Source organism: Bacillus cereus group sp. BfR-BA-01441 (assembly GCF_022663075.1).
GTDB classification, from domain to species: Bacteria; Bacillota; Bacilli; order Bacillales; family Bacillaceae_G; genus Bacillus_A; species Bacillus_A cereus.
Genome location: NZ_JAKUEU010000017.1, coordinates 1 through 57,671, shown reverse-complemented (window position 1 = coordinate 57,671; position 57,671 = coordinate 1). Strand labels below are relative to the sequence as shown.

Sequence of the window (57,671 nt, the reverse complement as noted above, 5' to 3'; positions counted from 1 at the left end):
CAAAGAGTTATGGCATGCACCTGTTGGGGCATACTTAGTAGAAAAAGAAGTAGGCATTACGGATTCTGAAATTTTGCAAGCTATTACATATCATACAAGTGGTCATGAGAATATGACGATGTTAGATAAAGTGATTTATGTAGCTGATTACATTGAACCTGGGCGAAAGTTTCCAGGAGTGGAAGAGGCTCGTAAACTCGCATATACGGATATAAATCAAGCTTTATTATTTGCGTTAAAGAGAACAATTCAATTTTTAATGGAAAAAGATCAGACGATTTATCCATTAACATTCCAAACATACAATGCAGTTATCAAGGAGGAAATGAGTAAATGAACGATAAAGATTTATTAGTATTAGCGGCAAAAGCAGCTGATGATAAGAGAGCAGAAGATATGGTTGTCCTAAATATGCAAGGTATTTCACCAATTGCAGATTATTTCATTATTTGTCACGGAAATTCAGATAAACAAGTGCAAGCAATTGCACGTGAAATTAAATCAAAAGCACATGAGTTCCAAATCGACGTACAACGTATGGAAGGGTTTGACGAAGCACGTTGGGTATTAGTTGATCTTGGAGATGTAGTTGCTCATGTATTCCATAAAGATGAGCGTAATCACTATAATTTAGAGCGTCTATGGGGCGATGTGCCACGTGAAGATATTACAGAAGAGTTAGGCCAATGAAATACGAACAATTTGCATTGTTGTACGACGAACTAATGAATGATGTCCCTTATGATAAATGGGTGGAATTTACAGAGGAAAGTTTACAGCAGGCAGATATGAAAGAGGCAAAAATTCTTGATGTAGCATGCGGTACAGGTAATGTAACCCTGCCGCTTGTGCAAAAGGGTTACGATTTAATAGGTGTCGATCTTTCAGAAGAAATGTTAACAGTAGCTCAGCAAAAACTAGGAGGAGAGGGATACTTTATTCCTTTTTATCAACAAGACATGCGAGAGCTTGATGTTCCAGGTGAGTTTGATTGTGTAACCATCTTTTGTGATTCATTAAATTATGTATTGCAAGAAGATGGAGTACAAGAAACATTTAGAAGAGTATTTCATCATTTACGTCAAGATGGTTTGTTTTTATTTGATGTACATTCTTTATATAAAATACATCATGTATTTCAAAATGAAACGTATACAGTGAATGGAGAAGAAATATCCCTTATTTGGAATTGCTTCCCTGGTGAAGAATCAAATAGTGTAGAGCATGATTTAACATTCTTTGTTCAAGATCCGGAAGAAGATGTGTACCATCGGTTTGACGAATGTCACGTGCAACGTGCATATCAAGTGGAGGAGTTAACGAAATGGCTTGGAGAAGCAGGTTTTACAGTTCTGCGTGTAACAGGTGATTTTGAGCGACTTGAAGTTACAGAACAAACAGAGCGTATTTTCTTCATGGCGAAGAAAAACGGATAAAACAAATAAAACAAAAGCAACCGAGAAGGTTGCTTTTGTTTTATAAAGAAGATGTATTTTTAGTTCTAGCATAATCTGAAGATCGTATGCGTAAAGTGTGGGAATAGTAGTTGAAGTGAAAATGTATTGTAAAAAAGTAAGTATTTATAAAAAGGATTTGGAATGAAAATGACGTATTTATTATGTGTGTTTATTGAATTGCTGATCAACGCATTCTAAATCTTCATCAAATTTTTCATGTGTTCGCTCGATTAACTTATGGAACATATCTCCAACGTGCTCTTCTAAAACCCGAATGCCCTCCCCAGTAACGCCGCCTTTCACACAAACCTTTTCTTGTAAGGTAGGTAATGTGAAGATTTCTTTTTCAAGTAATTTCCCCATCCCCACGACCATTTCACTTACTAAAGTAGTAGCCTCTTCGTGTGTAATATTTGTTTTATCTACAGCAGCGTTAATGAAGCATTGTAGTAAATAACTAAAGAAAGCAGGACCGCAACTTGCTATATCAGATGAAACGCGCGTTATATCTTCTTCTATTACAAGAGGTGTAGAAATGTTTTTGAATAGACGAAGTAGTTTTTGTTGCCATTCTTCAGAGCAATTATCTCCAAATGTAAATAGTGAGGCGCCGGAGAGCGCGCGATTTGTGATACTTGGAATGATACGCGCGACGTGGCAAGGTACGAGAGTCTCTAATTGTGATGGAGATATTGGACTTGTAATAGAAACTAAGCACGTTTCATCAGAAAAATGTTCAGCGTATTTTTTTAGGATAGGGTATATATCTATCGGCTTGACACAAATAAAAATAAGTTGTGATTGTTCGATTACTTCCGGGATTGTTTTTGCTATATGAACAGAAGGGTATTTTTCTTTTATATGATATGCTTTTGCAGGCGTCCGATTAATGATTGTAAGGCACGAAGGTTTGACAGCACGGGTTTCTAAAAATGCATCGATTAGTATATTCCCCATGTTTCCTGTCCCTATAATTCCTATGTTCAAAGTTTCATCCCTCCTTCGTAACAGCTTTCTCCTAAACAATATGAATGATGTTATAAATTTATGATTAGAGGTGTAAAATGATGTGGGATTTTCCGAAAAAGTGGTTAGGTTTAGTAGCTATTATTGGAACTTTACTTTTTCTTGTTTTTTGGAAAACGAATCAGAGTGTAGAACGAATGCCTATTACAATGAATGTACAAGAGAAGGAGATCGAAAAAAAGGGTAAACCGAAAATATCGGATACAAAGGAACAGAAAAGAACAATTATAATTGATGTGAAAGGAGCGGTTAGTAAAGAAGGGGTATATGAAATGAAGGAAGGAGATCGCGTAAAGGATGCGGTTCAAAAGGCTGGTGGTTTTTTATCAGAAGTAGATATGAAAAAAGTGAATTTAGCACAAATTGTACAAGATCAAATGCTTCTTTATATACCGAGTAAAAATGAATCAGAACAAGGGGTGCTTACTTCTTCTAAGGAAGATGGCAAGATTCGAATAAATACAGCGGCGAAAGAACAACTAGAAAAAATTACAGGGATTGGCTCTCGAAAGGCAGAAAGTATTTTGAAATATCGAGAAGAACATGGTCCGTTTCAGAAAATAGAAGATTTATTAGAGATTGATGGGATTGGTGCGAAGTCTCTTGAAAAGATAAAAGATCAAATTATTATTCCGTAAAAGATTGACGAAGTTTTTCTTCTTTCGCTACACTACAAGTAGACAAAAAAGTAGGTGAAAAATATGGAACGAATTTCATGGGATCAATATTTTATGACGCAAAGCCATCTACTATCTTTGCGTAGTACATGTACAAGGCTTGCGGTAGGAGCGACAATCGTTCGCGATAAACGAATTATTGCTGGTGGATATAATGGTTCAATTAAAGGTGGCGTACATTGTATAGATGATGGTTGTTACGTAATCGATAATCATTGTGTTCGGACAATTCATGCCGAAATGAATGCTTTATTACAATGTGCCAAGTTTGGTGCGAAAACAGAGGAAGCAGAAATTTACGTTACGCATTTCCCTTGTTTACAATGTTGTAAGGCAATTATTCAAAGTGGTATTACAGCGGTTTATTATGCGCAGGATTATAAAAATCATCCATATGCCATAGAGTTATTTGAACAAGCGAATGTAACAGTGAAACACGTTCCGCTAGAATATGATATTGCTGCATTAGAGGATCAAAAACGTTATACAGAGTTGAAAGAATTATTTGTGTCTTTAGAAAAAGATAATTTATCAATGGAAGAATTACAGCATGTATTCACGAAAGCAAAAATGATGCTATAAGGAGTGAGTATAAGTTGCAAGAACAATGGGGGTATGTTGCAATCTCGTTTATAATAGGGATTGCAATTGCCTTTTCCTCGTCACTTTTATTGATAGTTTTTTGCCTCTTTTTAAATGTTTTCTTCTGTTTATATCGCACTTCGCGTAAAACCTTCATTTTTTGTATTGTAGCGTGCTTTAGTAGCGTTATATACACTTCCTATGTTCAAGTGTGGAATAAGCCTCTAGGGAAGCCCTATACAGTTACAAGAGGGGTTATACAAAACACACCGCTTGTTAATGGGGATCGCCTATCTTTTCAATTTGAAGATCAGAATAAAAATATAGTGCAGTTAAGTTATAGAATAAAATCAGCTTTGGAAAAGAAAAAAATGCAACAATTATACGCAGGGATATCATGTGTATTCGAGGGTGAGAGGAAAGAACCGGAAACAGCTCGGAATTTTCATGGTTTTAATTACCGTGATTATTTATACAAGCAACATATTCATTTCACATTTGAGGCTACATATATTTCTGAATGCTATAAAACATCACTGTCGCTCACGCAATGGATTCTTCTTTTAAGGCAACAAGCAATCTCGAAAGTTACAGAAATGTTTCCAGAGCAATCAGGTGCTTTTATGAATGCATTACTCTTTGGTGATAGACAACAAATGACGTTTGAAGTGGAAGAGCAATATCAACAATTTGGTCTTGTACATTTGTTAGCAATTTCAGGTTCACACATTGTATTGTTGATGGTGATAGTATATTTTATTTTGCTAAGAAGCGGTGCGACGAGGGAGGTAGCAACAATTTGCCTTATCATTTGTATTCCTTTGTATATGGTTTTAGCAGGGGCTTCACCCTCTGTTATAAGAGCTTCTATAACAGGGGTTTTGATGTTGATTGCTTTTATGTGCTCGATTCGTTTATCTAGTTTAGATGCTTTAAGTGTAACAGCTATATGTATGCTTATATATGACCCTTATCTTGTTTTTAATATTGGATTTCAGTTTTCTTTTGTAGGTAGCTTCGCTTTACTTTTGTCTGCTCCGTTATTGTTAGGGAGTAGCAACGGAGTAATCCGAAATTCTATTTATATTTCTATCATTTCACAGCTCGTTAGTACTCCGATTTTGTTATATCACTTTGGTTATTTTTCTCCATATAGCATTCTCCTCAATCTCTTATACGTTCCGTTTTTATCTATCATTGTATTACCATGTAGCATTATTATTTTACTGTGTATGCCAATTGTCCCGTTTCTCGCAAAAGGATTTGCGGATGTATTATCAATAGGCTTGAGTATGTCTAATGATTTTCTAAGTTATTGTGAAAGTTTACCATTTACCCAGCTTAACTTCGGGGAAACGCCCTTCAATCTTGTAGCTGTATATTGCGCGAGTATTGTCAGTATATTGATGGTTTGGGAAAGAAGAGCGCCGAAAAAAATGGTTTGTATAGTTGCGAGTGTATTTCTTTTTATTAGCACATGTCATTATGTATATCCATATTTTAGAGGAAGCGGAAGTGTAACATTTATTGATGTTGGACAAGGTGATGCAATATTAATTCGCCTTCCGTATGATAAAGGGATTTATCTTATTGATACAGGTGGAACGCTTCGTGTGAATAAGGAAGAATGGCAACAAAAAAAGCATGAATTTTCTGTTGGGAATGATGTTTTAATACCCTTTTTACAAAAAGAAGTTATTAAAACAATTGATAAATTAATCGTAACGCATGGAGATGCAGATCATATAGGTGCTGCACAAGAATTATTATCATATATACCTGTAAAAGAAGTGGTATTTGGCCGAAAGGGAAAAGATGCAGTATTAGAAAAAGTAGTCAAGAAACAGGCATTAGAAAAGGAAATGAAAATAACTGAAGTGGGGGAAGGGGCGAGTTGGAGTGTAAATGAAGCGGAATTTTTCGTTTTAGCTCCAAAAGGAAAAGAAAAAAGCGAAAATAACGCTTCAATTGTAATATGGGCAAAATTTGGAGGGTTGAAGTGGCTATTTACAGGCGATTTGGAAGAAGAAGGGGAAAAGATTTTAGTAGAGGCATATCCAGATTTACAAGTGGATGTTTTAAAAGTTGCTCATCATGGGAGTAATACGTCATCTATAGAGCCTTTTTTGAACGTCATACAGCCTCGTGTAGCGATTATATCTGTTGGTAAGCAGAATAGGTATGGACACCCGCATAAAGAAGTGATAGAGCGTTTTGAGAAGATGGGGAGTGAGATATGGCGCACGGACAAGCAAGGTGCTATTTCCTATGTTTTTAAAGGGGAAAATGGAACCTTTAAAAGTAAAATCACATATGATAAAACACATAATAGATGAAAAAGAGAAGACTGCCATGAAGTGGCAGTCTTTAAGAACCGATAAATTTAATAACAGTTGCAATGATGAAAAGTGTTGCGAAAAAACCAAATGAGACGATAAATCCTACCCCTGAATCAATAGCGTCATTGCGTTTACTTTGAACGTTTTGTTCAAAATCATTCATTTAGAATCCCTCCCCAACATTCCACTTTAGTATAAAATATTGTCAGAAAAAAATCTACAATTTCCATATGAAGAGAAAACGAGCTTTTTTGCTACTTTTAAATCATGAAGTAATGTGAGTTTTTCGTTTCCAAGCATGTTAACAGTTGGCACTTATACTCAAATTTTTATTGCGAATAATAAAGGGAAGGTGATTACCGCACACCAATAAGAAACCCGGGGCTTATTGCGTGGCGTTTAATATAAATAAAGGGACGGGTTATAAAGCCTGTTCCTTTGTACTTGTAAAACAAAAGCTAGGGCATTAGTATAAATATATATTGCCAAGTTAGGGAGTAGGAAAAAGTATGAGTGATATACATAAAAAAATTAAAAAGAAACAGTTTGCTCCGTTATATTTACTATATGGAACGGAAGCTTTTTTTATAAATGAAACGATAAAGCTTATTACGACAGAAGCACTTGAAGAAGAAGATCGAGAGTTTAATGTTGTGACATACGATTTAGAAGAAGCGTATTTAGAAGATGTGGTTGAGGATGCGCGTACGCTTCCTTTCTTCGGAGAACGGAAAGTACTGTTAATAAAATCACCGCTATTTTTGACTTCGCAAAAAGAAAAGTTAGAGCAAAATATAAAAATTTTAGAAGAATACATTGGTGAACCTTCTCCATTTTCTATTCTTGTTTTTGTTGCGCCTTACGAAAAACTTGATGAGCGAAAAAAAATTACAAAACTATTAAAGAAAACAGCAGATGTAGTAGAAGCAAATGCGATGCAAATACAGGATGTTCAGAAGTGGATTGTTGCTCGTGCAGATGAAGTGCATGTGCATATTGATAACGCGGCTGTTAGTTTGTTGCTAGAGCTTGTGGGAAGTAATGTAACAATGTTGGCGAAGGAAATGGACAAGTTAACGTTATACGTTGGTATGGGTGAAGAGATTACGACGAAACTTGTTGCAGAGCTTGTACCAAAATCCGTTGAGCAAAATGTATTCGCTTTGACAGAAAAAGTGGTGAAAAAAGATATTGCAGGTGCAATGCAAATTTTGGATGGATTATTTACGCAGCAGGAAGAGCCGATTAAATTGCTTGCGTTATTAGTGAGTCAATTCCGCTTGTTGTATCAAGTGAAAGAGCTACAGCAACGTGGTTATGGACAAAATCAAATTGCGTCTCATATTGGTGTACATCCGTATCGCGTGAAGTTGGCAATGAATCAAACGAAGTTTTTCTCTTTTGAAGAATTAAAAAAAGTGATTATAGAATTAGCGGAAGCTGATTATAGTATGAAGACGGGAAAGATGGATAAGAAACTTGTGCTCGAGTTTTTCTTAATGCGATTAAATCATATGTGATGACACAAAAAAGTTCATGTACTAAGTACATGAACTTTTTTGTATATAAAAAAACGATCCAAATGGATCGTTTTTTAAACGCCTTACGCGTTTACTTGTTTCGCTAAGCGAGATTTTTGACGAGCTGCAGCGTTTTGGTGGATAAGACCTTTACGAGCTGCTTTGTCAAGTTTTTTAGAAGCAGTTTTGAAAGCTTCTTTAGCATTTTCAAGATCGTTATTAGTAACTAAAGCTTCTACAGTTTTAACAGCAGAACGCATGTCAGACTTGATAGAAGCGTTATGTGCACGACGCTCTTCGCTAAGTTTAGCGCGTTTGATAGCAGATTTGATGTTTGCCATACTTTTCACCTCCCTGGTGCAATCGAATGACTCGATTCTTACATAGAACAAGTGATATTCTATCAAACGGTGAAGAGAATTGCAATAGTATATCCATGAAATTTCACGTAAAGGAAAGAATGACCTTATATAACTTTGGGAAATCTAACGATATTTACTATGAATTACGGAGGAGATACGATGAAAGAACCATTAGATTTAAGTAAATATAGCATTAGAACTGACCTTGCTGTAGAAGCCCATCAAATGTTGCAAGAAAGCCAAGAGGAACAAAAAGGGATACAGGGAGTTATTGTAAAAGAGAGAGAAGAAGAGGGGACTATAATTACAAAAGTAACAATTGATGAAGCTGCCTCTGAAGCGATGGGTAAAAAGCCTGGAAATTATTTAACGCTTGAAGTTCAAGGTATACGTCAGCAAGATACAGAACTTCAACAAAAAGTGGAGCGTATTTTTGCAAAAGAATTTTCTAATTTCTTAGAAGAGGTTGGCGTTACAAAAGAAGCAAGCTGTTTAATTGTAGGTCTTGGGAATTGGAATGTAACACCAGATGCTCTTGGACCGATAGTTGTAGAAAATGTATTAGTAACGAGACATTTGTTTCAATTACAGCCTGAAAGTGTAGAAGAAGGGTTTAGGCCTGTTAGTGCAATTCGGCCAGGGGTAATGGGAATTACAGGGATCGAAACGAGCGATGTTATTTATGGGATTATTGAGAAGACGAACCCGGACTTTGTAATTGCGATTGACGCATTAGCTGCCCGTTCTATTGAACGAGTAAATAGCACGATACAAATTTCTGATACTGGAATTCATCCCGGATCGGGGGTTGGGAATAAACGTAAAGAACTAAGTAAAGACACATTAGGTATCCCTGTAATCGCGATTGGTGTTCCGACTGTGGTCGATGCTGTTTCGATTACAAGTGATACGATTGATTTTATTTTGAAACATTTCGGCCGAGAGATGAAAGAAGGAAATAAACCTTCACGCTCTTTGTTACCAGCGGGATTTTCATTTGGAGAAAAGAAAAAATTAACGGAAGAAGATATGCCGGATGAAAAGAGCAGAAATATGTTTTTAGGTGCTGTTGGTACGTTGGAAGAAGAAGAAAAAAGAAGGCTGATTTATGAAGTGCTATCTCCTCTTGGTCATAATTTAATGGTAACCCCAAAAGAAGTAGATACTTTTATTGAGGATATGGCGAATGTAATAGCGAGTGGTTTAAATGCGGCGCTGCATCATCAAATTGATCAAGATAATACGGGAGCATATACACATTGAGGGGAACAGATGATTATCGTTTGAGTCGCTTTACGCTTTTGTGTATATGTAGTGTGGCTTTATGTTTACTTATGATGATAGCAGGAGTGGCACTTGCTAATCATGGTTTGAAAAGTATGAAAGGCTATCAGCAACTGTCATATGAACAAATAGCTCATATGACAGGGACAGAAAGTACAGGTGCTGAATCAGAAATTTTGGGTAGCTCGTTTTCGGCCTCAGAAAAACAACAACAGTTAGAACGGTTAAGAAGTTTTAATGTTGTAGAAGGAATTGGGATGGCAGTAGCTAGTGTAGCTTATGAAATGACGAAGTTCGGAACGGATATCGTTGTTGGGAAAATAAAAGGAATTTTTAGCTAAGAGTAACATGGGAGGCGGTTGTTTTACTGGTTTGTAAGACAGCCGTTTTAAAATTTGAAAAGGGTTTGTCTCTTATGGTTTATTCGCATAAGATATAGATAGAATGATTTGTATCGTAAGCAGCACGAGTTTTCATTGAATCTTTGTTGCTCTATTGATATAATCAGTGCTAGTGTATATTGGCGAGACTATTAGGAGTTGAGAACATAGATGAATAAAGAAGAAAGAGCAAAAAGACAGTCCAAAATTCGTAATTTCTCTATTATTGCTCATATTGACCACGGAAAATCAACGTTAGCAGACCGTATTTTAGAGAAAACAAACGCGTTAACACAACGTGAAATGAAAGCTCAGTTGCTTGACTCTATGGATTTAGAGCGTGAGCGTGGTATTACAATCAAATTAAACGCAGTACAATTAAACTATAAAGCAAAAGATGGTGAAGAGTATATTCTTCATTTAATTGATACACCAGGACACGTCGACTTTACGTACGAAGTATCTCGTAGTTTAGCGGCTTGTGAAGGCGCGATTCTTGTAGTAGATGCAGCGCAAGGTATTGAAGCGCAAACGTTAGCAAACGTATACTTAGCGCTTGATAATAATTTGGAAATTTTACCAGTTATTAATAAAATCGACTTACCGAGTGCGGATCCAGAACGTGTACGTCAAGAGGTAGAAGATGTAATTGGTTTAGATGCATCAGAAGCGGTACTTGCTTCTGCGAAAGCTGGAATTGGTATTGAAGAAATTTTAGAACAAATTGTTGAAAAAGTACCAGCTCCGTCGGGTGATTCAGAAGAGCCATTACAATGTATGATTTTCGACTCTTTATATGATCCGTACCGCGGTGTAATTGCTTATATCCGTGTTGTAAATGGAACAGTAAAAGTTGGCGATAAAGTACGTATGATGGCAACGGGTAAAGAATTTGAAGTAACAGAAGTAGGTGTATTTACACCGAAAACTACGCAACGTGACGAGTTAACAGTAGGTGATGTAGGTTTCTTAGCAGCATCGATTAAAAATGTTGGTGACACACGTGTTGGTGATACGATTACACATGCGAAACGTCCAGCTGCAGAGCCGTTAGCAGGTTACCGTAAGTTAAACCCGATGGTATTCTGTGGTCTGTATCCAATTGACTCTGCTCGTTATAACGATTTACGTGATGCATTAGAAAAATTAGAGTTAAACGATTCTGCTCTTGAGTTTGAACCAGAAACATCTCAAGCGCTAGGATTTGGTTTCCGTTGTGGTTTCTTAGGGCTTCTTCACATGGAAATCATTCAAGAACGTATTGAACGTGAATTTAAGATTGACTTAATTACAACAGCGCCAAGCGTTATTTATAAAGTTTATTTAACTAACGGTGAAGATGTTATTGTTGATAACCCATCTAATATGCCAGATCCACAGTCTATCGATCGTGTAGAAGAGCCGTTTGTGAAGGCTTCAATTATGGTTCCGAATGACTATGTTGGAGCTGTAATGGAGATTTGCCAAGGTAAACGTGGAACGTTTATTGATATGCAATATTTAGATGAAACGCGTGTTACATTAACATATGAAATCCCGTTATCAGAAATCGTATATGACTTCTTCGATCAATTGAAATCAAATACGAAAGGGTATGCATCATTTGACTACGAGTTAATTGGCTATAAGCCATCTAAACTTGTGAAAATGGATATTCTTTTAAATAATGAACAAGTGGATGCTTTATCATTTATCGTACACCGTGATTCAGCGTATGACCGTGGTAAAGTAATCGTAGAGAAATTAAAAGAATTAATTCCGAGACAACAGTTCGAAGTGCCAATTCAGGCGACTATCGGAAATAAAGTTGTAGCACGTTCTACAATTAAAGCGATGCGTAAAAACGTACTTGCAAAATGTTACGGCGGTGACATTTCTCGTAAGCGTAAACTTCTTGATAAGCAAAAAGAAGGTAAAAAACGTATGAAGTCTGTTGGCTCTGTAGAAGTACCGCAAGAGGCATTCATGGCTGTACTGAAAATGGATGACAACTAATATTTGAAATAAAAAAGAAGTCGTTTGTGCGGCTTCTTTTTTCTGTATAATTACTTTTTAGACATCTGAGCAGCTCTCATTTACAATAATGAGAGAGCTTTTTAGTTCATATAGAGTTAGGAGATTGTTAATGTCCGAAAATATTCGAAAAGATATTCAAGATAAAATACAAAATGGTAATTTTAATTGTGAAAAGGAATTGACGCTTTCTATTATTAGTGGAAAGTGGAAAGTTGTGATACTGTGGCATCTTGGTGTGGAAGGGCCGCATCGTTTCAGTGAATTACAACGGTTATTCCCAAGCATTTCTCATAAAGTTTTGTCGAACCAATTAAAAGAGTTAATGGAAGATGGGATTGTTGATCGGACAGTATATCCCGAAATTCCTCCTCGCGTTGAGTATTATATGACGGAACTAGGCATGTCACTTTTACCGATCGTTGAAATGATGTATGATTGGGGAAAAATGCGAATGGAACAAATTCGTAATACGTTAGAGAAGTAGAGAACCCTCCGGAGTGCGGAGGTTTTCTTTTTAGAAAGGTAGGAGTTATATTTGGTACAAGCTGCATACATTCATATTCCGTTTTGTCAGCACATTTGTCACTATTGTGATTTTAATAAAGTGTTTATTGAACGCCAACCGGTTGATCAATATTTAGATTATTTAGAGAAGGAAATAATAAATACGGTTCAAAAAGTTCCATTTGATAGTATGAAAACGATTTTTGTGGGTGGGGGAACTCCGACAGCGTTAAATATGGAACAGACAAAAAAATTACTCGAGATTATTAATCGTCATTTGCGTCCGTTCGCCCCGAATTGTGAATTAACATTTGAAGCGAATCCAGGAGATTTACCGAAAGAGAAGCTAAATGTACTGCTAGAAGGTGGAGTAAATCGAATTAGTTTTGGTGTGCAAACGTTCCGTGATGAACTTCTTGAGAAAATCGGGCGCAAGCATACGAGGGAAGATGCATTCCTCGCGATTCGAGAGGCACAGGAAGTAGGCTTTAAAAATATTAATGTAGATATTATTTATGCTTTGCCAGGACAGACGATAGAAGATGTAAAAGAAACATTAGATATTGCTTTTACGCTTGGTGTACAACATTACTCGGCATATTCATTAATTGTGGAGCCAAAAACAGTGTTTTATAACTTAATGAACAAAGGGAAATTACGTCTTCCGGGTGAAGACCATGAAGCGAAAATGTATGAAATAGTAATGGATGAAATGGAGAAACACGGTTATAACCAGTATGAAATTAGTAATTTCTCAAAAGGTGACAATAAAAGTAGACATAATCTCACATACTGGAATAATGAAGAGTATTATGGATTTGGAGCTGGAGCTCATAGTTATGTGAACGGAGAACGTATTCAAAATGTTGGTCCTCTGAAGCAATATTTTAATAAAATTGATGAAACAGGATTTCCGTATTTAGATGTTCACAAAGTGACGGAGAAAGAAAGAATGGAAGAAGAGCTGTTCTTAGGGCTTCGAAAAACAAAAGGTGTTTCTAAAACGGCGTTCCGCAATAAATTTAATGTAGAGATGGATCAAGTTTTCGCGAAGCAGTTACAAAGCAACCAAGAGCAGGGATTGCTTGAAGAGGAAGATGGACATGTGCGTTTAACGCGAAAAGGAAAATTATTAGGGAATGAAGTATTCCAATCATTTTTGATTGACTAATTAAATGTTCCATAGGCGTGAAAAAGTTTCATTATTTCGTGACGTTTCCGTTGACAATTGAATGTCAATTTTGGTAAGTTATTAATAGATTTAGCACTCAAAGACAAAGAGTGCTAACAGAGGTGATGATGAGATGCTTACGGAACGTCAGCTCTTAATTTTACAAACAATTATTGATGACTTTATTGGATCAGCGCAGCCCGTTGGGTCTAGAACGTTGGCTAAAAAAGATGAAATCACATTTAGTTCAGCTACTATTCGAAATGAAATGGCGGACTTAGAAGAATTAGGCTTTATTGAAAAAACGCACAGTTCTTCTGGACGTGTTCCTTCTGAGAAAGGCTACCGATTTTATGTAGACCATCTTTTAGCGCCGCAAAACTTACCGAACGCTGAAATTGTACAAATTAAAGATTTATTTGCTGAAAGAATTTTTGAAGCGGAAAAAATTGCACAGCAATCTGCTCAAATTTTATCAGAACTTACGAATTATACGGCAATTGTTCTTGGACCGAAGTTAAGTACAAATAAACTTAAAAATGTACAAATTGTGCCGCTTGATCGTCAAACTGCAGTCGCTATTATTGTAACCGATACAGGGCATGTACAAAGTAAAACGATTACCGTTCCGGAATCTGTTGATTTATCAGATTTAGAAAAAATGGTTAATATTTTAAATGAAAAGCTATCTGGCGTACCGATGGAAGAACTTCATAATAAAATCTTTAAGGAAATTGTTACAGTTTTACGTGGGTATGTTCATAATTACGATAGTGCAATAAAAATGTTGGATGGTACATTTCAAGTTCCGTTATCGGAAAAGATATACTTTGGAGGAAAAGCAAATATGCTTTCGCAGCCAGAGTTCCATGACATTCAAAAAGTTAGATCTTTACTTACCATGATTGATAATGAAGCCGAATTTTATGACATTTTGCGTCATAAACAAGTCGGGATTCAAGTGAAAATTGGTAGGGAAAACTCTTCGACGGCTATGGAGGATTGTAGTTTAATTTCTGCAACATATTCAATCGGCGAAGAGCAACTTGGAACAATTGCTATTTTAGGTCCTACGAGAATGCAATATTCTCGTGTAATTAGTTTGTTACAGTTATTTACGAGACAATTTACTGATGGGCTTAAAAAGTAAATGAGAGTAATACATTCGCTCAAGTGATGAAATTTTCATTGCTGTGTGTAATATATAATGCTTAGGTAATCATGCTATGCATGATACCTAATACCTTTTAAGGAGGTGAATATTGTGGAAGAGCGTAACGAACAAGTGGTAGAAGAAGTAAAAGAAGCGCAAGTTGAAGAAGCTGTCACGCCAGAAAACAGTGAAGAAACTGTAGAAGAAAAAAGTGAGGCTGCTCTTTTACAAGAAAAAGTAGATGAGTTACAAGCGAAACTAACGGAAACGGAAGGTCGCACATTACGTCTACAAGCTGATTTTGAAAATTATAAGCGCCGTGTCCAAATGGATAAACAGGCTGCTGAAAAATATAGAGCACAAAGTCTAGTTTCAGACATCTTGCCAGCTCTTGATAATTTTGAAAGAGCAATGCAAGTGGAAGCGACTGATGAGCAAACGAAATCATTGTTACAAGGTATGGAGATGGTGCATCGTCAATTGTTAGAAGCGCTGACTAAAGAAGGTGTGGAAGTGATTGAAGCTGTTGGTAAACAGTTTGATCCTAATGAACACCAAGCTATTATGCAAGTGGAAGATAGTGAATTTGAATCAAACGCGGTTGTGGAAGAATTCCAAAAAGGTTATAAATTAAAAGACCGTGTGATTCGCCCATCAATGGTAAAAGTAAATCAATAATTTACATAAAACTAGGAGGATTCGCCATGAGTAAAATTATCGGTATTGACTTAGGTACAACAAACTCTTGTGTAGCTGTTATGGAAGGTGGAGAACCAAAGGTTATCCCAAATCCAGAAGGGAACCGTACAACACCTTCTGTTGTAGCTTTCAAAAATGAAGAACGTCAAGTTGGGGAAGTTGCAAAGCGCCAAGCAATTACAAACCCAAATACAATCATGTCTGTTAAACGTCATATGGGTACAGACTACAAAGTAGAAGTTGAAGGTAAAGATTATACACCTCAAGAAATTTCTGCAATCATTTTACAAAATTTAAAAGCTTCTGCTGAAGCATACTTAGGTGAAACAGTAACGAAAGCTGTTATTACAGTACCTGCATACTTCAACGATGCAGAGCGTCAAGCAACGAAAGATGCTGGTCGTATCGCTGGTTTAGAAGTTGAGCGTATCATTAACGAGCCAACAGCAGCAGCACTTGCTTACGGTTTAGAAAAACAAGACGAAGAACAAAAAATCTTAGTATATGACTTAGGTGGCGGTACATTTGACGTATCTATCCTTGAGTTAGCAGACGGCACATTCGAAGTTATTTCAACTGCTGGTGACAACCGTCTTGGTGGCGATGACTTTGACCAAGTTATCATCGATCACTTAGTAGCTGAGTTCAAAAAAGAAAATAACATTGATTTAAGCCAAGATAAAATGGCGCTTCAACGCTTGAAAGATGCAGCTGAAAAAGCGAAAAAAGATCTTTCTGGTGTAACACAAACTCAAATTTCATTACCATTCATTAGTGCTGGAGCTGCTGGTCCATTACACTTAGAATTAACGTTAACAAGAGCGAAATTCGAAGAGCTTTCAGCAGGTCTTGTTGAAAGAACATTAGAGCCAACTCGTCGTGCATTAAAAGACGCTGGTTTTGCTCCAAGCGAATTAGATAAAGTTATTCTTGTTGGTGGATCTACTCGTATCCCAGCTGTACAAGAAGCTATTAAACGTGAAACTGGTAAAGAGCCATATAAAGGTGTAAACCCTGATGAAGTTGTAGCATTAGGTGCTGCAGTTCAAGGTGGCGTACTTACTGGTGATGTAGAAGGCGTTCTATTATTAGACGTAACTCCACTTTCTTTAGGTATTGAAACTATGGGTGGCGTGTTCACGAAATTAATCGAGCGTAACACTACAATTCCAACAAGTAAGTCACAAGTATTCTCGACAGCTGCTGATAATCAACCAGCAGTAGACATTCACGTATTACAAGGTGAGCGTCCGATGTCAGCTGACAACAAAACGTTAGGTCGTTTCCAATTAACTGACCTTCCACCAGCACCACGTGGTATTCCACAAATCGAAGTAACATTCGATATTGATGCGAACGGTATCGTTAACGTACGTGCGAAAGACTTAGGAACAAGCAAAGAGCAAGCTATTACAATCCAATCTTCTTCAGGTCTTTCTGATGAAGAAGTAGAACGTATGGTACAAGAAGCGGAAGCAAATGCTGACGCTGACCAAAAACGTAAGGAAGAAGTTGAACTTCGTAATGAAGCTGACCAACTTGTATTCCAAACAGACAAAGTTGTAAAAGATTTAGAAGGTAAAGTAGATGCAGCTGAAGTTGCAAAAGCAACAGAAGCGAAAGAAGCATTACAAGCTGCAATCGAGAAAAACGAGCTTGAAGAAATTCGTGCGAAAAAAGATGCTTTACAAGAAATCGTACAACAATTAACTGTTAAATTATACGAGCAAGCTCAAGCAGCTGCTGGTCAAGCAGAAGGTGCGCAAGGTGCACAAGACGCTGGCGCGAAGAAAGACAATGTAGTTGATGCTGAGTTTGAAGAAGTAAAAGAAGACAAGTAATTCAACTGTAAACATAATAAGTAAGATGACAAAAAGTCAAAGTCAAGCGTGCCTTGACTTTGGCTTTTTTCACGAATGAGAAGCGATGTGTGAGGATCTTAAGTTTTTCGCTTTGCATACTGTAAGTGAGGAAACTTTGTTGCAAAGCACTTTCTTTCGGTGTTAAAATTACGTTTATGTGAAAGATTCGGGGGTTGTAAATTTATGAGTAAACGAGACTATTATGAGGTCCTTGGACTTAGCAAGGGCGCTTCAACAGATGAAATAAAAAAAGCGTATCGTCGTTTGGCTAAAAAATACCATCCAGACGTAAGCAAAGAAGAAAATGCAATTGAAAAGTTTAAAGAAGTACAAGAAGCATACGAAGTGTTAAGTGATGATCAAAAGCGTGCGCAGTACGATCAATTTGGTCATGCTGGTGCAAATCAAGGATTCGGTGGATTTGGCGGCGGAGGAGACTTCGGCGGTGGCTTCGGTTTTGAAGATATATTTAGTTCTTTCTTTGGCGGTGGCGGCGGCAGACGTCGTGATCCAAATGCTCCGCGCCAAGGCGCTGACTTACAATATCAAGTCACTTTAGATTTTGAAGAAGCTATTTTTGGTAAGGAATTAAATGTGGAAATTCCGGTAGAAGATCCATGTGATACTTGTAAAGGTAGTGGAGCAAAACCAGGAACTTCAAAAGAAACATGTAAACATTGTTCAGGTTCTGGTCAAGTGAGTGTTGAACAAAACACACCGTTTGGTCGTATCGTAAACCGTCAAGCTTGTGGTCATTGTTCAGGAACTGGACAAATTATTAAAGAAAAATGTACGACATGTCACGGTTCAGGTAAAGTTCGTAAACGTAAAAAAATTAATGTTAAAATTCCAGCGGGTATTGATAATGGTCAACAAATTCGTGTGTCTGGAAAAGGTGAAGCCGGCGTAAATGGCGGACCAGCAGGAGACTTATATGTTGTTGTTCATGTAAGAAATCATGAATTCTTCGAGCGTGAAGGAGACCACATTATTTGCGAAATGCCATTAACATTTGCACAAATGGCACTTGGTGCTGAAGTGGAAGTCCCTACTGTTCATGGTAAAGTGAAGCTGAAAATCCCAGCAGGAACACAAACTGGAACAGAGTTCCGCTTAAAAGGAAAAGGTGCTCCGAACGTACGTGGATACGGTCAAGGAGATCAATATGTAGTCGTTCGTGTTGTTGTACCGACGAAATTAACTTCACAGCAAAAAGATTTATTACGTGAATTTGCAGGACAAGAAGAGCAGGATGATAGTTTATTCGGAAAGCTTAAACGTGCTTTCAAAGGGGAATAATGGAAATAAAAAATGGAGTTGGTAAATTGTGAAATGGTCAGAAATTAGTATTCATACAACAGAAGAAGCAGTAGAAGCTGTCTCTCATATTTTACATGAAGCTGGTGCTAGCGGAGTTGCGATTGAGGATCCAGCGGAGTTAACGAAAGAGCGCGAGCAACAATATGGTGAAATTTATGCATTGAATCCAGATGAATATCCGGCGGAAGGTGTATTAATAAAAGCATATTTCCCGCAAACCGATTCTTTACATGAAACGATTGCAGGTGTAAAATCATCTATTGATGTGCTTCCATCTTACGACATCGAAATTGGTACTGGAAATATTACCGTTAACGAAGTCAATGAAGAAGATTGGGCTACTGCTTGGAAAAAATATTACCATCCAGTACAAATTTCTGATACATTCACAATCGTACCGACTTGGGAAGAATATACACCATCTTCTCCTGATGAAAAAATCATTGAATTAGACCCGGGTATGGCGTTTGGTACAGGAACTCATCCAACAACAACGATGTGTATCCGTGCTTTAGAAAAAACAGTACAGCCAGGTGACGCTATTATTGATGTAGGAACAGGTTCTGGTGTACTTAGTATTGCAGCAGCAAAATTAGGTGCGTCTTCTGTTCAAGCGTATGATTTAGATCCGGTTGCGGTTGAAAGTGCAGAAATGAATGTACGTTTAAATAAAACAGATGATATCGTGTCTGTTGGACAAAATAGTCTTTTAGAAGGTATTGAAGGTCCTGTTGATTTAATCGTAGCTAACTTATTAGCAGAAATTATTCTATTATTCCCTGAAGATGCAGCAAGAGTTGTGAAGTCAGGTGGATTATTTATTACATCGGGCATTATTGCTGCGAAGGAAAAAGTAATTTCTGAGGCGCTAGAAAAAGCTGGATTTACAATTGAAGAAGTGTTACGAATGGAAGATTGGGTAGCAATTATTGCACGAAATGCGTAATATAGATTTTAGTCTATAATGAAAAGGGGAGTCTCTCACTATAAGGTGAGGGACTTGCCGTTTGTTATATGAAAAATGATAACGTTTCGTTCTTTTCGTAAGTGTTGACTTACGAAAGGAACGAAACTCTACTAAGGTGATTATATGCAACGTTATTTTGTAGAAGAGAAATATGTAAATGAGACAAGTATTCGCATTGTAGGTGATGACGTACATCATATCGCAAGAGTGATGCGTATGTCAGCTGGTGATCATATTTATTGCTGTGTAAATGGAAAAACAGCAGTATGTTCAATTGATGAAATTACCAGTGAATTTATTAATACGGCTATTGTAGAATGGGTAGAGGCGTCAAGTGAACTTCCTGTTTTCGTGACGATTGCAAGTGGACTGCCAAAAGGAGACAAGCTAGAGTTAATTTTTCAAAAAGGAACTGAGCTTGGGGCAGCTGCATTCTTACCATTTCAAGCATCTCGCTCTATCGTAAAATGGGATGCGAAAAAAGCTGATAAAAAAGTTGAGCGTTTAAGAAAAATTGTGAAAGAAGCTGCGGAACAATCACATAGAAGTGAAATTCCAGAAGTACATGCTCCAGCATCATTTAAGCAATTGCTTTCAATGAGTGGTGAGTATGATGCTTGTCTTGTTGCTTACGAAGAGGAAGCAAAACAAGGCGAGAAATCTAATTTTGCGAAAGCTTTAACGACAATGAAACCAGGTCAAAAGCTATTGATTGTATTTGGCCCAGAAGGCGGTTTAGCTGAGGAAGAGATTACAGCGCTTCGTGAACATAAATTTGTACCATGTAGTTTAGGACCAAGAATTTTAAGAACAGAAACGGCGCCGTTATACGCGTTAAGTGCTGCTTCGTATCATTTTGAATTGATGGGGTGATGATCAATGTCAACTGTTGCGTTCCATACGTTAGGTTGTAAAGTAAACCACTATGAAACAGAAGCCATTTGGCAATTGTTTAAACAAGGTGGTTATGAAAGAACAGAATATGAAAAGAAAGCTGATGTATATGTTATTAACACATGTACAGTAACGAATACTGGGGACAAAAAAAGCCGTCAAGTAATCAGACGTGCTGTGCGTCAAAATCCAGATGCAGTTATTTGTGTAACGGGATGTTATGCACAAACATCTCCAGCTGAAATTATGGCGATCCCGGGTGTGGATATTGTAGTTGGTACACAGGATCGTGAAAAGATGTTAGGTTACATCGAAGAATTCCGTAAAGAGCGTCAACCAATTAATGCTGTCCGCAATATTATGAAAACACGTGTGTACGAAGAACTTGATGTACCTTATTTCACGGATCGTACACGTGCGTCTTTAAAAATACAAGAGGGTTGCAATAACTTCTGTACATTCTGTATCATTCCTTGGGCGCGCGGTTTAATGCGTTCTCGTGATGGAAAAGAAGTTATTAAACAAGCGCAACAATTAGTGGATGCAGGCTATAAAGAAATCGTATTAACGGGTATTCATACAGGTGGATACGGCGAAGACATAAAAGATTATAACTTAGCTGGATTACTTCGTGATATGGAAGCGGAAGTAGGCGGATTAAAACGTCTTCGTATTTCTTCTATTGAAGCGAGTCAAATTTCAGATGAAGTAATTGAAGTGTTAGATAAATCTGAAGTAGTTGTACGCCACTTGCATATTCCGTTGCAATCTGGCTCTAATACTGTATTAAAACGTATGCGTCGTAAATATACGATGGAATTCTTCCAAGAGCGTTTAGATCGTTTGAAAGAAGCGTTACCAGGCCTTGCGATTACATCTGACGTAATCGTTGGTTTCCCAGGTGAAACAGAAGAAGAATTCATGGAAACATACAATTTCATTAAAGAGAACCGCTTCTCTGAGTTACATGTGTTCCCTTACTCAAAACGTACAGGAACACCTGCAGCGCGCATGGAAGATCAAGTTCCTGAAGATGTGAAGAACGATCGTGTTCATCGTTTAATTGAGCTATCTAATCAATTAGCGAAAGAGTACGCATCAGCGTTTGAAGGTGAAGTGCTTGAAATCATTCCGGAAGAGCAATTTAAAGAGGGCGACCGTGAAGGGTTATATGTAGGTTATACAGATAACTACTTGAAAATTGTATTTGAAGGATCAGAAGAATTAATTGGTAAGCTAGTGAAAGTGAAAATTACGAAAGCTGGTTATCCATATAACGAAGCGCAATTTGTTCGTGTTCTTGAAGATGATGTGAAAAAAGAATCAGCTAGCGCATAAAAAGAGCGTGCAACCGGAAACGGTTTGCATGCTTTCTTTATTTGAAGCGGTTAAGTAATAGAAGGTGGGGAGGCGTTTCATGCATCCCTGTATGAAAAAAGATGAAATGATAAAAATATAGTTGTCTTCATCAGTGAAGGATACTAGTTATTTGCATAACTTTTGAAAAGGAAATGCTTCTATTCTTCTTTTATTCTGCCAAATAGTTGACCTGAAGTGATAAAATGTATTATAATCGTAAAAGACATGCTGAAGAAGTGTTTCTTTTTGCATGCTGAAGTTAGTATGTAAGTGTGATGTTTCGGAGGGAGGGAAAGAGAATGTCAAAAACAGTCGTTCGTAAAAACGAGTCTTTGGAGGATGCACTTCGCCGTTTTAAAAGATCGGTTTCTAAAACTGGTACACTTGCTGAAGCAAGAAAGCGCGAGTTTTATGAAAAACCAAGTGTAAAACGTAAGAAGAAATCTGAAGCGGCAAGAAAGCGTAAATTCTAAGAGAGGGTGTAAGTTATGAGTCTTCTCGGTCGTTTAAACGATGATATGAAACAAGCGATGAAGAATAAACAAAAAGAAAAATTAACCGTTATTCGTATGGTTAAGGCTGCTTTACAAAATGAAGGTATTAAACTGCAACATACTCTTACTGAAGAAGAGGAAATAACAGTTTTAGCTCGTGAAGTAAAACAGTATAAGGACTCCCTCCTTGAATTTAAAAAAGCTGGTCGTGAAGACCTTGTTAATAAACTGCAAAGTGAAATTCAGATTTTAAGCGCATATTTGCCAGAGCAATTAACTGAAGAAGAACTAGTTGATGTAATCAAGCAAGTTATTTCTGAAGTTGGTGCGACTTCTAAAGCAGATATGGGTAAGGTGATGACTGCTGTTATGCCGAAAGTAAAAGGTAAAACAGACGGATCACTTGTGAATAAGCTGGTTATCCAGCTATTAGCATAAAAAAACGTCTCATTTCGTATGAGACGTTTTTTTATTGTTCTTATTAAGGAGAAACGCTATATTGCTTAAAAAGCGTTTCTGTAAGTGATAAAAACCCCTCTAGTTAAAGTTTCAATTTATTATTTCCTTGTATAATTCCGATTCTACACCTATTCTTACTTCCTTGACTAAAACTTCTTTCGCGAATAAAAGCTAAGTACCGAGCCTTCTGAAACTCAGATTGAAGTTTTATAGCTTGCTCTTCAGCATAATCCTCAAAGGTAACGAAAGAGATTCTAACTATTTTAGATTTTGCATCAGTTGCATAAAATGGCTGGATATTACTGTCGGTAACTTGTTTTATAACATTCAAAATTTCTTGACCAAAGCCGATTTCCTTTCGTATTTCCTCATTTATTAATTCATTTTTTAATGAACCCTAATATTTTTTGAAATTCATATAACAACCATCTATAAAATATTCTTACTTACAACGTAACATTCAGATTGAAGAAATTTTCTTTTTTTGATTTTATCCCGCATTAACGGGTAGCCCGATTGGTGAGGATTGATTATAGTTTTACTTTATCTCAGTTGTCCAATAAATGACAACTACTTATTCTATGGTCAGTATGTCACGTCCAGAACGAATTGTAACAGGTTTTTTCAAGTTTCCCACTTCTCGCTAGGCTCAATTTCTTAATGTAACTTGTACTGATATCCTGTAGGGGCGCATATTCTTGTATTAATACTTCTATTATTAAAGATAACATCCTCTGATCCATCATTGTCCTGACAAATATGATTTCATATAGCGACTGTTTTAATTAACATGATATGAACTCTTGCAGAATATAGTTATGTTAGTGAAGTCGTTATAACACGATAGGCACTTGTGAAGAAATACATATATATGGGATGAGAGGGGGTCTTTCGAGATGAAGAAATTAGAACAAATGAAAAATTGGTTGACAAAACAAGTAGACCTACCAGTGGATGTATTAATGGATCTACCTCGGATTACTCTTGTTGGGCAAATACATATTTATATAGAAAATCATCGGGGGTTATTAGTGTTTTCAGATAAAGAAGTGCGATTGCTTTTAAAACACGGTCAATTATTAATTAAAGGACAATCCTTTGTTATTAAAACGATTCTTCCAGAAGAGCTTTTACTCGAGGGGATAATTGAGCAAGTAACATTTTTAGAAAATGAAAAAAAAGGTGATTGAAGTGAAACTTCCATTTGTGAAGTTTTTCTTCTTTATCCTGTAAAAGTTCCGTTGATAGAGACTGATTACAGTTTTACTCTGTTTTATTTTAGTACGAGCTATTTTAATGCTTCAAATAAAAGTAGTATATCTACTTTTAGAAAGGTAGTGAAGATGATAAATGAAAAATAAATGGTTTATAAAGTGGCTTGGATATGTAAAAGTGCGAATTGAAGGTAGAGGAGCGGAACGGTTTGTTAATGAATGTGTACGGAGGAATTTATTAGTTTGGGATGTTAAAAAGATAGCTGATGAAACGTTAGTTTTTTGTATGTTGTTACGCGATGTGAAAAAAATAAAACCAATTTATAGAAAAAATGAATGTAAATTATATTTTATTGGACGTTATGGTTTTCCTTTTTGGAATAAACGTTTAATTAAAAACAGTGGATTTTTAATTGGTTTTTTAATTTTCTTTTTTGGTGTGATTGCAATGTCAAATATGGTTTGGAAAATTGAAATTACAGGAGCTAAACCTGAAACAGAATATATATTGATGAAAGAATTGGATAAAATGGGTATTAAAAAAGGGAAACTACAATTTCAAATGCCGAATGTAGAAGATGTACAACGCCATTTGACAGATAATATTAATGCCATTACTTGGGCGGGACTAGAAGTAAGGGGAACGACTTATCATTTTAAAATTGTTGAAAAAAACGAACCGAAGAAAGAAAAGGAACAAAGGCCGCAAAATTTAGTAGCAAAAAAAGAAGCGATTATTACAAAAACGTTTGTAGAAGTTGGAAAGCCGGTTGTACTGAAAAATGATCATGTAGAAAAAGGACAGATTCTCGTATCGGGAATATATGGTAATGAGGAAAGTCCGACGATTGTTTCAGCGAAAGGTATTGTATATGGCGAAACGTGGTATACATCTAAGGTGGATGTCCCGTTAAAGACGCAATTCCAAGTGTATACTGGTAATGTATACAATGAACATTTTCTTAAATTCGGGGATACGAAAATAAAAATATGGGGATTTCAGCATGATAAGTATAAACGCTCTCGTACTGAAAGTGTAAAGCATGATGTGAAATTATTTGGTTTTACACTGCCGATTGCATATGAAAAAGATGTTGTGAGAGAAGAGGAAGAAGCGAATCGAGAATATACAGAAAAGCAAGCGCTGAAAGTAGCGAAGGAGATGGCCGAAAAAGAACTAAAGAAAAAATTGGATGAACATGCTATGATTGTAAGTGATAAGATTTTGAGTAAAGAGGTTGAGGCGGATCAACTAAAAGTCACATTGCATTATACTGTGGTTGAAAATATTGCAGAGCCACAACCAATATCCGAATCCGATATTCAAGGAGACTGAGTAATGGCAGAACAATTAGTAGAAATGAACCAACAATTGGAAAATGCTAACGAAGCAATCGCTCTTTTTGGAGTTAATGATGCGCATTTAAAAGTAATTGAACGAGAACTGAATGTATCGATCGTAACTAGAGGAGAAACTGTTCATGTATCTGGGGCAGTTGAAACGGTGGCACTCGTAGAAAAAATCTTACAGCAATTACTTGTTGTAATTCGTAAAAGTATATCAATTTCAGAGAGAGATGTTGCGTATGCGATTCAGCTTGCACAACAAGGGAAAATTGCTCAATTTGAAGAGTTATATGAGGAAGAAATTTTCAAGACTGCAAAAGGTAAATCCATTCGTGTAAAAACAATGGGGCAAAGAAGATATATTCATGCGATGAAGAAGAATGATATTGTCTTTGGGATAGGGCCTGCAGGAACTGGAAAAACATATTTAGCTGTAGTAATGGCTGTGAGAGCTTTAAAACAAGGATATGTAAAGAAAATTATTTTAACAAGACCTGCTGTAGAAGCTGGAGAAAATTTAGGTTTTTTACCAGGGGATTTGAAAGAGAAGGTAGATCCATACTTACGCCCGTTATATGATGCTTTACATGATATTCTTGGACAAGAATATACGCAGCGTATGATGGAGCGAGGAGTAATTGAAATAGCTCCGCTTGCTTATATGAGGGGGCGTACGCTTGATGATTCATTTGTTATTTTAGATGAGGCTCAAAATACAACGGGTGCTCAAATAAAAATGTTTTTAACAAGATTAGGTTTTAGTTCTAAAATGGTTATTACAGGGGACCCTTCACAAGTAGACTTGCCAAAAGGGGTAAAATCAGGGCTATCTATAGCTGCTAATATTTTATCTGGTGTATCAGGTCTGTCATTTATTACATTAGAACAAACGGACGTTGTGAGACATCCATTGGTGCAACGTATTATTGAGGCATATGATAAAATGGAATGATCCTATTTGTCAGGATCATTTCTTTTTGTATGATAAGGTTGGCGAACGTCATATTTTTTACTATCATGAAAGATAAGGAAAATAAACTATTGGTACTAGTGTATAAAATATTGCCTCAAAGTATCGTTTGGTAGAAGAAATGAAAGCTATAAATAGTTTCACTTTATTTCTGGAGAGGAGAAGGTATTGAAATCATGTCAAGATCTCAAGAAATTTCTAAGTGGTTTCGTAATTTACAACATTCGAAAAAACTAAGTTGGATTTCTTACGTTGTGTTAGGAGCAGTGCTGTTTTTTGCGCTTATGAATAATGTAAAACCAGAACAATTAGATGTTAATATGTATTCTATTGCGAAAAAGACAATCCATTCTCCTATAAAAATTGAAGATAAAGTTACAACGGATAAAAAGAAAAAAGAAGCCGCTACAAAAGTTGAAGATCAATATACATATAAAAGTGAGTATAAACAAAACAAAGTTGATATTGTGAATGACGTCTTTGCTAAAGTGGATGAAGTGGTGCAAGAGATTAAAGCTGTTGGACCGGATGATCAAAAAAAGATGACTGATGCTGAGAAAGTGGACAAGTTAAAAAAGAAACTACCCGCTGACTTAACGAAAGAGTTATCTGATTCAAACTTACTGAATTTGATTAATGCAGATCCGAGCCAATTAGTATTAGCGAAAGATGCTGCGGTCACAGCGATTAATAGTATCATGACTGAGCATATTAAAATGGACGAATTGAAAGATGCGAAAGAACGATATGTAAGTGAGATGAATAGTGTTAATGTTGATAATGGTTTAAAAGAATCAATTAAGGCGCTAGGAAGATATGCAATTTCAGCTAACTATTTTTATGACCCAATCTTAACGAAAGAGAAGAGAAAAGCAGAGGAAGATTTAGTTCCACCTGTTTATATTCTTCAAGGACAAGTTCTTGTTAGAGAAGGTGAAACAATTTCAAGTGATGTGTATAATCAGTTGAAATTAGTTGGTTTGTTAGAAAAAGGGAACGGTTTTCAACCTTATATTGGATTAGCGGTACTCATTGGTGTGTTACTATACTTTATGCATAAACAATTTGAATTATTTTTAAAGAGAAAAAGAGAAGATAGACCGTATGTTTTAGCGTATATTACAATTTTGTCTATCACAATCGTCTTAATGAAAATCATTAGTTTGTTTCAAAAACTTGAATACGCAGGGATTGCATATGTTGTCCCAGTTGCGATGGGAACAATACTTGTAAAACTAATGATTGGTGATCGATTTGTCTTTTTAACGAGTATGATTTTTTCTGTATGCGGAAGTATTATGTTTAATGAAGGAGTAACGAGTACATTAAATTATAGTGTAGGGATTTACGTATTGTTAAGTTCGTTATCGGTTAGTATTTTCTTGCGAGAAAAAAATCGTCGTACAATGATTTTACAGGCTGGTATACTCGTTTCTGTATTAAATGTAGTCGTATTGGCGGCGCTCTTATTATTACGTAATGGGAATTTTTCGCCTCTTGAAATTGGTACGCAATTATTAATGGCTTCACTTTCAGGGATTATATCATCCGTTTTGGCTATGGGAATTTTACCATATTTAGAAAGTGGACTTGGAATCGTATCAAGTATGAAGCTTATGGAATTATCAAGCCCAAATCATCCACTTTTACGCAGAATTTTGTTAGAAGCGCCAGGGACATATCATCATAGTGTAATGGTAGCGAATCTTTCTGAGGCTGCTTGTGAAGCAGTCGGGGCAAATGGTGTATTAGCGCGTGTAGGGGCATATTATCATGATGTAGGAAAAACAGTACAACCGCAATTCTTTATTGAAAACCAAATGGGAATTGAAAACCCGCATGATAAATTAGATCCTGTAACAAGTAAAGATATTATAATTGCTCACGTAACGGATGGAGTAAGAATGCTCGAAGAATATCATATTCCACAAGAAATTATTGATATCGCTGGGCAACATCACGGTACAACGTTACTGAAATATTTTTATTATAAAGCTATTAAAGAAGATAAAGAAAAATATACAGAAGAGATGTTCCGTTATCCAGGTTCAAAAGCAACTTCGAAAGAATCGGCAATTGTTGGTATTGCTGATAGTGTAGAAGCTGCGGTACGTTCTATGAATCACCCAACGCCAGAACAAATTAATAATTTGGTGCAAAGTATTATTAAAGATCGACTGCAAGACGGTCAATTTAGTGAATGTGATTTGACGTTTAAGGAACTACAAATCGTTGGAAAAACGTTGTGTGAAACGTTAAATGGTATTTTCCATTCGCGTATTACATATCCGGAACCTCCGGAAGAAAAGGAGAAAGAATGAGTTTGTTAATTGATTTTATTGATGAAACAGAAGAAGTAAAAGAAGAGTATATGAGTTTAATTCGTGAAGTGTTAGAAAAAGCAGCTCAAATGGAAAATATCGAGGATGGTGCGGAGGTATCGGTGACATTTGTAGATAATGAGCGCATTAGAGAAATTAATCGTGATTACCGAGATAAAGATCAACCTACAGATGTAATATCCTTTGCCATGGAAGAGATGGGAGAAGGAGAAATGGAGATTGTTGGTGCAGAGATGCCGCGCATGTTAGGGGATCTTATTATCTCTATTCCAAGGGCGAAAGAGCAAGCTGAAGAGTACGGACATTCTTTCGATCGTGAACTTGGATTTTTGGCGTTACATGGCTTTTTACATTTACTTGGTTATGATCACATGACAGAAGAAGATGAAAAAGAAATGTTCGGAAGACAAAAAGAAATTTTAGAAGCTTTTGGATTAGGACGATGAAAAAAGGAAAACTTATAGATAGTTTTGGATATGCTATAGCTGGTATATTCTTTTGTTTTCGTCATGAACGAAATATGAAAATCCATTATTTAGCCGCAGTCATTGTTATATGCTGCGGCTTTTATTTCCATATTACGAAAATAGAGTGGATGATATTACTTATTGTAATAGGGAGTGTAATGAGTTTAGAGATGGTAAATACGGCTGTGGAAAAAACGGTAGATTTAGCGACTGCCGATATTCATCCGTTTGCAAAAATTGCAAAGGATGTTGCGGCAGGAGCGGTTTTATTGTTTGCAATTATAGCTGTTATAATTGGTGCTATTATCTTTTTACCGTATATGGTATAGTTGCATTCCGAAGCTTTTATTAAGCTTTGGAAGTGCCGTAAGGGCCTTTAATGAGAGAGTGTATCTCTTCATAGCTGTGAACAGGAAGGATGCGGGAATATGAATAGTAAACAATTAATTCTAGAAGCAATCGAAGCGCGTAAACAAGCGTACGTACCATATTCTAAATTTCAAGTAGGTGCAGCATTATTAACGCGCGATGGAAAAGTGTATCGTGGATGTAATGTTGAGAATGCATCATATGGCTTATGTAATTGTGCTGAAAGAACAGCTTTATTTAAGGCGGTTTCTGAAGGAGATAACGAATTTGTAGCCATTGCGGTTGTAGCAGATACAAAGCGTCCAGTACCTCCTTGTGGAGCATGTCGACAAGTTATGGTAGAATTATGTAAACAGGATACGAAAGTATACTTATCAAACTTACATGGTGACGTTCAAGAGACGACAGTCGGAGAATTGTTACCAGGAGCATTTTTAGCGGAGGATTTACATGAATAGAAAAGGTTATAAATCAGGTTTTGTCTCTATTATTGGCAGACCGAATGTTGGAAAATCTACATTTTTAAACCGTATTATCGGCCAGAAAATTGCTATTATGAGTGATAAGCCACAAACGACTCGTAATAAAATTCAAGGTGTATATACAGAAAATGATGCACAAGTTATTTTCATTGATACACCAGGAATACATAAACCTAAACATAAATTAGGCGACTTCATGGTAAAGATGGCGCAAACGACATTAAAAGAAGTTGATATTGTTCTGTTTATGGTTAATGCAGTTGAAGGATTTGGTCGTGGTGAGGAATTCATCATTGAGAAATTAAAAGAAACGAAACAACCAGTATTTTTAGTCATTAATAAAATTGACCAACTTCATCCAGAGCAATTACTAGAGTTAATTGATCAATATCGTAAACTACATGAATTTGCAGAGATTGTACCAATTTCTGCGTTAGACGGTAATAATGTGGACGCTTTAATTGGAACAATTAAAAAGTATTTACCAGAAGGACCACAATACTATCCAGAGAATCAAGTAACGGATCATCCGGAGAGATTTATTATTGCAGAGCTTATTCGTGAGAAAGTACTACATTTAACACGTGAAGAAGTGCCGCATTCTGTGGCTGTTGTTATCGATGCGATTCAAAAGCGTGAGGGCGGGGCAGTTTATATAAATGCAACGATTGTTGTTGAACGTGCATCACAAAAAGGAATCATCATCGGAAAACAAGGGAAAATGTTAAAAGAAGTTGGTAAGCGAGCTCGTTTTGATATTGAAGCGCTACTTGGTTCTAAAGTATTTTTAGAAGTATGGGTAAAAGTGCAAAAAGATTGGCGTAATAAAATGTCTCAGCTTCGTGACCTAGGTTTCCGCGAGGATGAGTACTAAAATAGAGTAAAGTTGTAATCAGTGGATGGTTGGTTCATCCACTGATTATTGGTTTTTATGAACTTTGATAAATTAGGAAAAATTTTTCTCACATGAAAATGGACAAAATGGGTCAATTTAATAACAACAAAGGAAATTGGTTTATAGGCTACGCTTATTGAGAAAGGTGGATTCTTATGCTAGATTTTACCTGGAAGTTTTTCTCCAAAACAGGAAGCATTGAAACGTACTTGCTTTTGAAAGAAATGGAAAAAGACGTAAACGATGAGATGGATCAACATGAAGAGGAGCTAGCGCATCTAGACTCTCCAATTTCTTGACCCGTTTTGTTCAAACCTTGGATGGTGACGAACATGTTTCAAAAAGTTGAGGGCATCGTTATCCGTACGACAGATTACGGAGAAACGAACAAAATTGTTACAATATTCTCAAGAGAACTTGGTAAGGTAAGTGCAATGGCAAGAGGGGCAAAAAAACCGAAAAGCCGATTAGCATCTGTGTCGCAATTAATGACACATGGCCATTTTCTAATTCAAATGGGATCTGGGCTTGGAACATTGCAACAAGGCGAGATTATTTCAACTATGAAAGAAATTCGCGAGGATATATTTTTAACTGCTTATGCATCATTTATTGTTGAGTTAACTGATAAAGCAACAGAAGATAAAAAACATAATCCGTATTTATTTGAAATGTTATATCAAACGTTGCATTATATGTGTGAGGGTGTTGATCCAGAAGTATTATCATTAATTTATCAAACGAAAATGCTTCCGGTATTAGGGATGCGCCCGTACTTTGATACATGTGCGATTTGTCATCAAGAAACAGACTTTGTCGCCTTCTCCGTAAGGGAAGGCGGTTTTCTGTGCTCACGTCATGCAGAGCAAGACCCATATCGTATACCGGTAGGAGAAGCTGTTCATAAATTATTACGCCTTTTCTTCCATTTCGATTTACATAGGCTCGGAAATGTATCGGTAAAGGATAGCACAAAAAAACAAATGCGTTTAGTATTGAATACATATTATGATGAATATTGCGGAATTTATTTGAAATCAAGACGTTTTTTAGAACAACTTGATAAGTTTCAAATATAATTTTGGGCCGTATACGGTCCTTTTTACATACTTTCTTTTTCGAATAGCATATTTAGTATATAATATTTAAGAGATAGTATAACTTTTTTCGTTGTGCATTAAAGGTGGTGATTATCATAGAGCTGAATAAACGGCAAGAACATATCATTCAGATTGTAAAAGATCACGGTCCTATTACAGGGGAATCAATTGCAGCGCAATTGGGTCTAACACGTGCGACGCTAAGACCAGACTTAGCAATTTTAACGATGGCTGGTTATTTAGAAGCACGTCCACGCGTAGGTTATTTTTATACGGGTAAAACTGGGGGGCAGCTATTATCTGAAGCTGTTAAGAAAATTAAAGTACAAGATTATCAATCTAGACCGGTTGTAATTGATAAAAATGTTTCCGTATACGATGCAATTTGTACGATGTTTTTAGAGGACGTTGGTACATTGTTCGTTGTAGATCAGATGACTCTATTAGTTGGTGTTGTGTCTCGTAAAGATTTATTAAGAGCGAGCTTAGGAAAGCAGGATTTAACCTCTCTTCCGGTTAATATTATCATGACAAGGATGCCAAACATTGCGATGTGTCGTAGAGAGGATTCTTTATATGATATTGCGATGGAATTAATAGAAAGACAGATTGATGCAATGCCAGTTGTAAAAGATACGAAACAAGGTTTAGAAGTGATTGGGCGAATTACAAAAACAAATATTACACGTGCGTTTGTAAATTTAGTAAATAACGAATAAGTGTAATTTGTTTAAAGTGAGGTAATGTAATGGATAATAAAATCGTATATGTCGTATCTGACTCTGTAGGGGAAACGGCTGATTTGGTTGTTCGAGCAGCAATGGGGCAATTCCCGTTTGCTCCTGATATTAGACGTGTACCGTATGTAGAAGATACAGGGACATTAAAAGAAGTGATTTCGATTGCTAAGAGTAATCAAGCACTTATATGTTTTACGTTAGTTAAGCCTGATATGCGCCGGTATTTAGTAACAGAGGCTGCAAAAGAAGGGGTAGAGGCATACGATATTATCGGCCCTCTTATTGATCAAATTGAAGAAATTACGGGGCAAGTGCCGAGATATGAGCCAGGTGTTGTCCGTAGGTTAGATGAAGAATACTTTAAAAAGATTGAAGCGATTGAGTTTGCTGTGAAGTATGATGACGGCAGAGATGCACGAGGTATTTTAAAAGCAGATATCGTGTTGATTGGTGTTTCGCGTACATCAAAAACACCACTTTCCCAATATTTAGCTCATAACAAACGCTTGAAAGTTGCGAATGTACCACTCGTGCCAGAAGTTGACCCACCTGAAGAACTATATCAAGTGGCAAAAGAAAAATGTTTCGGTTTGAAAATTACGCCAGATAAGTTAAATCATATTCGAAAAGAACGATTAAAATCACTTGGATTAAGTGATGGAGCAACATATGCAAATATTAATCGTATTCAAGAAGAAATTGATCACTTTGAGGAAGTAATTAGTAAAATAAATTGCCAAGTAATCGATGTATCGAATAAAGCGATTGAAGAAACAGCAAATATTATTGTGAATGCAGTGCAAAACCAAAAAATGTTTTAGCACATTTACCAAAGGTGAATGTGCTTTTTTCGCTCGTGTGAAATATGATACCTATGGATTTTGTAATAGATTGTAGTGTAATGGTTATACTTATACTCCTTTGTCTTTTAGTATATTCAAGGTGTGAGTTTGTCATCCTGAAATGTAAGATGAAAAAATAAAGGGATATGTAGCGTAGTTGAAGAAAATATATTATAATAAAAAATTGTGATAAAAACCTATATTTTACGTTTAGACTTTAATTTTTCAGAATAAACTAGGGATAGGATTTACGAAAAAGACATGTAATTACGTTAAATCGACAAAATCTATACAAGAAAACGCACATTATGGAAGGATTCACAGAAGGGATGTAGAATACAGAAATATGCAAAACATCAACAACATATTAGTTGGTGTAGATGTATATCCCGTGAAGGCTGAAATTGTGCAAGTTGGAGCGGAATTTCATGTCGGAATTTTGTTTGTCGCATCATATGCTCATCCTTTAAGGAAATAGCAAGGCAATTGGATCATTGTAGATACTGAACAAAATGGAGTTGATTGTTATATGGATCAACATGAAAAAGTTACAGATCTCAAGATCAAACAGTATATGTGGCTTGCTACTCTTCTTGTAAAAAGGTGTATATGTATTGTTTCTAAGAGATACATTTGTAACAGATGAGCAAATGTATACAATTTTATATAGCAAGTATGTATATGCGATTTATGCAGATAAAGGACCTATAGGAAAGGTTCAAAATCGTTTATACAATGTAATCGGCAACACTTTCTAACAAGTTTAGAAAAATATTGTCGAATTATAAAGGAATTTTTTAATTTATATCGAATACAAAATACGACACGGAGATGGAGTTATGGGGAACAGAATTCCCGAAGAAGTTGTTGAACAGATTCGGACATCATCCGATATTGTAGAAGTCATTGGTGAATACGTTCAACTTAGAAAACAGGGGCGTAACTATTTCGGCCTTTGTCCATTTCATGGTGAGAATTCTCCTTCATTCTCTGTTTCATCTGATAAGCAAATTTTTCATTGCTTCGGATGTGGAGAAGGTGGAAATGTATTTTCCTTTCTAATGAAAATGGAAGGACTGGCTTTTACCGAGGCTGTTCAAAAGCTAGGTGAAAGAAATGGAATTGCGGTTGCAGAGTACACATCAGGACAAGGACAACAAGAAGACATATCTGATGACACTGTCATCATGCAACAAGCTCATGAATTATTGAAAAAGTATTATCATCATTTATTAGTAAATACGGAAGAGGGAAATGAAGCACTTTCATATTTATTAAACCGTGGTATTACGAAAGAGATGATTGAGAAGTTTGAAATTGGTTATGCATCACCTGCTTGGGATGCGGCGACGAAAATTTTACAAAAAAGAGGTTTATCGCTGTCTAGTATGGAACAAGCTGGCCTTCTAATAAGAAGTGAGAAGGATGGTAGTCATTACGATCGCTTCCGTGGAAGAGTTATGTTCCCGATCTATACGTTACAAGGTAAGGTGATAGCGTTTAGTGGAAGGGCGTTAGGGGATGACACTCCGAAATATTTAAATAGCCCTGAAACACCGATTTTTCACAAAAGTAAATTGTTGTATAACTTCCACCAAGCAAGACCGTTTATTAGAAAGCGTGGGCAAGTGGTTCTTTTTGAAGGATATGCCGATGTACTAGCTGCGGTAAAAAGTGGTGTGGAAGAAGCTGTTGCGACAATGGGAACAGCTTTAACTGAAGAACAAGCAAAACTTCTGCGACGTAACGTTGAAACTGTTGTTCTTTGCTATGATGGTGATAAAGCAGGGCGAGAAGCGACGATGAAAGCAGGGCAATTATTGCTAAAAGTTGGTTGCCAAGTGAAAGTCACATCCTTGCCAGATAAGCTTGATCCTGATGAATATGTGCAACAATATGGGACTACCGCTTTTGAAAATCTTGTGAAATCAAGTGTGAGTTTTGTTGGTTTTAAAATAAATTATTTGCGTTTAGGGAAAAATTTGCAAGATGAGTCTGGCAAAGAAGAATATGTGAAAAGTGTTTTAAAAGAGTTATCGTTGTTACAAGATGCGATGCAGGCAGAGTCATATTTGAAGTCATTATCGCAAGAATTTTCGTATTCAATGGAAACACTTTTGAATCAATTGCACCAATATCGCAAAGAACAAAAGGTACAGCAAAAACAAATAAAGCAGGTTGCTAAACCGTCTCAAGTCGTTCAAACAAAACCGAAGTTAACAGGTTTTGAAAGAGCGGAAAGAGAAATTATTTACCATATGTTGCAAAGTGCAGAAGTAGCTGTTCGTATGGAATCCCATATAGAAGATTTTCATACAGAAGAACATAAAGGGATTTTATATGAACTATACGCATATTATGAAAAGGGAAATGAACCTTCAGTCGGAACATTTTTAAGTTGGCTCTCTGATGAAAAGTTGAAAAATATTATCACTGATATTTCGACGGATGAATTTATTAATCCAGAATACACAGAAGAAGTGTTGCAAGGCCATTTGGAGACGCTTAGGCGGCATCAGGAAAAACTTGAAAAGATGGAGATCATCTTTAAAGTGAAACAAATGGAAAAAACAGATCCTGTAGAGGCTGCTAAATATTATGTAGCATATTTACAAAATCAAAAAGCGAGAAAATAGCTTTTTTGATAAAGTTTTAGTATAATGAATGTTTGTATCTCGCGTAAGGAGGGGAACAGATGGCTGACAAACCAGCTCGTTCTAAACAAATTGAAACTGAAATGACCCTTGAGCAAGTGAAAGAACAACTCACTGAGCTCGGAAAAAAACGTGGCGTTCTTACATATGAAGAGATTGCAGAACGCATGAATGGATTTGAAATTGAATCCGATCAAATGGATGAATACTATGAATATTTAGGTGAACAAGGCATTGACTTAGTTGGTGATAATGACAACGAAGAAGGCCCTAATAATCGCCAAATTTCAAAAACAGAAGAAGAGTTTGACCTCAATGATTTAAGTGTACCACCAGGGGTTAAAATCAACGATCCTGTTCGTATGTATTTAAAAGAAATTGGTCGTGTAGACTTACTATCTGCAGAAGAAGAAATTCGACTTGCAACGCGTATTGAAGAAGGCGATGAAGAAGCGAAACGTCGTCTTGCAGAAGCAAACTTACGTCTTGTAGTAAGTATTGCAAAGCGCTATGTAGGCCGTGGTATGCTTTTCTTAGACTTAATTCAAGAAGGTAATATGGGTCTAATTAAAGCTGTTGAAAAGTTCGATTATCGTAAAGGTTTCAAATTTAGTACGTATGCAACTTGGTGGATTCGCCAAGCTATTACACGTGCCATTGCAGACCAAGCGCGAACAATTCGTATTCCAGTTCATATGGTTGAAACGATTAACAAGTTAATTCGTGTACAACGCCAATTATTACAAGATTTAGGTCGTGAACCGTCTCCTGAAGAGATTGGTGAAGAAATGGATCTTGCTCCAGAAAAAGTACGTGAAATCTTAAAAATTGCACAGGAGCCAGTTTCTCTTGAAACACCAATTGGTGAAGAAGATGACTCCCATTTAGGTGACTTTATTGAAGACCAAGAAGCAACATCGCCTGCGGACCATGCAGCCTATGAATTGCTAAAAGAACAATTAGAAGATGTGTTAGATACGCTAACAGATCGTGAAGAAAATGTTCTACGTCTTCGTTTCGGTTTAGATGATGGACGAACTCGTACGCTTGAAGAAGTTGGGAAAGTATTCGGCGTAACGAGAGAGCGTATCCGTCAAATTGAAGCAAAAGCACTTCGCAAATTAAGACATCCAAGCCGTAGTAAGCGTCTTAAGGATTTCTTAGAATAGGTTATTTTTTAAGTTTACTTCACCATTGTGAAGTAAACTTTTTTATTTTGTTAATTTTTGTTAAAATTTAGCTATCGGCAACGATTACAATTTCTTGTAATTTATTTTACAGAATTGTCTTTTGATTTGCAAATGCTCATTTTTCGATTTTTCGATTAATTTTGTTTATTCTATACAAAAATATATGTAGAAAAGCGAAAAATATGATGAGAAACGTTAATAATTATCGAAATAATAAGCGATATGACAATAAAAAACAATAAACTGAATTTATGGAATATTTTTAACAAGTGGTAGTTTACTCTTTTCTGATAGAGCGTTTTCAAGTACAATGGAAATGACTGAATCATCTAACTATTTAGGGGTATAGAGGGGGGAGAAGAGATATGAAACGTAATCCGCTGATTCCGTTCGCTCTTATTGCAGCATTGGGTATTATCGTTATGTTTGTATTTTCATTTCAGGGGCTAAATAAATCTAAAGAGTTAGCTGATGCAAAAAATGGCGGGAAGCCAGCACAAACGGCATCAAAACCAGAAGATATTGTGAAGCAAAGCTGTACGAGCTGCCATGGTGATCAGTTACAAGGGGCAGTTGGACCTAACTTGCAAAAAATTGGTGGGAAACTTTCAAAGGATGAAATTAAAGAAATTCTTTCGAAAGGAAAAGGCAATATGCCTGCCAATATAGTTCCAGCTGATCAAGCCGCTAAAGTAGCTGATTGGTTATCGAAGAAAAAATAAAGTTCCGTATGACAAGCCTTTTGCTTATGCAAAGGGCTTGTTTTTCTATATTTTCTAAAATACGATGAATGATAGAGCAGTGAATTGTTGTTATGGGCTTGCAACAACTACTATAAATTCATTATCATGGAGACAGACTGACAAGAGAAGGAGTAATGGAAATACATGAATGAAGTAAAGCTTTCAAAACGATTAGAAGAAGTTGTACGTGAAATACCAGTAGGATCTACAGTCGCTGATATTGGATCGGATCATGCGTATTTACCGTGTTATACAATTATAAATAATATTGCTACAAAAGCAGTTGCAGGAGAGGTCGTAGATGGACCATTTCGCTCTGCGCAAGCAACTGTAGCTGAAAGTGGTTTACAAGATAAAGTAGATGTGCGTAAAGGGAATGGACTAGCTGTTATCGCACCAGGAGAAGTAGATGTAATTACAGTTGCCGGAATGGGCGGAGCGTTAATTCGTGACATTTTAGAAAGTGGTAAAGAAAAATTAGAAGGTGTAACACGTTTAATTTTACAGCCTAATATTGCAGCGCATCATATTCGTGAATGGTTTATTGAGAATGGTTGGGAGCTTATCCATGAAAAAATCGTAAAAGAAGATGGGAAAATTTACGAAATTTTAGTAGGGGAGCGAGGAAATGTTGCAGCGCCTTACTCTGAAAATAAACAAGCTGAATTGTTTATGGGACCATTTTTAATAACAGAAAAAAGTGAAGCCTTCGTTGAAAAATGGGAAGGAGAATTAAAAAACTTCCAAAATATTTTAAAACAGTTAGAACGTGCAGCTGATTCTGAAGAAACAAAAGCGAAGCGTGGGGAAGTAGAAGCGAAAATGAAAATGATAGGGGAGGTTTTATCATGAGTAAAATTCCAAATGGCCATGAAATTATTTCTTTATTTGAAAGTATGTATCCGAAGCATTTGGCGATGGAAGGAGATAAGATTGGCCTGCAGATTGGAGCGCTTAATAAACCCGTGCGGCACGTATTGATTGCGTTAGATGTAACGGAAGAAGTTGTGGATGAAGCAATTCAATTAGGGGCAAATGTCATTATTGCTCATCATCCTTTAATTTTTAACCCGTTAAAAGCGATTCATACAGATAAGGCGTATGGGAAAATTATTGAAAAGTGTATTAAAAATGATATTGCAATCTATGCAGCGCATACAAATGTGGATGTTGCTAAGGGCGGGGTAAATGATTTACTTGCTGAGGCGTTAGGATTGCAAAATACAGAAGTTTTGGCACCGACATATGCAGAAGAAATGAAAAAAGTTGTTGTGTTTGTGCCAGTCACTCATGCAGAAGAAGTAAGGGATGCATTAGGAGACGCAGGTGCTGGTCATATCGGCAATTATAGCCACTGTACGTTTAGTAGCGAGGGTACAGGCACATTTGTGCCTCAAGAGGGGACAAATCCTTATATCGGGGAAACTGGACAGTTAGAACGTGTAGAAGAAGTGCGAATCGAAACGATTATTCCAGCTTCATTACAGCGGAAAGTGATTAAAGCAATGGTAACGGCGCACCCTTATGAAGAAGTAGCATACGATGTGTATCCGCTTGATAATAAAGGTGAAACGTTAGGCCTAGGAAAAATAGGATACTTACAAGAAGAAATGACGCTTGGTCAATTTGCAGAACATGTGAAACAATCATTAGACGTGAAGGGCGCAAGGGTTGTCGGTAAGTTAGACGATAAAGTGCGTAAAGTAGCTGTACTTGGTGGAGATGGTAATAAATATATAAACCAAGCGAAATTTAAAGGAGCAGATGTATATGTAACTGGTGACATGTACTATCATGTTGCTCATGATGCGATGATGCTCGGTTTAAATATAGTTGACCCAGGACATAATGTTGAAAAAGTAATGAAACAAGGTGTACAAAAGCAATTACAAGAAAAAGTAGATGCAAAGAAACTCAATGTACACATTCATGCTTCGCAGTTACATACAGATCCATTTATATTTGTATAAGAAAAATAAAAACCGTTGCTCATGCAAGCAACGGTTTTTATTATTGTTCTTTTTTCACTTTCACGCGAGGTAATATTTTTTGTAACGGTACTTTTCGAACTCTTTCCCATGTAGCGGGATTCATTGGGTTATATTGCTCTAAGAAAGCGATAACTTCTTTCGTAATTGGCGTTGGAGTAGAAGCACCTGCTGTAACAGCTACGTTTTCTACACCTTGTAGCCACTCTAATTGAATTTCGCTTACATCAGCAACTCGATATGCTTTTGTACCCGCGATTTCTTGTGATACTTGTGCTAAGCGATTTGAATTGTTACTTTTCGGATCACCAACAACAATTGTTAAGTCTGCAACATCAGCTTGTTTAGCGACAGCTTCTTGGCGAACTTGAGTTGCTAAACAAATTTCTTTATGGAATTCTGCTGTTGGGAATTTTTTTTGAATGTCCTCCATTAAATGTTGAACATCCCATTGACTCATCGTTGTTTGATTTGTTACTAAAATTTTATCTGTTGGGATTTCTAATGTTTTTAAATCATCGGCTCTTTCGATAAGGTGAACGATGTCAGGTGCAATACCAACTGCGCCTTCTGGCTCTGGATGATTTTTTTTACCGATATAAATGACATGATACCCTTCCGCTTTCTTAGCTTCGATAAGGTCATGCGTCTTGGTAACATCTGGGCAAGTAGCATCGATTGTCGTTAAACCTTTTTCTTTAGCGCGTTGTTTAACTTCTGGAGAAACACCGTGTGCAGTGAAAATAACAGTACCAGAATCAATTTTATCTAAAATTTCTAAGCGACTTGGACCGTCTAATGTGATGATTCCATCTTCTTCAAAAGCGTCTGTAACATGTTTATTGTGAACAATCATACCTAAAATATAAATGGGTCTCGGCAATGATTTATCTAATGCGGCGTTACGTGCAATTACCATTGCATCGACAACACCGTAGCAATAACCACGAGGGGAAATTTTAACAATTTTCATATGAGTAATCCTCTCCTTCTAAACAAGGGATACTTTTGTGCATAGTCTTTTACATTATAAAGGAGGAGTGGATAGAAAACAAAGGATTGTTACACATATAGTTTTGGTTTTGTTGCTGTTTGTTGAACTGGTTCTTTCGGTAACTCTTTTTCTATTACAGGTTCAATCACTATTTTCTTTCGTTTTCGTTTCTTTTTTTGAGGTGCAGGAGGCGGACTTTCTACTTCAACTGGCTCTGTTACATTTTCCGTTTGATTTTCTTCCGTGCTTTTTCCAGAGGTGAGGATTTTAACAATGCTTGGTAGACTACGCATAATAGGACCGTACTGTTCGACGACAGGACCTACAGATTGAACGACTTGGGATACTTTTTCGATGTTATTTATCATATTAGTTGGATTTGAAATTAAGTTCGAAAAAAAACTGCCGATGCCACTGCTTGCTGTTGCCGCAGCTGTAGTTGTGCCCCCGCGCGTTTCAGTTGATTCATACATTTGAGGCGGTATCATTTGCTCAGGATATTGCTGCATGTATGGTTGATATTGTGGATGTTGCTGCGGATATTGTTGTTGGTATTGCTGCGGATATTGCTGTTGATATTGGGGCGGTGGTGGTTGCTGATGCATCATCGGTTGCCCTTCCATTTGTCGGTAAGGTGGAACCATTTGCATAAAAGGCTCGGTTGGATCGTGTTTTTTAAAAAGCTTAGCAAGAAAACCTTTCTTTTTTTGTGCCATTGGTGGTAGTTGTGGAATTGGATATGGTGTATAAGGTTGCTGCCCTGGATTCGGATACATTTGCCTTGTAGGGGATTTCGGAAACATGTGAGAAATCCTCCTTTCTTCAGTTAGGTATATACACATACAATATGCAATAAAAGGGAAGAAGGTTAGTTTTTGAAGTGAAAACCTAAACTAAAGATGGATTTTACTTGTAGATTTCGATATAATGTAGACTTGACTGATTTGTGCGCGCAGTAGAAATTTTAGAAAGAAGGTGTAACTTATGACACAACAAACTTTTACACAGTATGATTTTAAACCATTTTTAATAGATGCAGTTCGTGAACTACGCTTTACAGAGCCGACAGGAATTCAGCAGAAAATTTTCCCAGTCGTGAAAAAAGGTGTAAGTGTAATTGGACAATCCCAAACAGGTTCTGGGAAAACACATGCATACTTACTTCCTACATTAAACAGAATTAATGCAAGTCGTGAAGAAGTACAACTTGTTATTACAGCGCCTACTCGTGAGTTAGCACAACAAATTTACGAAGAAATCGTGAAATTAACAAAGTTTTGTGCGGAAGACCAAATGATTACAGCACGTTGTTTAATTGGTGGAACTGATAAACAACGTTCAATTGAGAAATTGAAAAAACAACCTCATATCGTAGTTGGGACACCAGGACGTATTAAAGACTTAGTTGAAGAACAAGCATTATTTGTTCATAAAGCAAATACGATTATTGTCGATGAAGCAGACTTAATGCTTGATATGGGATTCATTCATGATGTAGACAAAATTGCAGCACGCATGCCTAAAAACTTGCAAATGTTAGTTTTCTCTGCAACAATTCCTCAAAAACTAAAACCGTTTCTGAAGAAATATATGGAGAATCCAGAGCATATTCATATCAATCCAAAACAAGTTGCAGCTGGAAACATTGAACACTATTTAGTGCCTTCTAAACATCGTAATAAAATTGATTTAGTGCATAAAATGCTACTTCAATTTAAACCGTATTTAGCAGTTGTTTTCACGAATACGAAAAAGATGGCAGACCAAGTTGCTGATGGATTAATGGAACGTGGCTTAAAAGTTGGACGAATTCACGGGGATTTATCACCACGTGATCGTAAAAAAATGATGAAACAAATTCGTGACCTTGAATTCCAATATATTGTTGCGACTGATTTAGCAGCACGTGGTATTGATATTGAAGGGATTAGCCATGTTATTAACTATGAGCTACCATCAGATTTAGATTTCTTCGTTCACCGCGTTGGAAGAACAGCACGTGCGGGGCATTCTGGTATTGCAGTGACGATTTATGATCCAGCAAACGAAGAAGCGTTAGATAGCTTAGAAAAACAACGTCATATCGAGTTTAAACATGTAGATTTACGTGGAGATGAGTGGGCAGATTTAGGTGAGCGTCGTCGTCGTAAGAGCCGTAAAAAACCAAATGACGAACTTGATGTTATGGCAACGAAAGTTATTAAAAAACCAAAAAAAGTAAAACCAAACTATAAACGTAAACTTGCAACAGAACGTGACAAAGTGAAGAGAAAATATAGCAATAAAAAAAGATAAGGGGTTTCCCTTATCTTTTTTTAATCCCGCTAATTTAAATGAAGAGTATAGTCTGTCTAAATAGTCATATGAATTTGTGTAGTGCGTCTTTTGTGAACAAACAATTCACTACATATTTCTACAAATTATGCTATCATTATATCTACTGTATATTGAAGAGGTGATTGTATGTTAAAGATTGGATCTCATGTTTCTATGAGTGGTAAGAAAATGTTATTAGCAGCAAGTGAAGAGGCTGTTTCATACGGTGCAACAACGTTTATGATTTATACAGGTGCACCGCAAAATACACGAAGAAAACCAATTGAAGAATTGAACATAGAAGCAGGAAGAAAACATATGGAGCTGAACGGAATTGAGGAAATTATCGTCCATGCGCCGTATATTATTAATGTTGGGAATACGACGAAGCCAGAAACATTCCAATTAGGCGTAGACTTTCTTCGCATGGAAATTGAAAGAACATCGGCATTAGGTGTAGCGAAACAAATTGTTCTTCACCCAGGAGCGCACGTTGGTGCTGGAGCAGATGCTGGTATTCAACAAATTATTAAAGGGCTTAATGAAGTGTTAACGCCAGAACAGACGGTTAACATTGCGTTAGAGACGATGGCAGGAAAAGGAACAGAATGCGGTCGTAGCTTTGAAGAAATTGCAAAGATTATTGATGGTGTAAAATATAATGAAAAGCTATCCGTATGCTTTGATACGTGTCATACGCACGATGCAGGATATGATATTGTAAATGACTTTGACGGCGTATTAAACGAATTTGATAAGATCGTTGGTATAGATCGTTTACAAGTACTTCATATTAATGATAGTAAAAATGTACGCGGAGCAGGAAAAGACCGTCATGAAAACATTGGATTTGGTCACATTGGGTATAAAGCATTGCATCACATTGTACATCATCCACAGTTAATGCATGTACCAAAAATTCTTGAAACACCGTATGTAGGGGAAGATAAAAAAGATAAGAAGCCACCATATAAATTGGAAATCGAAATGCTGAAAAACGGCACTTTTGATGAAGGGCTTCTTGAAAAAATTAAAGCGCAATAAGGAGGGGAAATCCCCTCCTTATTTTAGTAGTTGCTGAAATAATGTATTTACTTGTTGGGCAGTGGCAGGGGAAGTTACTTTTGCGATCTGTTTTAAGAGCTCTAGTCGCTCGTTGTTATCGTAAATATTAATATTTTTACCCTTCATAAGTAAAACGATTTGGTCAGCTTGTGCGGCTGTAATAGGAACTTCGTATTCTTTGCTATATTTTAATAACTCTTTTGTAGAAATATGATTTAATTTTTTATTAACAATTTGTTTAATGAGGTTCATCTTATTATCCTCCTTCACGCGTTCTTCTATCGAAATATATGAGCATGTAGCTTGTACATATTCGTATGGAGTTTCTTTTTTCATGAGGAAAAGAAGCGTATGTTATAATATAAGGACGAAACTACAGAAAAAGAGTACAGGGAGGGCTTATGGAGCAAAAGCAACATCGAAAAGAAAGTGTTATTCATCTTATTTATCGTTTAGTTATGATTATTTTTGGAGCAGCATGCGCGGCGGTGGCGATTGAACTATTTTTAATGCCAAATAAAATTATTGATGGTGGAATTATTGGTATTTCTCTTATATTAGATTATCTTACTCCTAACATTTGGTGGTTAAGTTTTTCTACTTTAGTCGTTGTTCTCAATATCCCATTTATGTATTCCGGTTATAAGCAAATTGGAAAAACATTTATGTTATCTTCGACATTTGGTATTGTAGCGTTAGCTTTCATTGAGTCAACGTTACATGCGGTGCCACCATTTACAACAGAACCTATTTTAGCGACAGTGTTTGGTGGGCTTATTTTAGGTCTTGGTGTAGGACTTGTAATTCGTCATGGTGGGTCGTTAGATGGAACTGAAATTATGGGGATTTTATTAACGAAGAAACTACCGTTCTCTGTTGGTGAATTCGTAATGTTTGTGAACTTATTTATTTTTGCATGGGCAGCATTTGTGTTTGGTGTGGAACAAGCGATGTATTCTGTTATGACGTACTATATCGCATTTAAAACAATCGATACAGTAATTCAAGGGCTAGATGAAACGAAGGCGGTTTTAATTGTATCTGATCAATATGAGGAAGTATCAAACGCGATTTTGCATCGTCTTGGCCGTGGAACGACAAAGCTTGTAGCAAAAGGTGGTTACACGGATAAAGAAAAAGAAGTTATTTATGCAGTTGTAACGCGTCTAGAAGTGACGAAATTAAAGTCAATTGTGCATGAAATTGATGAAAATGCGTTTGTTACGATTATGAGCACGCAAGAGACAAATGGTGGTAAGTTTAAATCGGCTATTCACTAAAAGTTTATAGGAATATTTTTTGAAAGCAGAGAATTTTTCTCTGCTTTTTGTTATAATAGTAAGGTTTCTTGAAAAAATAGATATATTTTAGGCAGATTGGTTTACAACTATAATAAGCTGTACTATAATTCAAATAGATATAAATCGGAATCATTCTGAATTAAAATAGGTGAGATGCTATGAATAATATATTAGAAATTGAAGGTTTAACATTCCGATATGAAGATCGGAATGTGTTAGAAAATATTAATTTGCAAGTTCCGAAGGGAGCTTTTTTAGGTTTAGTGGGACCGAATGGTTCAGGTAAATCAACTTTACTTAAGTGTTTATTAGGCGTTTTAAAGCCAAAAGAAGGAAGCATACGCGTGTTTGGCGTTGATAGTAAGAAGTTTAAGGAATGGAACAAAGTTGGTTATGTATCCCAAAAGGCAAATAGTTTCAATTCTGGTTTTCCAGCAACTGTTTCTGAAGTTGTCTCAATGGGACTTGTTTCGAAAAAAGGGCTTTTTCGCTTTTTTACAAAAGAGGATAAAAAAAAGGTAGAAAAAGCAATTGCTGATGTAGGGATGAGTGAGTTTCAAGGTCGTAACATTGGAGAGCTTTCTGGTGGACAGCAACAGCGTGTATTTATTGCTCGTGCGCTCGTTAGTGATCCTGAATTGCTTATTTTGGACGAGCCTACTGTTGGAATCGATGTGAAAAATGTGGAAAGTTTTTACGAAATATTAGAGGATTTAAACAAAAGGCTCGGGATCACATTAATTCTTGTTACTCATGATATGGGAGCTGTTACTGAAAAAGTAACACATGTTGCATGCCTAAACCAACATCTACATTTCCATGGAAATGTAGAGAAGTTCCGAGAGTTAGAAGATGCAGAAATGTCCGTCTTATATGGACATCATGTTCATCGTTTAGAACACGAACATGAGCATCACGGGAGGATATAATGATACAAGATTTTTTACAATATGACTTTTTACGTAATTCTTTATACGCAGGTATTTTAATTGGACTTGTTGCACCGCTAATTGGTGTGTTTGTTGTTATTCGTCGTTTATCTCTTATTGCGGATGCATTAAGTCACGTGACGTTATCGGGTATTGCAGCAAGTTTATTACTTGAAAAAACCATTTTTACAGGTGGATTTTTAAACCCCTTATATATGGGGATGATTTTCTCGATTGGTGGAGCGCTACTAATCGAAAAGTTACGAACTGTATATAAGCACTATCAAGAATTAGCAATTCCAATTATCCTTTCGGCAGGGATGGGGGTTGGAGTTATTTTCATTTCACTTGCAAATGGATTTAACACAGACTTATTTAGTTATTTATTTGGTAGTGTCAGTGCTGTAACAAGTACAGATTTAATTATTATTGGGATTGTAGCAATTGTTGTTGTTGCGACAATTATTTTATTATATAAAGAGCTGTTTCTATTATCATTTGATGAGGAATACGCAGTATCAACTGGTTTAAGAGCGAAATGGATTCACTTTATTTTCATTATATTAGTTGCTCTTGTCATTGCAGTATCAATGCGTGTAGTGGGGGTTCTTCTCGTATCATCATTAATGACATTACCAGTTGCAGCAAGTATTCGTATTGCTAAAGGATTTAAACAAACAATTTTCTTTTCCATTTTATTTGGTGAAATTGCAGTAATTGGTGGAATGTTTGCTTCGTATCAACTTGATCTAGCGCCAGGTGGTACAATTGTTATGATAGCAGTTCTTATTTTAATCGGTGCGATTTTATGGAAGAAGAAAAAAACTGCATAAAGTAGGGATAGGTATGAATCTAACAGAAGCTTTACGCCTAATGAAAGAAAAAGGATATAAACATACTGGAAAAAGAGAAGAGATGCTCAGATTATTTGCAGCACATAATCGTTATTTAACTGCGAAAGACGTTTTAGAACATATGAAAGACGATTATCCAGGGCTTAGTTTTGATACGATTTATCGTAACTTAACAGTTTTTGCTGAGATTGGTGTTTTAGAACAAACAGAATTAAATGGCGAAAAACATTTTCGTTTTACTTGTTCTATTATGGAACATCATCATCATTTTATTTGTTTGGATTGTGGGGGGACGAAAGAGATTACTTCCTGCCCAATGGATTTTATGAATAAAGATTTTACTGGTTATGAAGTAACGGGTCATAAGTTTGAAATATATGGTCGTTGTCCAAAATGTGCAAAGTAAAAGCTCGTCGGTTATGTAACTGACGAGCTTTTTTACGTAGAAAAGAAGGTTGCTCACAAATATTGTGGCAACCTTCTTTTTATTGTTCTTGTGTCTCTTTTTCTTTTTCTCGTTCAGCAGCCATTTCAGCAGCAATTACGTCGATTTCTTTTTTCAGTTCTTCTACCATTGTTTCTTCTGGTACTTTACGAACGACTTGCCCTTTACGGAATAATAATCCCTCTCCACGTGCACCGGCAATACCGATATCAGCTTCACGAGCTTCACCAGGGCCATTTACAGCGCAACCAAGTACTGCAACTTTAATTGGTACTTGAAGTGTAGAGATGTATTCTTCCACTTCGTTAGCAATGCTAATTAAATCGATTTCAATACGACCACAAGTTGGACAAGAGATAAGTGTTGCTGCATTAGACGCAAGACCGAATGATTTTAATAATTCGCGAGCAACTTTTACTTCTTCAACTGGATCAGCACTTAATGAAATACGTAGTGTATTTCCGATGCCTTTATTTAAGATTGCTCCAAGACCAGCAGCACTTTTTACAGTTCCGGCAAACAATGTTCCAGATTCTGTAATACCTAAATGTAATGGATAATCAAAAGCACGAGCAGCTTTCTCGTATGCTTCGATTGCTAAGTTAACATCAGAGGCTTTCATAGATACGATAATATCGTGGAAATCTAAGTCCTCTAAAATTTTAATATGATGTAGCGCGCTCTCAACCATACCATCTGCAGTTGGGTACCCGTACTTTTCTAAAATGTGTCGCTCTAATGAACCAGCGTTTACACCGATACGGATTGGAATACCGCGCTCTTTTGCTGCATTTACAACAGCTTCTACTTTATGGCGACGACCAATATTACCTGGATTGATACGTACTTTATCGATGCCACCTTCAATTGCTTTTAAAGCAAGGCGATAATCAAAATGAATATCAGCAACAAGTGGAATGTTGATTTGTTTTTTTATATCAGCAATAGCATCTGCTGCGCGTTCATCTGGAACGGCAACGCGGACGACTTGACAGCCGGCTTCTTCTAAACGCTTGATTTCAGCAACTGTTGCTTCAACATCATGTGTTTTTGTTGTTGTCATACTTTGTATAATTAATTCATTATTACCGCCGATTGTTAAATTACCGACTTTAACTGGACGTGTTTTTGTACGATGAGTCATTTCATTCACGAATAGATCGCTCTCCTTATAAAAGAAGTTTCTTATTTAGTCCCTCATATCAATGATAGTATACGTGATATAGGGCTATAGAAACCGAAGTACTCGGTTTCACTTTTACTATTGTATCAGCGCCTTTATGTAATTGACAAGGATTAAGTGATAGCTTATTGATATAACGGGAATTTATAAGACTTTCCAATTTGTATTTTTGTAGCAGATGTACTTTTGTTTAATTGTTTAAAGTCGTCAATGACTTTTTCTATGGAAGGAATTTTTTTCTTGTTAATTTGTTCTGTAATAGAAAGAACTGTCTCACCAGTTTTTACTTCAATTGTTTTATAAGATACATCCGTTTCTTTTTCTGTTTTGTTCGCTTTATTTTGTTGACTGTCTGTGTTTTCTTTTTTAATTGTTTGAGCAGCAGTTGTTTTTTTATATGAACTTAACATCGGTAAAGTACCGATTTTTATATCGTAATAAAATATATAACCGAGAACAAGCACGAATAGGAATATACCTAATCTCTTCATATTCTTCACTCCTTTGCTAGGAATATATGCTTGTCCCAAAAAAAAATGCCTATTTAGGCATTTTTTATTTTTCTTTCGGTTTGGGTACCTCTTTAATCGTTAAGTATAGAACGATTAAAACAACAGCGATATAAATGAACGTTGCTCCAGGTACGACGATTTTGAATAAATCCATAATCATGAAGAAAATGGTTGGGATCGTGTAGCTGTATGCAGTTAGTGTCCAAACTTGTTTATAGGATAGTTTACGTTGACCGCTCATAGCAGAACCGATGAACGCAAGTAAAGTCACGCCTACAAAAGTGATGAATAATTGGAATAGGTACACTAAGAATCCAATAACAAATAATAAAATTGGATAAATATTATCGAATAAAGAAATAAATTCTTGTAGATCTTTTTTCTCAAGAGATGCACCTAACAAATCGTTATAAGAATACGTTTGTGTTTGACCATTTCCCATAGAGACTACTTTATCTTTTAAAACAAATAAACCTGTTTTATTTTGATATTTTTCTAGGTCTGTTGAATTTGGATCAAATACGAAAAGTGTATTTCCTTCTTCTTTTTCAATAGGTTGATCAATATCGGCTTTTAGTTCGCCATTTTCGATTTTAAAATCAGGTAAATCTTTATCGATGACTTGATTTACCATGCCAACACCATCCTGGATAAAACTACCGTACAAAAAAGTTCTTGGAATAGTAGTAATTAAGCAAAGTAGCATAATATACAAAATGGTTTTACCGATTTTTTGAAAACGGAATAGTGCCATATCTTTAGGCGAGTATATGCTTTTTACGAATTGGGTAAATATGGACATAGATTCACTTCCTTTATGTATGTATAAAATCATTGTAACGTAGGAATCTAGAGAATCTCAAGATATATTATATTTACATATAGTGGAGATAACTAAATTTCTTTTATTAACTTTCTTCTTTTAAATAAGAAAAATACAATTGACACTTTTCTTTTCTATATGGTAAATTTATCTTACATTTCTTAAAGAGCATATCCGATAGGAATTCCTCTATTTGATATGTTGTTACATACATAATTGTGGACCCTTAGCTCAGCTGGTTAGAGCAGACGGCTCATAACCGTCCGGTCGTAGGTTCGAGTCCTACAGGGTCCATATCCATTTCGCATGTTTATTATGTTAGCAGGAAGCTTCCTTGTAGAAGGAAGCTTTTTTTACGGAATATATGAGCATTTTAATTGAAAAGAAGTGGGAATTTTGCTACTTTAATGATAGCAAGACAATGTGATTTATTTGTTTGCACCCTATGGCAATTAGGGTAGAATGAAGTTGTATGTCACTTAAGTGGCAATACATAAACTGGGAGGAATATAACAATGGCAAAACACGAATTACCAAATTTACCTTATGCGTATGATGCTTTAGAGCCTCACTTTGACAAAGAAACAATGAACATCCATCATACAAAACATCACAACACGTACATTACAAACTTAAACGCTGCTTTAGAAGGTCATGCAGAATTAGCTGACAAAAGCGTAGAAGAATTAGTTGCAAACTTAAACGAAGTACCAGAAGCAATCCGTACAGCAGTACGTAACAATGGTGGCGGACATGCTAACCATACATTCTTCTGGACAATCCTATCTCCAAACGGCGGAGGACAACCTGTAGGTGAACTTGCAACTGCAATTGAAGCAAAATTCGGTAGCTTCGATGCATTCAAAGAAGAATTCGCAAAAGCTGGCGCAACTCGCTTCGGTTCTGGTTGGGCTTGGTTAGTAGTAAACAATGGTGAGTTAGAAGTAACAAGCACTCCAAACCAAGATTCTCCTTTAACTGAAGGTAAAACTCCAGTTATCGGTTTAGATGTTTGGGAGCATGCTTACTACTTAAACTACCAAAACCGTCGTCCAGACTACATCGGCGCATTCTGGAACGTTGTAGATTGGAACGCTGCTGAAAAACGTTACCAAGAAGCAAAATAATCGTAATAAATATAGAAAAAGCTAGGGGAGAGCTCCTAGCTTTTTTCTATGCTTTCCTTTTACATAATTGGGCTTGTCTTTGGAAGACTAGAACATGAAGTAAAGGAGAGTTGTGTATGAAATGGAAACATATAATTGGTGACGTTGAAGTGAATCGGGATTTAGTGTTATTGCTCCTTATAGGAGGTTTATACACGCTCGCAATTTCTTTATCGAATACGTTTGTAAATATTTATTTATGGAAACAAACACAAAATTATGTGAATCTTGGCTTGTATAATTTAGCCAGCGTGGTATTACAGCCTCTCACATTTCTTGTAGGGGGAAAATTAGCGAAACGTATCGATCGCTCGATTTTATTACGAATAGGAGTAGGGACGCTCGCAATTTTTTTTATTGTTGTCTTAGTAGCAGGGAAAAGTGCTTCTCAGTATATTTTATTAATGGGGGCTCTTTTAGGAGTAGGATACGGTTTTTACTGGTTGGCTTTTAACTTATTGACATTTGAAATTACAGAACCAGAAACAAGAGATTTCTTTAATGGGTTTCTTGGACTTCTTACATCCTTCTCTGGAATGATTGGACCAATAGCAGCAGGATACACAATTTCACGTATGGAGAAATGGAGTGGCTATACTGTTATATTCTTTCTTTCATTAGTTCTATTTGCAATTGCTGTCGTCTTAAGCTTCTTTTTATCTAAAAGAGAATGTGAAGGGCGTTATGAAATCGTGCAAGTATTGAAAGAACGACGGATTGATAAAAATTGGGGAAAGATTACACGAGCTCATTTTTTCCAAGGATTGAGAGAAGGAACGTTTATTTTTGTCATTTCAGTATATGTTTATTTAGCAACTAATAGTGAGTTTGCATTAGGGAAATACAGTTTAGTGAACTCTGCTGTATCCTTTGTATGTTACTACTTAGTTGCTCGTATGTTAAAGAAGGAGTGGCGAAAAAAAGCAATTTTACTTGGAGGCATTATTTTATATGCTGTCGTCTTTTTAGTTATTTTCAATGTTACATACACGAAATTACTTATTTATGCGGCATGTATTGCAATTGCATATCCTATATTACTTGTTCCGTACGGATCAATGACATATGACGTAATTGGTAGAGCGAAAAATGCGAGAGAATGGCGTGTGGAATATGTCGTTGTTCGGGAGTTGTGGTTAAACGCCGGAAGAATCTGTTCCATTTTAAGTTTTTTATGTGCTGTACTATTCTTTCCACCTGAAAAAAGTTTACCTTACTTATTATGTATTTTAGGTGCTGGACATTTTCTTATTTATTTTGCAGTTAAAAATGTCAAATATGATGAGGGAAATGCGAGTAAAGCAAGTGTTGTAACGCAAGGGAACGCGCAAAATCAAACTGAACCAGAAGGTTAACTTCTCGTTTGTTTTATGCTAGAATAGAAAAAGATGTAAGACAGCAGTGAGGACACCTGTATGAAGGTGTCCCTTTCACATTACATAGCTGTTGGTAGAGGGGGTTTGTATGAGCAAGAAGCAGAAGCAAAATAAGAAAAAGACCCACGTTCCTTTTCGGTTAAACGTGCTGTTTTTCTGCGTGTTTTTAATGTTCTCCGCGGTTATTGTAAGGCTCGGATATGTACAAATTGTTCGCGGTGAAGAATATAAGAATGAAGTGGAGAAGAAAGAAAACTCAACGATAAGTAATCCTGTACCGCGTGGGAAAATATTTGACCGTTATGGGCGACCTGTAGTAGATAATGCAGCCGTTCGTACTATTACATTTACAAAAATGAAAGGATCAACTGCAGAAGATCGCTTAGAAACAGCGAAAAAGCTAGCAGATTTGATTGAAGTACCGACAGATAAATTAACAGATCGCGATAAAAAAGATTATTGGCTTGCTATGCATAAAGAGGAAGCTAAAGAAAAAATTACGAATAAAGATCGTCAAGAGTTTAAAGATAAAAAAATTGATGATAAAGAATTAGACGAGCGTCAGCGAAGTCGTGTAACAGAAGAAGAGATTAATCAATTATCCGCAAAAGATCTAGAAATACTAGCGATTAAAAGTAAGATGGACGGCGGATATGCAATGACACCTCAAGTTATTAAAAAGGATGCTACAGAAAAGGAATATTCGATTATTAGTGAAAACCTAGCAGCATTACCAGGTGTAGATACGAATGTTGATTGGGAGCGAAAATATACGTACGATGATTTATTCCGAAGTGTACTAGGTGGGGTGTCGACATCTGATGAAGGCTTACCGAGAGAAAGACTAGATTACTATCTTGTTCGTGATTATAATCGAAATGACCGAGTAGGAAAAAGTTATCTTGAACAACAGTATGAAGATAGTCTGCACGGTACGAAAGCAGAAGTTAGAAATGTTACAGATAAAAACGGTAATATTTTAGAAACGATTAATGTATCAAAAGGACAAAGTGGTAATGATCTGAATTTAACAATTGATATGGAATTACAAAAGCGTGTGGAAGATATTCTTGCGAAGAATTTAATGAGATTTAAAGGAAGCGAACCTCTTTTAGATCGCGCATTCGTTGTAATGATGAACCCAAAAAATGGTGAAGTTTTATCTATGGCGGGGAAACAATTAGTTAACGAAGATGGTCAAACGAAAGTAAATGACTTTGCATTAGGTACCATGACAAGTTCTTATCCGATGGGATCAACTGTAAAAGGTGCAACAGTACTTACTGGATATCAAACTGGTGCGATTCAACCAGGATCGGTGCAATTGGATGAACCAATTAAATTAAAAGGTACACCTACGAAGTCGTCTTGGAAAACGATGGGATACATTAATGACCTTACAGCTTTAAAAATGTCTTCTAACGTTTATATGTTTAAAACAGCGATGAATATCGCCGGTGTTAAATATGTGAGAGGTGGTACGTTAGATATACCTCAAAAAGCATTTGATACGATGCGTTATTATTTTGGACAGTTTGGACTTGGTGTAAAAACAGGAATTGATTTACCGAATGAATCTGCTGGTCAGATGGGTAGAAGTAGTCAACCAGGTTTCTTACTAGATTTATCAATTGGACAGTATGATACGTATACACCGCTTCAATTAGCGCAATATATTTCGACGATTGCCAATGGCGGATATCGCATGCAACCACAAGTTGTAAAAGAAATTCGTCAACCGGCAGTGAAACCAGATGAAGTTGGGAAAGTTGTTCAATCTATGGAACCGAAAGTATTAAATCGTATTGATATGCCGGAATCGCAAATTAAACATGTTCAAGAAGGATTTAGACAAGTGTATAATGATTCAGGTGGTACAGCTACAAAATACTTTACAGGTGCAAAATATAAAGCGGCAGGGAAGACGGGTACGGCGCAAACTGTGTATGGTGGAGATAAAGAGATTGGTAGAAATGCAAAAGGTGAACGTGTGGAAACATATAACTTAACATTAGTAGGTTATGCGCCACTTGAAGATCCAGAAGTAGCATTCTCTGTTGTCGTTCCATGGGTACATGATGATAAGACTGGTATTAATGGATATATTGGTCGTGAAATTATGGACGCTTACTTTGATTTGAAAAACAAGGAAGTAAATGGTGAAGCTCCAAAAGATGATAAAGACAATAAAAATAAAGAGCAAGATGATGAATAAAAAAGTTGTAAAAAAGCACACTATCTGAAAAGATAGTGTGCTTTTTTTTATGGTTTATGCATATCGTGTAATAAATGTGGACAAGTATACAACATTGAAAAAACGCGGCCGTATAAATGATACTTGTATATGATGGGATAGGGGATAACTGTTTTATAGGGAAATCATCAGAGGAAATGAATAGCTACTACTGAATTAAAATTGTACCGTATGTTGATTTTTGTGGAACTTTACAAAACTTTTACAAACAATTAAAACCGAATTAATAGTTTAGCAGTATTCTTATATCTGTAATCCTGTTATTTCCGGTTACTTCTAGGAGGAAGAACACGTGAAATGGATGCGTACACCGATTAAAGTTTTCGTATTATCAATATGGTTCCTCTGTTTTGAAATGTCTACTGCATTTGCTTTAAATGATACGGGAGAAGTGAGAGTTGATGGATCCTCAACGGTTTTTCCTATTATAGAAGCAGTAGCGGAGGAATATACAAAGGTGCATCCAGACGTGAAAATTTCCATCAGTATTTCTGGAACTGGGGGAGGATTTAATCGTTTCAGTAAAGGAGAAGTAGATATAAATAATGCTTCGAGAGTAATGAAACAAGTCGAGAAAAATGAAATGAAGAAAAACTCTATTCAGTTCACACCTTTTGAGGTTGCTAACGACGGTCTTACGATTGTTGTGAATCGCCATAATACATGGGTAGACGATATGTCAGTAGACGAGTTACGACTACTTTGGAGTGAAGATGGAAGAGAGAAGCGATGGTCACAAATTCATTCAACATGGCCACGTGAACAAGTGAAGTTTTATGCACCAGGCGTAGACTCTGGTACGTATGATTATTTTCAAAATGTCATCTTACAAAATCATCGCATTGTAAAAAAAGTCTCTTTGTCTGAAGATGATCAAGTTATTATGCAAGGGGTAATGAATGATAAACATGCCATTGCTTTTGTAGGATATGCTTATTATATGGCTAATCGAGATAAGGTGAAAGCAATAAAAGTAAATGGTGTATTTCCGACGAAAGAGACCATTCAATCAGGTAAGTATAAGCCGTTATCTAGGCCGCTACTTACTTATGTGAATAATGCATCTATCCGAAATAAAATGAATGTAGCAAACTATGTTGAGTTTATGATTCAGCATGTCGGTAACCTCGCTGAAGAGGTCGGATATGTAAAATTAAGAAAAGAAAAATACAATGAACAGCTGCGTATGTTAACAGAAATAAAAAGGTAATGTCAGGGTGGAAAGGGGTTTTCATCTTTGGCTCATAATGACAAAAGTCAAATTACATTTTCTGTACAACATTTGATTGAAAGAAATACAAAACAAAGAAAAAAAACGCAGCGAATCAATCGAATAGTGCCTTTATTACTAAAAATAATTGCTAGTGTTTCTATTGTGACGACACTTGGAATTGTTTTTACGCTCTCTAATGAAACAATCATGTTTTTTCAAAAAATATCATTATACTCCTTTTTAACGGAGAAAGAATGGTTACCATTTTTTGAAGATCCTAAATTCGGTATATTACCACTTATATGTGGAACGTTCCTTGTAACAGCAATTGCTATGTTTGTAGCAATTCCTATCGGTTTAGCGTGTGCCGTATTTTTAAGCGAATATGCTTCAAATAGTGCACGAAAAATATTAAAGCCGATGTTAGAACTATTAGCAGGTATCCCGACAATTGTATATGGTTTTTTTGCATTAACAGTTGTTACACCGCTTTTACAAAGGATTATACCAGATTTACAGTTTTTTAATGCGATTAGTCCAGGAATCGTTATCGGATTTATGATGATGCCTACAATTGCATCTCTATCTGAAGACGCGATGAGAGCTGTGGCGAAAGGGACGAAAGAAGCTTCATTAGCACTCGGAGCGACGCGGTTTGAAATGGTAAAACAAGTGGTGTTTCCGTCCGCTTTTACAGGGATTATGGCAGCAATTATATTAGCAGCTTCTCGTGCAATTGGTGAAACGATGATCGTTGTAATTGCAGCAGGATCCACACCAAATGTATCGCTTGATCCGACACATTCTATTCAAACGTTAACAGCCTATATTGTGCAAGTAAGTTTAGGTGATGCTCCGCATGGAACGATTACGTATTACAGCATGTATGCTGTAGGCGCAACGTTATTTTTGTTTACCTTTATTATGAACATCATTTCGCAGTCAATTATGCGCCGTTTTAGGAGGATGACATAATATGCGAATGTTGAATCATAAAAAAATACAAAAAAATATGGCATCACGCTTTTTAAAAGATCGAATTTACAAATTGTTATTTTATATAGCAATTTTATTTTCAATCGTAATTTTGTTTTTGTTACTGTTTCAAATTGTTGAAAAAGGTATAAGTTATCTTTCAATAGATTTCTTTACAAATTTCGCTTCACGTAATCCGAAAGAAGCTGGTATTGCTGCAGCTTTGTCAGGGACAATATTATTTATGAGTATTGTTATACCTGTTTCTTTTATATTTGGAGTTGGAACAGCACTTTATTTAGAGCAATATGCGAAGGAATCTCTATTTAAAAAAATAATAGAGATTAATAATCAAACGTTAGCAGGAGTACCATCCGTTGTATTTGGATTGCTTGGT

The 57,671-nt window shown here is 36.3% G+C and carries 61 protein-coding genes and 1 tRNA gene (1 of these 62 running past the window's edge); 53 read left to right on the top strand and 9 right to left on the bottom strand.

The genetic code is table 11. The features are described from left to right. The 3 genes in view from yqeK to MR107_RS09960 are tightly spaced (each overlapping or abutting the next) and all read left to right on the top strand, a layout consistent with a single transcriptional unit that may run on beyond the window. Positions 1 to 337: the 3' portion of a bis(5'-nucleosyl)-tetraphosphatase (symmetrical) YqeK gene (yqeK, locus tag MR107_RS09970; protein ID WP_001078477.1), read on the top strand. The gene continues 233 nt to the left of window position 1, outside the view; 337 of the gene's 570 nt are visible here — the last part of the coding sequence; the start codon falls outside the window, past its left edge; its stop codon occupies positions 335 to 337. Continuing rightward, positions 334 to 690, top strand: a complete 357-nt coding sequence (gene rsfS, locus MR107_RS09965) for a ribosome silencing factor (protein ID WP_000998173.1) — start codon at positions 334 to 336, stop codon at positions 688 to 690. Before yqeK ends, rsfS begins: the two co-directional genes overlap by 4 nt. Beyond that, on the top strand, positions 687 to 1,436 hold the full coding sequence (locus MR107_RS09960; RefSeq protein WP_048656869.1) for a class I SAM-dependent DNA methyltransferase: 750 nt from the start codon (positions 687 to 689) through the stop codon (positions 1,434 to 1,436). The genes rsfS and MR107_RS09960 overlap by 4 nt, the downstream gene beginning before the upstream one ends. A gap of 180 nt (positions 1,437 to 1,616) precedes the next feature. Here MR107_RS09960 and comER read toward each other — a convergent pair whose 3' ends face one another. Next, a complete protein-coding gene (gene comER, locus MR107_RS09955; RefSeq protein WP_001020554.1) occupies positions 1,617 to 2,444 on the bottom strand; it encodes a late competence protein ComER in 828 nt (275 codons plus the stop codon). Positions 2,445 to 2,521: 77 nt separating this feature from the next. Between comER and MR107_RS09950 the strand changes: the two genes are divergently transcribed. The 3 genes from MR107_RS09950 to MR107_RS09940 all read left to right on the top strand — a co-directional run bounded on the left by MR107_RS09950 (position 2,522) and on the right by MR107_RS09940 (position 6,078). Further along, complete coding sequence (locus MR107_RS09950; protein ID WP_000989932.1) at positions 2,522 to 3,121, top strand: helix-hairpin-helix domain-containing protein; 600 nt, start codon at positions 2,522 to 2,524, stop codon at positions 3,119 to 3,121. A gap of 63 nt (positions 3,122 to 3,184) precedes the next feature. Beyond that, positions 3,185 to 3,742: a ComE operon protein 2 gene (locus MR107_RS09945; protein ID WP_000439770.1), complete on the top strand. Its 558-nt coding sequence runs from the start codon at positions 3,185 to 3,187 to the stop codon at positions 3,740 to 3,742. A gap of 14 nt (positions 3,743 to 3,756) precedes the next feature. Then, on the top strand, positions 3,757 to 6,078 hold the full coding sequence (locus MR107_RS09940; protein ID WP_242292324.1) for a DNA internalization-related competence protein ComEC/Rec2: 2,322 nt from the start codon (positions 3,757 to 3,759) through the stop codon (positions 6,076 to 6,078). A 31-nt stretch (positions 6,079 to 6,109) separates the two neighbouring features. On the opposite strand, the gene MR107_RS09935 is transcribed toward MR107_RS09940, so the two are convergent. Continuing rightward, positions 6,110 to 6,244, bottom strand: a complete 135-nt coding sequence (locus MR107_RS09935; RefSeq protein ID WP_000997609.1) for a YqzM family protein — start codon at positions 6,242 to 6,244, stop codon at positions 6,110 to 6,112. A gap of 346 nt (positions 6,245 to 6,590) precedes the next feature. On the opposite strand from MR107_RS09935, the gene holA reads away from it, so the two are divergent. Next, the gene (gene holA, locus MR107_RS09930; RefSeq protein ID WP_242292323.1) at positions 6,591 to 7,601 is read left to right on the top strand and encodes a DNA polymerase III subunit delta; all 1,011 of its coding nucleotides are present in this window, start codon (positions 6,591 to 6,593) and stop codon (positions 7,599 to 7,601) included. Positions 7,602 to 7,684: 83 nt separating this feature from the next. Here holA and rpsT read toward each other — a convergent pair whose 3' ends face one another. Then, a complete protein-coding gene (gene rpsT, locus MR107_RS09925) occupies positions 7,685 to 7,942 on the bottom strand; it encodes a 30S ribosomal protein S20 (RefSeq protein ID WP_001274011.1) in 258 nt (85 codons plus the stop codon). A 180-nt stretch (positions 7,943 to 8,122) separates the two neighbouring features. On the opposite strand from rpsT, the gene gpr reads away from it, so the two are divergent. The 33 genes from gpr to MR107_RS09765 all read left to right on the top strand — a co-directional run bounded on the left by gpr (position 8,123) and on the right by MR107_RS09765 (position 39,850). Continuing rightward, positions 8,123 to 9,226: a GPR endopeptidase gene (gpr, locus tag MR107_RS09920; protein WP_000662618.1), complete on the top strand. Its 1,104-nt coding sequence runs from the start codon at positions 8,123 to 8,125 to the stop codon at positions 9,224 to 9,226. Continuing rightward, on the top strand, positions 9,223 to 9,588 hold the full coding sequence (locus tag MR107_RS09915) for a YqxA family protein (RefSeq protein ID WP_001215037.1): 366 nt from the start codon (positions 9,223 to 9,225) through the stop codon (positions 9,586 to 9,588). Before gpr ends, MR107_RS09915 begins: the two co-directional genes overlap by 4 nt. Positions 9,589 to 9,798: 210 nt before the next feature. Further along, complete coding sequence (lepA, locus tag MR107_RS09910; RefSeq protein ID WP_001030951.1) at positions 9,799 to 11,622, top strand: elongation factor 4; 1,824 nt, start codon at positions 9,799 to 9,801, stop codon at positions 11,620 to 11,622. Between the two features lie 130 nt (positions 11,623 to 11,752). Next, positions 11,753 to 12,127, top strand: coding sequence for a winged helix-turn-helix transcriptional regulator (locus MR107_RS09905; RefSeq protein ID WP_001293539.1), 375 nt, complete (start codon positions 11,753 to 11,755; stop codon positions 12,125 to 12,127). Positions 12,128 to 12,178: 51 nt separating this feature from the next. Beyond that, entirely contained in the window at positions 12,179 to 13,318 is a 1,140-nt protein-coding gene (gene hemW, locus MR107_RS09900; protein WP_242292322.1) for a radical SAM family heme chaperone HemW, read from the top strand. A gap of 133 nt (positions 13,319 to 13,451) precedes the next feature. Continuing rightward, positions 13,452 to 14,468 (top strand): heat-inducible transcriptional repressor HrcA, encoded by a 1,017-nt coding sequence (hrcA, locus tag MR107_RS09895; RefSeq protein ID WP_000954941.1) that lies wholly within the window; start codon positions 13,452 to 13,454, stop codon positions 14,466 to 14,468. Between the two features lie 114 nt (positions 14,469 to 14,582). Beyond that, complete coding sequence (gene grpE / locus MR107_RS09890; protein ID WP_000392711.1) at positions 14,583 to 15,149, top strand: nucleotide exchange factor GrpE; 567 nt, start codon at positions 14,583 to 14,585, stop codon at positions 15,147 to 15,149. Positions 15,150 to 15,175: 26 nt separating this feature from the next. Further along, entirely contained in the window at positions 15,176 to 17,011 is a 1,836-nt protein-coding gene (gene dnaK, locus MR107_RS09885) for a chaperone protein DnaK (RefSeq protein ID WP_000034700.1), read from the top strand. 204 nt (positions 17,012 to 17,215) lie between these two features. Beyond that, positions 17,216 to 18,331 (top strand): chaperone protein DnaJ, encoded by a 1,116-nt coding sequence (gene dnaJ / locus MR107_RS09880; protein WP_000043946.1) that lies wholly within the window; start codon positions 17,216 to 17,218, stop codon positions 18,329 to 18,331. Positions 18,332 to 18,359: 28 nt separating this feature from the next. Next, positions 18,360 to 19,298 carry a 50S ribosomal protein L11 methyltransferase gene (gene prmA / locus MR107_RS09875; protein WP_000872097.1) on the top strand — a complete coding sequence of 313 codons (939 nt, stop codon included), beginning with the start codon at positions 18,360 to 18,362 and terminating at the stop codon, positions 19,296 to 19,298. A gap of 144 nt (positions 19,299 to 19,442) precedes the next feature. Next, complete coding sequence (locus tag MR107_RS09870) at positions 19,443 to 20,192, top strand: 16S rRNA (uracil(1498)-N(3))-methyltransferase (RefSeq protein ID WP_001190154.1); 750 nt, start codon at positions 19,443 to 19,445, stop codon at positions 20,190 to 20,192. A 6-nt stretch (positions 20,193 to 20,198) separates the two neighbouring features. Continuing rightward, positions 20,199 to 21,551, top strand: coding sequence for a tRNA (N(6)-L-threonylcarbamoyladenosine(37)-C(2))-methylthiotransferase MtaB (mtaB, locus tag MR107_RS09865; RefSeq protein ID WP_000108680.1), 1,353 nt, complete (start codon positions 20,199 to 20,201; stop codon positions 21,549 to 21,551). A 320-nt stretch (positions 21,552 to 21,871) separates the two neighbouring features. Continuing rightward, positions 21,872 to 22,045 (top strand): 30S ribosomal protein S21, encoded by a 174-nt coding sequence (gene rpsU / locus MR107_RS09860; protein ID WP_000048061.1) that lies wholly within the window; start codon positions 21,872 to 21,874, stop codon positions 22,043 to 22,045. Between the two features lie 15 nt (positions 22,046 to 22,060). Next, entirely contained in the window at positions 22,061 to 22,504 is a 444-nt protein-coding gene (locus tag MR107_RS09855; RefSeq protein ID WP_000054562.1) for a GatB/YqeY domain-containing protein, read from the top strand. A 917-nt stretch (positions 22,505 to 23,421) separates the two neighbouring features. Further along, positions 23,422 to 23,715, top strand: coding sequence for a sporulation protein YqfC (gene yqfC / locus MR107_RS09850; RefSeq protein ID WP_000732269.1), 294 nt, complete (start codon positions 23,422 to 23,424; stop codon positions 23,713 to 23,715). A gap of 160 nt (positions 23,716 to 23,875) precedes the next feature. Beyond that, positions 23,876 to 25,075 carry a sporulation protein YqfD gene (gene yqfD, locus MR107_RS09845; RefSeq protein ID WP_000792498.1) on the top strand — a complete coding sequence of 400 codons (1,200 nt, stop codon included), beginning with the start codon at positions 23,876 to 23,878 and terminating at the stop codon, positions 25,073 to 25,075. A 3-nt stretch (positions 25,076 to 25,078) separates the two neighbouring features. Then, entirely contained in the window at positions 25,079 to 26,038 is a 960-nt protein-coding gene (locus tag MR107_RS09840) for a PhoH family protein (RefSeq protein ID WP_000840501.1), read from the top strand. A gap of 194 nt (positions 26,039 to 26,232) precedes the next feature. Next, positions 26,233 to 28,377, top strand: coding sequence for an HD family phosphohydrolase (locus MR107_RS09835; RefSeq protein WP_226368603.1), 2,145 nt, complete (start codon positions 26,233 to 26,235; stop codon positions 28,375 to 28,377). Beyond that, positions 28,374 to 28,844, top strand: coding sequence for an rRNA maturation RNase YbeY (ybeY, locus tag MR107_RS09830; RefSeq protein ID WP_000054684.1), 471 nt, complete (start codon positions 28,374 to 28,376; stop codon positions 28,842 to 28,844). The genes MR107_RS09835 and ybeY overlap by 4 nt, the downstream gene beginning before the upstream one ends. Next, positions 28,841 to 29,194, top strand: a complete 354-nt coding sequence (locus MR107_RS09825; protein WP_000715464.1) for a diacylglycerol kinase family protein — start codon at positions 28,841 to 28,843, stop codon at positions 29,192 to 29,194. Before ybeY ends, MR107_RS09825 begins: the two co-directional genes overlap by 4 nt. A 99-nt stretch (positions 29,195 to 29,293) precedes the next feature. Further along, complete coding sequence (locus MR107_RS09820) at positions 29,294 to 29,692, top strand: cytidine deaminase (RefSeq protein ID WP_001086283.1); 399 nt, start codon at positions 29,294 to 29,296, stop codon at positions 29,690 to 29,692. Next, the gene (era, locus tag MR107_RS09815; protein ID WP_001080230.1) at positions 29,685 to 30,590 is read left to right on the top strand and encodes a GTPase Era; all 906 of its coding nucleotides are present in this window, start codon (positions 29,685 to 29,687) and stop codon (positions 30,588 to 30,590) included. Before MR107_RS09820 ends, era begins: the two co-directional genes overlap by 8 nt. Before the next feature lie 176 nt (positions 30,591 to 30,766). Continuing rightward, positions 30,767 to 30,910, top strand: a complete 144-nt coding sequence (locus MR107_RS09810) for a YqzL family protein (protein ID WP_000883924.1) — start codon at positions 30,767 to 30,769, stop codon at positions 30,908 to 30,910. A 33-nt stretch (positions 30,911 to 30,943) separates the two neighbouring features. Beyond that, positions 30,944 to 31,690: a DNA repair protein RecO gene (gene recO / locus MR107_RS09805; protein WP_000487009.1), complete on the top strand. Its 747-nt coding sequence runs from the start codon at positions 30,944 to 30,946 to the stop codon at positions 31,688 to 31,690. A gap of 107 nt (positions 31,691 to 31,797) precedes the next feature. After that, on the top strand, positions 31,798 to 32,430 hold the full coding sequence (locus MR107_RS09800; RefSeq protein ID WP_000583756.1) for a transcriptional regulator CcpN: 633 nt from the start codon (positions 31,798 to 31,800) through the stop codon (positions 32,428 to 32,430). Between the two features lie 29 nt (positions 32,431 to 32,459). Then, positions 32,460 to 33,272, top strand: coding sequence for a pyruvate, water dikinase regulatory protein (locus MR107_RS09795; protein ID WP_242263878.1), 813 nt, complete (start codon positions 32,460 to 32,462; stop codon positions 33,270 to 33,272). 367 nt (positions 33,273 to 33,639) lie between these two features. Then, entirely contained in the window at positions 33,640 to 33,771 is a 132-nt protein-coding gene (locus tag MR107_RS31360; RefSeq protein ID WP_002024806.1) for a hypothetical protein, read from the top strand. 136 nt (positions 33,772 to 33,907) lie between these two features. Next, positions 33,908 to 34,051, top strand: a complete 144-nt coding sequence (locus tag MR107_RS09790) for a hypothetical protein (RefSeq protein ID WP_000479733.1) — start codon at positions 33,908 to 33,910, stop codon at positions 34,049 to 34,051. A gap of 81 nt (positions 34,052 to 34,132) precedes the next feature. Continuing rightward, positions 34,133 to 35,929: a DNA primase gene (gene dnaG, locus MR107_RS09785; RefSeq protein WP_000528221.1), complete on the top strand. Its 1,797-nt coding sequence runs from the start codon at positions 34,133 to 34,135 to the stop codon at positions 35,927 to 35,929. 59 nt (positions 35,930 to 35,988) lie between these two features. Then, on the top strand, positions 35,989 to 37,116 hold the full coding sequence (gene rpoD / locus MR107_RS09780; RefSeq protein ID WP_000764065.1) for an RNA polymerase sigma factor RpoD: 1,128 nt from the start codon (positions 35,989 to 35,991) through the stop codon (positions 37,114 to 37,116). Between the two features lie 386 nt (positions 37,117 to 37,502). Further along, positions 37,503 to 37,859, top strand: a complete 357-nt coding sequence (cccA, locus tag MR107_RS09775; protein ID WP_000828141.1) for a cytochrome c550 — start codon at positions 37,503 to 37,505, stop codon at positions 37,857 to 37,859. A 165-nt stretch (positions 37,860 to 38,024) separates the two neighbouring features. Continuing rightward, the gene (locus MR107_RS09770) at positions 38,025 to 38,732 is read left to right on the top strand and encodes a tRNA (adenine(22)-N(1))-methyltransferase (RefSeq protein WP_001006542.1); all 708 of its coding nucleotides are present in this window, start codon (positions 38,025 to 38,027) and stop codon (positions 38,730 to 38,732) included. Further along, positions 38,729 to 39,850 (top strand): Nif3-like dinuclear metal center hexameric protein, encoded by a 1,122-nt coding sequence (locus MR107_RS09765; protein ID WP_226368601.1) that lies wholly within the window; start codon positions 38,729 to 38,731, stop codon positions 39,848 to 39,850. The genes MR107_RS09770 and MR107_RS09765 overlap by 4 nt, the downstream gene beginning before the upstream one ends. A gap of 40 nt (positions 39,851 to 39,890) precedes the next feature. On the opposite strand, the gene MR107_RS09760 is transcribed toward MR107_RS09765, so the two are convergent. Next, a complete protein-coding gene (locus MR107_RS09760; RefSeq protein ID WP_000706662.1) occupies positions 39,891 to 40,841 on the bottom strand; it encodes a 4-hydroxy-3-methylbut-2-enyl diphosphate reductase in 951 nt (316 codons plus the stop codon). Between the two features lie 89 nt (positions 40,842 to 40,930). After that, positions 40,931 to 41,665, bottom strand: coding sequence for a YqfQ family protein (locus tag MR107_RS09755; protein ID WP_000484167.1), 735 nt, complete (start codon positions 41,663 to 41,665; stop codon positions 40,931 to 40,933). Positions 41,666 to 41,846: 181 nt separating this feature from the next. Here MR107_RS09755 and MR107_RS09750 point away from each other — a divergent pair, with 181 nt between their 5' ends. Beyond that, positions 41,847 to 43,157, top strand: a complete 1,311-nt coding sequence (locus MR107_RS09750; protein WP_000194017.1) for a DEAD/DEAH box helicase — start codon at positions 41,847 to 41,849, stop codon at positions 43,155 to 43,157. A gap of 168 nt (positions 43,158 to 43,325) precedes the next feature. Beyond that, positions 43,326 to 44,222 carry a deoxyribonuclease IV gene (locus tag MR107_RS09745; RefSeq protein ID WP_000912460.1) on the top strand — a complete coding sequence of 299 codons (897 nt, stop codon included), beginning with the start codon at positions 43,326 to 43,328 and terminating at the stop codon, positions 44,220 to 44,222. A gap of 18 nt (positions 44,223 to 44,240) precedes the next feature. Here MR107_RS09745 and MR107_RS09740 read toward each other — a convergent pair whose 3' ends face one another. After that, positions 44,241 to 44,495, bottom strand: coding sequence for a DUF2624 domain-containing protein (locus tag MR107_RS09740; protein ID WP_001048954.1), 255 nt, complete (start codon positions 44,493 to 44,495; stop codon positions 44,241 to 44,243). A 149-nt stretch (positions 44,496 to 44,644) separates the two neighbouring features. On the opposite strand from MR107_RS09740, the gene MR107_RS09735 reads away from it, so the two are divergent. The 4 genes from MR107_RS09735 (at position 44,645) to MR107_RS09720 (ending at position 47,733) form a co-directional block, all read left to right on the top strand. Continuing rightward, positions 44,645 to 45,523 carry a YitT family protein gene (locus MR107_RS09735; protein WP_000435963.1) on the top strand — a complete coding sequence of 293 codons (879 nt, stop codon included), beginning with the start codon at positions 44,645 to 44,647 and terminating at the stop codon, positions 45,521 to 45,523. A gap of 179 nt (positions 45,524 to 45,702) precedes the next feature. Then, entirely contained in the window at positions 45,703 to 46,473 is a 771-nt protein-coding gene (locus MR107_RS09730; protein WP_001059662.1) for a metal ABC transporter ATP-binding protein, read from the top strand. After that, entirely contained in the window at positions 46,473 to 47,306 is an 834-nt protein-coding gene (locus tag MR107_RS09725; protein WP_000613815.1) for a metal ABC transporter permease, read from the top strand. The genes MR107_RS09730 and MR107_RS09725 overlap by 1 nt, the downstream gene beginning before the upstream one ends. 13 nt (positions 47,307 to 47,319) lie before the next feature. After that, positions 47,320 to 47,733 carry a Fur family transcriptional regulator gene (locus MR107_RS09720; RefSeq protein WP_001054516.1) on the top strand — a complete coding sequence of 138 codons (414 nt, stop codon included), beginning with the start codon at positions 47,320 to 47,322 and terminating at the stop codon, positions 47,731 to 47,733. Positions 47,734 to 47,812: 79 nt separating this feature from the next. On the opposite strand, the gene ispG is transcribed toward MR107_RS09720, so the two are convergent. The 3 genes from ispG to yqgB form a co-directional block, all read right to left on the bottom strand. Further along, positions 47,813 to 48,916 (bottom strand): flavodoxin-dependent (E)-4-hydroxy-3-methylbut-2-enyl-diphosphate synthase, encoded by a 1,104-nt coding sequence (gene ispG / locus MR107_RS09715; RefSeq protein WP_153577907.1) that lies wholly within the window; start codon positions 48,914 to 48,916, stop codon positions 47,813 to 47,815. Positions 48,917 to 49,080: 164 nt separating this feature from the next. Further along, positions 49,081 to 49,446: a protein YqfZ gene (yqfZ, locus tag MR107_RS09710; protein WP_000825414.1), complete on the bottom strand. Its 366-nt coding sequence runs from the start codon at positions 49,444 to 49,446 to the stop codon at positions 49,081 to 49,083. 64 nt (positions 49,447 to 49,510) lie between these two features. After that, a complete protein-coding gene (gene yqgB / locus MR107_RS09705) occupies positions 49,511 to 50,269 on the bottom strand; it encodes a protein YqgB (RefSeq protein WP_000021898.1) in 759 nt (252 codons plus the stop codon). Between the two features lie 241 nt (positions 50,270 to 50,510). On the opposite strand from yqgB, the gene MR107_RS09700 reads away from it, so the two are divergent. From MR107_RS09700 to MR107_RS09670, 7 genes are all read left to right on the top strand, one after another. Beyond that, positions 50,511 to 50,584, top strand: a tRNA-Ile gene (locus tag MR107_RS09700). Between the two features lie 221 nt (positions 50,585 to 50,805). Then, complete coding sequence (sodA, locus tag MR107_RS09695) at positions 50,806 to 51,417, top strand: superoxide dismutase [Mn] (protein WP_001052031.1); 612 nt, start codon at positions 50,806 to 50,808, stop codon at positions 51,415 to 51,417. Between the two features lie 116 nt (positions 51,418 to 51,533). Continuing rightward, entirely contained in the window at positions 51,534 to 52,811 is a 1,278-nt protein-coding gene (locus MR107_RS09690) for an MFS transporter (protein ID WP_000871384.1), read from the top strand. Between the two features lie 109 nt (positions 52,812 to 52,920). Continuing rightward, positions 52,921 to 55,047 carry a peptidoglycan D,D-transpeptidase FtsI family protein gene (locus MR107_RS09685; RefSeq protein WP_000038992.1) on the top strand — a complete coding sequence of 709 codons (2,127 nt, stop codon included), beginning with the start codon at positions 52,921 to 52,923 and terminating at the stop codon, positions 55,045 to 55,047. Between the two features lie 331 nt (positions 55,048 to 55,378). Further along, the gene (locus tag MR107_RS09680; RefSeq protein ID WP_000871830.1) at positions 55,379 to 56,296 is read left to right on the top strand and encodes a PstS family phosphate ABC transporter substrate-binding protein; all 918 of its coding nucleotides are present in this window, start codon (positions 55,379 to 55,381) and stop codon (positions 56,294 to 56,296) included. Positions 56,297 to 56,323: 27 nt separating this feature from the next. Continuing rightward, positions 56,324 to 57,274: a phosphate ABC transporter permease subunit PstC gene (pstC, locus tag MR107_RS09675; RefSeq protein ID WP_000940918.1), complete on the top strand. Its 951-nt coding sequence runs from the start codon at positions 56,324 to 56,326 to the stop codon at positions 57,272 to 57,274. A 1-nt stretch (position 57,275) separates the two neighbouring features. After that, positions 57,276 to 57,671 (top strand): ABC transporter permease family protein (locus tag MR107_RS09670; RefSeq protein ID WP_472926403.1); only part of this gene is annotated, 396 nt, incomplete at its 3' end.

Bases quoted from the DNA above. Each gene is read 5' to 3' on its own strand.
- rsfS (WP_000998173.1), top strand. From the start codon at position 334: ATGAACGATAAAGATTTATTAGTATTAGCGGCAAAAGCAGCTGATGAT.
- MR107_RS09960 (WP_048656869.1), top strand. From the start codon at position 687: ATGAAATACGAACAATTTGCATTGTTGTACGACGAACTAATGAATGAT.
- MR107_RS09950 (WP_000989932.1), top strand. From the start codon at position 2,522: ATGATGTGGGATTTTCCGAAAAAGTGGTTAGGTTTAGTAGCTATTATT.
- MR107_RS09945 (WP_000439770.1), top strand. From the start codon at position 3,185: ATGGAACGAATTTCATGGGATCAATATTTTATGACGCAAAGCCATCTA.
- MR107_RS09935 (WP_000997609.1), bottom strand. From the start codon at position 6,244: ATGAATGATTTTGAACAAAACGTTCAAAGTAAACGCAATGACGCTATT.
- holA (WP_242292323.1), top strand. From the start codon at position 6,591: ATGAGTGATATACATAAAAAAATTAAAAAGAAACAGTTTGCTCCGTTA.
- rpsT (WP_001274011.1), bottom strand. From the start codon at position 7,942: ATGGCAAACATCAAATCTGCTATCAAACGCGCTAAACTTAGCGAAGAG.
- gpr (WP_000662618.1), top strand. From the start codon at position 8,123: ATGAAAGAACCATTAGATTTAAGTAAATATAGCATTAGAACTGACCTT.
- lepA (WP_001030951.1), top strand. From the start codon at position 9,799: ATGAATAAAGAAGAAAGAGCAAAAAGACAGTCCAAAATTCGTAATTTC.
- MR107_RS09905 (WP_001293539.1), top strand. From the start codon at position 11,753: ATGTCCGAAAATATTCGAAAAGATATTCAAGATAAAATACAAAATGGT.
- hrcA (WP_000954941.1), top strand. From the start codon at position 13,452: ATGCTTACGGAACGTCAGCTCTTAATTTTACAAACAATTATTGATGAC.
- dnaK (WP_000034700.1), top strand. From the start codon at position 15,176: ATGAGTAAAATTATCGGTATTGACTTAGGTACAACAAACTCTTGTGTA.
- dnaJ (WP_000043946.1), top strand. From the start codon at position 17,216: ATGAGTAAACGAGACTATTATGAGGTCCTTGGACTTAGCAAGGGCGCT.
- MR107_RS09870 (WP_001190154.1), top strand. From the start codon at position 19,443: ATGCAACGTTATTTTGTAGAAGAGAAATATGTAAATGAGACAAGTATT.
- mtaB (WP_000108680.1), top strand. From the start codon at position 20,199: ATGTCAACTGTTGCGTTCCATACGTTAGGTTGTAAAGTAAACCACTAT.
- rpsU (WP_000048061.1), top strand. From the start codon at position 21,872: ATGTCAAAAACAGTCGTTCGTAAAAACGAGTCTTTGGAGGATGCACTT.
- MR107_RS09855 (WP_000054562.1), top strand. From the start codon at position 22,061: ATGAGTCTTCTCGGTCGTTTAAACGATGATATGAAACAAGCGATGAAG.
- yqfC (WP_000732269.1), top strand. From the start codon at position 23,422: ATGAAGAAATTAGAACAAATGAAAAATTGGTTGACAAAACAAGTAGAC.
- yqfD (WP_000792498.1), top strand. From the start codon at position 23,876: ATGAAAAATAAATGGTTTATAAAGTGGCTTGGATATGTAAAAGTGCGA.
- MR107_RS09840 (WP_000840501.1), top strand. From the start codon at position 25,079: ATGGCAGAACAATTAGTAGAAATGAACCAACAATTGGAAAATGCTAAC.
- MR107_RS09835 (WP_226368603.1), top strand. From the start codon at position 26,233: ATGTCAAGATCTCAAGAAATTTCTAAGTGGTTTCGTAATTTACAACAT.
- ybeY (WP_000054684.1), top strand. From the start codon at position 28,374: ATGAGTTTGTTAATTGATTTTATTGATGAAACAGAAGAAGTAAAAGAA.
- MR107_RS09825 (WP_000715464.1), top strand. From the start codon at position 28,841: ATGAAAAAAGGAAAACTTATAGATAGTTTTGGATATGCTATAGCTGGT.
- MR107_RS09820 (WP_001086283.1), top strand. From the start codon at position 29,294: ATGAATAGTAAACAATTAATTCTAGAAGCAATCGAAGCGCGTAAACAA.
- era (WP_001080230.1), top strand. From the start codon at position 29,685: ATGAATAGAAAAGGTTATAAATCAGGTTTTGTCTCTATTATTGGCAGA.
- MR107_RS09810 (WP_000883924.1), top strand. From the start codon at position 30,767: ATGCTAGATTTTACCTGGAAGTTTTTCTCCAAAACAGGAAGCATTGAA.
- recO (WP_000487009.1), top strand. From the start codon at position 30,944: ATGTTTCAAAAAGTTGAGGGCATCGTTATCCGTACGACAGATTACGGA.
- MR107_RS09795 (WP_242263878.1), top strand. From the start codon at position 32,460: ATGGATAATAAAATCGTATATGTCGTATCTGACTCTGTAGGGGAAACG.
- MR107_RS31360 (WP_002024806.1), top strand. From the start codon at position 33,640: ATGCAAAACATCAACAACATATTAGTTGGTGTAGATGTATATCCCGTG.
- dnaG (WP_000528221.1), top strand. From the start codon at position 34,133: ATGGGGAACAGAATTCCCGAAGAAGTTGTTGAACAGATTCGGACATCA.
- rpoD (WP_000764065.1), top strand. From the start codon at position 35,989: ATGGCTGACAAACCAGCTCGTTCTAAACAAATTGAAACTGAAATGACC.
- cccA (WP_000828141.1), top strand. From the start codon at position 37,503: ATGAAACGTAATCCGCTGATTCCGTTCGCTCTTATTGCAGCATTGGGT.
- MR107_RS09770 (WP_001006542.1), top strand. From the start codon at position 38,025: ATGAATGAAGTAAAGCTTTCAAAACGATTAGAAGAAGTTGTACGTGAA.
- MR107_RS09765 (WP_226368601.1), top strand. From the start codon at position 38,729: ATGAGTAAAATTCCAAATGGCCATGAAATTATTTCTTTATTTGAAAGT.
- MR107_RS09760 (WP_000706662.1), bottom strand. From the start codon at position 40,841: ATGAAAATTGTTAAAATTTCCCCTCGTGGTTATTGCTACGGTGTTGTC.
- MR107_RS09755 (WP_000484167.1), bottom strand. From the start codon at position 41,665: ATGTTTCCGAAATCCCCTACAAGGCAAATGTATCCGAATCCAGGGCAG.
- MR107_RS09750 (WP_000194017.1), top strand. From the start codon at position 41,847: ATGACACAACAAACTTTTACACAGTATGATTTTAAACCATTTTTAATA.
- MR107_RS09745 (WP_000912460.1), top strand. From the start codon at position 43,326: ATGTTAAAGATTGGATCTCATGTTTCTATGAGTGGTAAGAAAATGTTA.
- MR107_RS09740 (WP_001048954.1), bottom strand. From the start codon at position 44,495: ATGAACCTCATTAAACAAATTGTTAATAAAAAATTAAATCATATTTCT.
- MR107_RS09735 (WP_000435963.1), top strand. From the start codon at position 44,645: ATGGAGCAAAAGCAACATCGAAAAGAAAGTGTTATTCATCTTATTTAT.
- MR107_RS09730 (WP_001059662.1), top strand. From the start codon at position 45,703: ATGAATAATATATTAGAAATTGAAGGTTTAACATTCCGATATGAAGAT.
- MR107_RS09725 (WP_000613815.1), top strand. From the start codon at position 46,473: ATGATACAAGATTTTTTACAATATGACTTTTTACGTAATTCTTTATAC.
- MR107_RS09720 (WP_001054516.1), top strand. From the start codon at position 47,320: ATGAATCTAACAGAAGCTTTACGCCTAATGAAAGAAAAAGGATATAAA.
- ispG (WP_153577907.1), bottom strand. From the start codon at position 48,916: ATGACTCATCGTACAAAAACACGTCCAGTTAAAGTCGGTAATTTAACA.
- yqfZ (WP_000825414.1), bottom strand. From the start codon at position 49,446: ATGAAGAGATTAGGTATATTCCTATTCGTGCTTGTTCTCGGTTATATA.
- yqgB (WP_000021898.1), bottom strand. From the start codon at position 50,269: ATGTCCATATTTACCCAATTCGTAAAAAGCATATACTCGCCTAAAGAT.
- sodA (WP_001052031.1), top strand. From the start codon at position 50,806: ATGGCAAAACACGAATTACCAAATTTACCTTATGCGTATGATGCTTTA.
- MR107_RS09690 (WP_000871384.1), top strand. From the start codon at position 51,534: ATGAAATGGAAACATATAATTGGTGACGTTGAAGTGAATCGGGATTTA.
- MR107_RS09685 (WP_000038992.1), top strand. From the start codon at position 52,921: ATGAGCAAGAAGCAGAAGCAAAATAAGAAAAAGACCCACGTTCCTTTT.